The following is a 51,048-nucleotide window of genomic DNA, read 5'->3' on the forward strand; positions in this document are numbered from 1 at the left end:
CGCGACTTCACTGCCGGCGCCTTCCGAATCGTCGAAGCCAAACAGCTTGGCGATGTTCTCGCGGAGTTTTGGCGGGATGGTCACCATGGCCCGGTGGTGGCGCAGCCCGTCCTCCCGACGGCGGTAGTCATGGAGGGTGACCGATCGGGGCATGACCATGTGAACCCGCTTTCCTCCGACGCTGCCCGCCTTCTGGCTGTCGTCATAGTCAAAATAGGATTTGCGCTCCGGGTAGTCGCCCGGCCCCAGCAACAAATGCTCCGGGATGTGGGCAACAGGCAGGCTGTCTGCTTTGCTGGCCCGGCGGGGCTTGGCATGGGTCACGTCCTTGACGTCGTCCAACGTGCGCTTGGCCGCCTTCTTCGCCGCGGCCTTCTTGGTGGCAGCCTTCTTGGCAGGAGCTTTGCGAGTGGCCATGAGTGGATCTGGGAGGGAAACCAAGGGAAGCTCCATCATGCCGCAGCCCTCCGGCCTGCACCAGCAGCCAGGATGTCGCGCACCCGGACCGCCAAGGCGTGGATCTCCTCCTGGGCCACCCGGGCCCAGCGGCCGTTGGCGTCGAACACGGTCTTTCCCTCCTCGTAGCAGTCCGCAAACAACGCACGATCCCGCACCAGCATGGCGCCCGACATCTTGGGGTGCTCCAGGCGACGTCGATGGGCTGCCCGCCTCTCGTTGGCCCGGTTGGCGATGGGCAGGTAACGCTTTCCCTTCTTTTCAAGAACATCCACGGTTCGCAGGAAGATGAGGAAGCTGGCCCCGTCGAGCAACGTCGGCACCAGGTAGAGGTCTGCCTCGGGAATCACCTCGTTGTCCGGCAGACGCGGCGGGGTGTCGGTGATCTCCACGTCGAAGCCAGGGGAGCGCGATCGCCCGACACTGAACGGTGTTTCGTCCGACAGTGAGGCAAACGCGCAGGCCCCGCCTTGGGGGTCCCGGTCATTGACCAGCACACGCAGGCTGGGGTCACGGGCATAGCACCCGGCTAGATTCAGGGCCAGCGTCGTGCGGCCGACGCCACCCTTGAGTGAGAAGTTGCACAGTCGCATAGGACATCCTTTCGTGAGTAGATAGGGGTTCCTCTCGAATCTACCCCGACGCTGCCATAGCGCAAGTGCATGTTTTTGCAATCCTTTCGGGCCGTTCAGCCCTTGGATTATTTTCTATCCTTCCGACAAGGCGGCTGGACGACGGCAGTCCCACCGCAGCGTGTGGGCGGTGTTTGACGCCGAGCAATGCAGATCGAACGGCTGAGAGGCCATCCATGCTTTGACAGACGGTGGCGCAGCGCCATGCAGTGCTTCGATGATCGTCCAGCGTTGTTTTGCCGGACCGAACTCCGCGAACACGTCCGCTCCGGCTTCAGCCAGCATTCCAGCCATCTTGTCGTAGCACTGTCGCTTGGCCGGGTCATCCTGGTTCACGTGCCACGCCATGCAAGCGACGTGGAAAGCGGTGATTCCGTTGGGCCCCACCGGGTGGTCCAAGGACGGGAAAGCCGTCAGGCCCCTCCACGCCTTCAGACGTGCCTCGCGGATGGCCGCAATGGTTCTCTTCAAAGCCTGTGGGTTGCGGTGCTCGATGGCATCCAGAAGCCGTTGAGCACGCCGGTCTGTGGTCATTTCCATTTCAGCTCCTTGCGCAGCTGGCGCTCGAAGTGGCGTTGCTCGCGCGCCAGGCGGGCTTGCCGGCGAAGCTTGCCTTCGGGCAGGAACGCGGGAACCGTGGGAGGGATGTGCGCGAAAGGAAGGCCAGCAATAAGGCGGGACAAGTTGGCGGGGCTTTCAATCATGGTGGCGGTCTCTTGGGTTGTTTGGAGCTACGTTCGTGAGTAGGTCGACCCACTCACTTGACCTCATGCAACCAGATCGCCGAGCAATGTCAAGATGAAAAATCGACCTTTTTTTGACTAAAAACAGGGGCTTGCGGAATCCCAGGTGCATCGCATGCTGAGTGCATGACGCACACAACCCGCCCCCGTTGTTCGCCCACTCTCACCCACGTTTCCAAGGGCGTGCGCAGCGCGCTGGGCTTCACCCTCACCGAGGCCTTGCTTGCGCTCGGGGCCGTGACCGCCGCCACGGGCGCGATGTTCCTGTTCTTTGGCCAGGTCGATGCAAAGTCCAAGGTGGCCAGCGAGACGCGCAACCTGCGCGAGCTGTCCCGTCGTCTTGAAAGCAGCTTTGGGGTGGTGGGGACGTTCCGCGGGGTGAGCACCACGGCCGTGGTGGTCGATGGATTGGCCCCTGAATCCCAGCTCGGCGCCGGGGAAAACGTTTTGACCAACGCGTGGGGCGGCGCGGTGGACGTCCAGCCTTACAACGTGGATCGCTTCGGCGATTCGTTCTCCGTGAGCTACGCCGGCCTTCCTCGCCAAGCGTGCGTGGACCTAGTCGCGGCCAACGCGGGCGGGGTGTGGGACGCTCAGGTATCGGACGTGTCGGTGATTCGAAACACCGGCGGCCAGCTCGACGTGGGATTGCTGGGCCGCACCTGCGCTGACAAATCGCGCGTGGTCTTCGTCTACCACAGCGGATTGCTGGGGGGCGAATGGACCGGGGCGCCGCTGGTGTTGCCGCCCGCCACGCCCTCGATCACCCCACCCGTTTCTCCGCCGGTGGGAACCCCGGTGGGGCCTGTGGGACCGGTGCCACCTTCCACGCCGGTGTCGCCCCCAACCGCGCCGCCGCCCAGCGTTCCTCCCACGACGCCCCCACCGGTCACGCCGCCCGCTCCCCCGGTGAGCGTGACGCCTCCGTCCCCGCCCACGTCACCGCCCACCACACCACCACCGCCGACAAGCACGGTGCCGCCGTGTCAGGAGTGGAGCGAGAACCGGCCGATCGCCTGCCCCTCGGGCCAGGTGGGACAGGTGTTCCAGAACCGCCGTCACCACTGCGGAACCGACCCGAACGTTTACGAAGCGTGGGCGGGATCCACGACGGCCGGCAGTTGGACCACGACCAGCAGCACCTGCACGCCGTGCCCGGCTCCCGAGACGCGCAACGTGGGATGCCCTGCCGGTCAGTTTGGCGCGATCGGCCAGCAGCGGACCTTCTCATGCACGGGCACCGGCTCGTGGAACGCTTGGACGCAGACCAATACCACCTGCACGGCTTGCCCAGCGCCTTTCCCACAAGCCGAAACCCAGTGGGTCACCACGGCGGCCGCTTGCCCGGCGGGCCAAGCTGGATCGCACACGTGGCAGGCCGAACAGCGGCGGACGAGGACCGGGTCATACATCTGTCCGGATAGCACCTGGTCCCTGCCGACGCCAACGTTTACCGATTGGACTGCCTGGACGGATACTGGCGTCCGGAGGGACGAGACAAACACCTGCGCCCCGGTGGGCCAAGCGTGTTTGATCGAAAGCAACAGCGGCACGCTGGACGCCAGCGACGCCTACTACAGCATCTCTTACTCCTTGGCCGGGTCTTGGGGCGGCTGTTCGGCCAGCCGCCGCGACAATGGAGTGCGGGGGTCTGGCGACTGCAGCGCAGGCGCCAACGGTGTTTTGGCCCAGTCCCAATGGGCCGCCCAAGCGCAGCTAGGGGATACGTATATCGAAAGCGGCTCGCAAAGCGGGTGGGAATCAGGAATGGGAGAATTCTGGGGCTGGGACGAATACCGGTGGGAGAAGCGCACCAGCTGCACGTCCACCGGTTCCTACGAGGTGCTCAGCGACTGGGGGTCTGGCAACTCCACCCCCTACGGCTGCCGAGGCGGGCTGCGCGAAGACGCCGCTCCAGCGGAAGCGAGGGCGTTCTGTTCAGGCCAGCACGTGGGGCGATGGACGGACATCTCCTACTGCTCCGATTCGGCCTCTCACACTTACTACGGCACCCTCACCATTCGCTGCATCTGATCGGAAGGCGGGGCACCGGGCTCAAGCGCCGAAGGCGAATCACCTACCCGCCCAGGGTGCTTTTCAGAAGGCAGGTGGCTTGGCCACCTGCGGCGGCTTCTGGGCTCTTCGATGTTGTGCTTCGAAGTCAAACCCCAGCCAAGGTTTTCCACATCGCCTTACCCTGGGCTTCGTGAACCGATGAGTATTGCTGTGGATCCCAACTGGTTCCGGTCAAGAGCAGCCCCAGCTCTGCCACGGTGGCTTGGCAACGATCACCAAAAGCCAAGACCTCATTGAACGTCAACCCAAGCGTGTTGATGTCAAAGGCGCCGGGCTCCTCGTCCAACTTTCGCATTTCCAGGTGGGCATGGTGCTTGTCCCGCAAGGTCTTGATCTTCGCTGCCACGGGATCAGCCGTAAGGCTTACCATTTCATTGGAGACCTTTTCCCAGCCGCTATCGAAGCGCGAGTAATTCTCGTCCCGATCACTCTGCCTGAACTGTTGTAGGAAAAAGGCAGACTGCTCCGGCGGCAGATCACTGATAGGCTCGTCGTCGAAGTGGTCGAACATTCGACCGTAGGCTTCTCGGTAGTGCCTCTTGATCGCGGGATCTGCCTGGAGCTTGCGCCAAAGGTTCGTCAGGCTTCCGGACCGCCAATGGTTGTCGAGGAAAAGCCGTGACTGATCGCGCACCAGATCTTGTCCAAGAAGCGGCGCCAGGTGGTTCCAGGCATTGGCACCCGGCGTCTTGTCCAGCTTGGCTTTCAGCCCCGCTTGGATCTCGGGGTCTTGAATGAGCGGGGACAAAATGTGCCGGCGCTCGTCGAGGATGTGGCACTCCTGCGTGAGCACCCGGATGAAACCGTCGATCTGGCGAACGCGTTGTTCCAGTTCATCAGGCTTCATTCCTGCTCCGCCTCCGCCGGCACCTGCTGAAACCTCACCTGCAACCGCTTGATGAGCGCTCGGGTTTCCGCGTTCGGAGCGCGCGTGCACACCAGCACCGCCTCCCCGTTCGGCACGTGACGGATCGCCTTCTGCTCGGCCCGGAGAACGGCGCGGTATTTCACCACTTGGTAGACGCCGCGCTGCAGTTCGTCTTCGCTGCACCGGCTGGTCTTCACCTCCACGGCCAGACGGTGCTTGCCGTTGTCGAAGTGGGCATCCAACCGATCGCCGGAGCTCAAGAGCTTCTCGTTCGTGCCAACGGTGAAGTCGCCGTAGTCCATGAACTCTTCCGGATGGTTGGCCACCCAGCGTTTGAGGGCTTGGTGTTCGGCGCTCTCTGGGCCGCCTCCCTGCTGGACCTTGGGAAGCGGGATGACGCGCTGCGCCTCGTTCTGAGGCTTCTCTCCAGCATCAGGCTCCACAACGGGGGCGCCCAAGGCGCGGGCAACCCTGTCCCAGTGTGGGTAAGTGAAGACATCCTGCTTGGCTTCTTCAAACTGCGCCTTGCGCTCTTCTTCGGTCGCCATGGGCTTGCCATCGAAATACGCCGGAACGATGGTGACCGCCCCATCCCCAGGAATACCCTTGTTCTTGTTGATCACGATGGCATGCAAGGGTGGAATGGGTTCCCCCCATTTTTTGCTCAACCATTCGATGGCCTGCGCCACCCCACCCGCGACCCGTCCGTAATTCAGGACGTGCTTGATGGAATGGCCGTTGCGGTCGTGGAGTTCACGCGCCAGATCGGTGTAGGTGTGTTCATCGCCTTCCTTGGCCCATCGCAGCAGGATAGGAAGTGCGTCAGGCACCAGTGGCCCCAGCTTCTCGCTCTGCGCCAACGGAATCAGTTTCCAGCTGAACTTTTCCATCCCCTGCCCCTCCCTTGTCGTCCCGCTATGGTAGCGGCGGGACCAGCACGGGAAAACGATGAGGGCCGGTATCCCGGCCCCCTCGTCAATCCTCGCTTGGCAGCATGATCGTCACCACCGGCTCAAGGGCGTCCCCGGGCCCGCACAGGGCCTTCAACGTGACAAGGCGATGGGTCGACCGCGTCAGGCCAGACCCGGCCTCCGGGTGGGCTTCGTTCGACAACCAGTCGCCAGCATCGGGCAGAGCCACGTGGAGTTGGAACTGGAGCTCCGAACCGTCGCTCTGCTGCTGTTTGATAGCAACGTGGAGCATGAAAAGCACGTCCCAGAGCCGGCCGTCCACCGACTGGCCGCGCAGTTCCAACCCTCTGGGCACTTCGACGTAGCTTGCCCACGCAGCGCGGGTGATGGCCACGGGCAACTTGAAACCGGCTTCTTTGCCCACGTCGGACACGTCCACCAAGACGCCGTCCTCAATCGCCTGGGCGCGGGTGTAGGAATAGATGAGATCAGAAGGTTTGAACATGCGCAGTTCCTCTTGTCAGTGATGGCCCGCCCAGGGCATCCGGTCGGGATGTCCTGGAATGGGAAACCCACCGCCCCACCGCTCGGCGCGGTCACGGGAGGAAATGGAAGGGCTGGCGCGGCCCGCAGCGCAGCGAGGACACGGGCCCTGGAATGTCCCTTGACCGGAGAAGCTGGGCGATGGGGCCGCGCGCAGCGCACAAAGCTTTGAGAGCGTGCCGCGTTCGGCACACCGATTCGGCGTTGAACTTGGGAATACCGTCAGGCCTGGGCGCAGCCCAGAGGGACCCGGTCCATCCAGGTGCTCTGCCCTGCCGATGCTTGGGCGGTGAGCGGGCCAAGGCCCTGGACAAACGTCAGCCGTGCAAGCTCGACGTCGCTCTGGGGCCAGAACACGAAGTGGTCCCCTTGAAGGGCCCCACAGGTGGTGCAGTGATGGGCCAGGTAGGTCTGCCCTGACGTTCGAGTAGTGGCGAAACGAAGCCAGGGCGCGTGGCCCGCCACGAAAGCGACAGCGTTCTCGTCCAAACGCTCGATGTAGCGCAGCACGCCACCCTCCCCCTGATCCACCAGGCCCTCGTCGTCGTGCTCCTCGAACGAGGGCACCCAGATCGCGGCGGTGGGCGTCGGCGCGTGGCAGAAATGGCACTCGGTGTGACCGAGCAGCAGGCCGTAGGCCGGGGCTTGAAGGGTGGATGGAGCGGCAGCGTGGGTCATGAAACCATTTTGCCCTGCCAGGGTGTCAGCCGGTGAGACCAGCACGCGTTGAATCATGGGTGTTTCGGAGCGTGCCCCGCTGTGAACCCAGCCACGCCATTTGCTTGTATTCGTCTTTGCTGAGCAACTTGGACACTCCCAGCCACTGCACCAGGTGGTAGTGCGCAATCGTTCGTGGGTAGCGCTGAATTCCCTTGTGCAACAGCTTTGGCAGGTAACACACAGAGCCATCGCGGCGCTCGTATGCGTAATAGCGGTGGCGGGCGGCACGCGTGGCCATGGCGTTTCCCTCAGTGCCCCCAGAGGGCGCGGTCGATGCAGCTTTCGAGGCGCTGGGCCAACCAGACGCTAAACGGAAGGGCTATGGGGGCAGCGATGGCGAGAAGAAGAAGAGTCATTTCGGCGGTTCCAGTTTAAGTCGGTGGGAAAAGCGTTGTGGCTTTAATCGCTTTCTGCGAGCTCGCAGTATGCGAGCAATTCGAAAACGTAAAACAGGTCGTTTTCTTCGAAGACGGGCTGGACCTCACAGACGTAAGGGCCCGGGCGGTAGTCGGTAGTGATCCAGAACGGAGCCTGCCTGAAGTCCACAAACTCGTTCTTGTAATCGTAGAGATCGGTTCCGTATGACCCGCTGTAGGGGCAGTAATGGTAAGTGTTGGAAAGGATCGATTTCCGGGAACGCAGATAGACGCCTTCCTCCAGCTTGACGACGCCTTCTTTGCGGGCAACCCGGAGTGCTTCGGCGTAGGTGTAGGTCTTGGTGCTCATTTACAAACCCCTTAGATTGTTGGTCGGCGCTGTTGCCTCCCTATGAATTCAAAGTAGATCACCGTGGAAATTTGTCCACGGCCTTAGTGGACAGAATCTTGACTAAAAGTAAAAACTGCAGAGCTAAGGCCGCAGTTTTTCCTAACATCACTTGTCGCGCCGAAGGCGTCACCTGCTCTTTTCCACCCCCTGCTTTTACAGAACCCGGCGCGCAGCGACCGGTGGCGGCGTTGGGGCGTTGGCTCTACAGCCTTGCCCGCTTTGCACTGACGCTTACATGGGCTGCCCACGCCAGCTCCAGGTGGACCGCGCGTTGTTCGGCTTCCACCCTGGCCACCACGTGCGGCATCGCAGTCTTCAGCGATGGCGTGTTCCAGAACGGGCTGCCCCGGTGAGGGCTGCCCCCCAATCGCAACAGCACCAACGCCGTCTGTTCAAGTCGGCTGCGCTCGTCGGGGTCGTCGCTCAGCTGGTAGTCCGCCGCCAGCTTTTCCAGCGGGCGCTCGCACCAGTGGTTCCTCTCTTGAGGGTGCGCCCCGGCTTGCAGGAGGGCTTCGACGATGCGGGGCCAGGCAAGTGCGGAATGGAGCGCAGGACCTTCGTTGAGGCGCCACGCGTTGGGGTTGGCGCCCTGCCGCAGGGCCTGTAGAGCGCGGAAAAGACTTCCATCGACGCACGCGTGAATCAGCTCAGCGCTCGGACTTCCTGGCGGTGGTGGGCGGCGGTCAGCCATGGCGGCTGCCCCGAACTTGGTTCCGAATGAGATGTCCTTGGACGTAGTCTCGGATGATCTGGCGCACCGCTTCTGCGGTGGAAATCCCAGCGTTCACCGCGCCCTGCTCCACCGCCTCCAAGACGCTGCGCTGCAGCGGAAGGTAGGCCAGCCGCACGTCCCGTTCCCCACCCAGCCGACGCCTGCTCAGTGGGTAAGGTTTGGCGGCATACATGGCGAGCACTTGGCGCACGGCTTCGTTTCGCGTGACCTGCACGCGCGCGGCGGCCGCCTGCAAGCGCTCCAGATCACGGGAGTAGCCCCGGGAGGACGGAAGGGTGGCCAAGTCTGGGGAACGGACGGGTTTAAGCACTTCTCTTTCCTTGGACGGCGGTCACAGACGCACGCGCTGACGGGGAGGTTCCAGGGCCGCCGCCGGAGCTGGCGCTTGGCTCTGGGCCTCTTGGCGCGGGTTCCACACTTCCCCACCGATGATCATGCGCGGGCCACCTGTAGCAGGAAGGACCTGCGAAAGCCTGGCTTGCTTCGCTGCGGCGTTGAGCGCACGCGCGGTGTCCTCCTGCATGCTTTTGGCTTCGTAGATCACCGGCCCCTTCAAGTGGCCCTGCGCTTCGTCCACAAGGGCGGCAAGGGTTCGACCGAACTTTGACTTTGGCCCTTGGTTGCGAGCATCGACGTCCCAACGCTCGATCACTTCGAACGCCTTCTCGTGACGGTGGCCAGACTTGTTGAGCTCGCCAAGCGCCGCTTCAGCGTCTTGCACGTTGAAGCGAATGGCGGAGAGCTTCACCGGGTGCGCGTAACCACCACCACTCGATGCCGATTGCGTGATGGCGACCGCTTGGTTTCCGTCGCTGACGAGGTGATGAATTTTCATGTCGATTTCCTTGGTGGTTTTCGGAAGGCGCGATTGCCCATCCACAAATTCAAGGTAGATCGCACTGGAGTTTTGTCCACGACTGTAGCGGACAAAATCTTGACTAAAAGCAAAAACTGCGACACTGAGGCCGCACTTTTTCCTAACATCACTTCTCGCGCCGAAGGCGTCACCTGCTCCTTTCCCACCCCCGCTTTTACAGAAGCCGGCGCGAAGCGACCGGCAGTGGCTCTGGGCTTTGTTTTTTTCAAAAAAAAAGCCCCCTGGCGGGGGCCTTAAAGGACATTGGTTGTTCTTACGCGAGTATTCTTTTGTCAGCACGTCTCACTCCGCGCACTCCACGTCGATCCATTCTTCATCGAACCATTCGTTCAGCGTCGCCAGGTCTTTGACCTTGCAATTGGTGCCGTAATCCGACCCTTCGATGTCGAGCCCCACTTCATAGAGGAGCTCCCCGTCCTCTTGACGCTGCACATTGACAGAGACGGTTTGCTCAGCCAGCAGCTCGTCGTCTTCGCGTCCCAGCGCTGCCCAATCGCGGTTCAGCAGGAAAGCCAGCAATGCGTCTTCAGCGGAAGACTGGAACGCGGGATAGCCCGCCGCGCCGGTCGAATAGGTATACCCAGACAACTGGTCAAACAAAGTGCTGGCAGCGGCATGCGCAGCTTCGTGAGCTTCCTTGACGGTGATGGTGTCGTTTGTGATGAGCATCGTGTGGTTCATGGCGAGATCCTTGTTTGTCGGTTGGCACTATTGCCTTCCCATGTATCCAAGGTAGATCGCCCTGAAAATTTGTCCACGGTTCTGGTGGACAAAATATTGACTAAAATCAAAAACTGCGGAGCTAAGGCCACAGCTTTTCCTAACATCACTTATCGCGCCGAAGGCGTCATCCGCTCTTTTCCTACCCCCGCTTTTACAGAAGCCGGCGCGAAGCGACCGGTGGCGGCACTGAGCTTTTCTTGGCACAAAAAAAGGCCCCCTCGCGGGGGCCCCAAAGGACATGGATTGATCTTACAGGCTGGTGGAGCGCCAAAGCTTGCCTGCGATGCCACCGACGATGAGGGCCACCGGCATGAGCGCCGTCAGAGCCATCGGGGGCACGGAGGTGAAGAAGTTTCGCTCGCTCTCCTCCAACCCCGGGTAGAGCAGGCCCACAGCAACGCTGGCCAGCTGCAGGGCAACGACGACGAGCAAGCCCACCAGGGCGCCCTTTCCAAAGCCACCTTTGGGCGGCGAAACCAGGAGCCCGCTGGCCCTTGCCGCGCGCACGCGGGCCGCTCGCCAGTTCAACACGTAGAGAATCGCCAGCAAGAGCAGCACGGCTGCCCCACCAGCGGCTGCCAGGCCGGCCTGCCAGCCGTAGCCCTCGTTCTGGCCGATCTCTTGGGCCCCGGCAAGAAACAGCAAGCCCGCTCCCCCAAGGATCACAGTGGCGGGGGCCAACAAGCCCCACTGCATGTGACCGCCGGGGGTGTGGTGAGCGTTGTAAGACATGGGACCTCCTTAAAGTGGTGTTCCTCAATGCATACCGCGATTCCGGTCCTTGGCAAGGTCAGCCCTTCTTCTGGGCTCCGGCCGGCACCCAGCCGGTGGGCTGCTTCTCAAAGACGAAGTCGTAAGCCGGCGGCACGGGGACGGGATCGGGCTTCAACTGCTGCCCGCCCTGGAACCCGACCACGTCCAACGTTCCACCGGTCACGCACGTGGCACGCTGGGGACCAGTTGAGGTGCAATCCGCGGTGAGGTCTTTCCAACCCCGGACCTCGATTCGTTGGCCCATTTCACTGGAGAGGTTGGCATTGGCATGCGCCTCGTAAGCGTGGGCGACTTGTTCGATGGTGGGAAGATCAGCTTTGCTGCTGCAGGCAGCCAGCCCTGCGGTGATCACGGTGAGGGAAACGAGGGTTGCTTTCATGCCGGAGCTCCTTGCGTATGGGTCAAATCAACGTCGATCGTTTCGTCGCGGTATCCGAGCCGAACCTTCTCTATCGTCACGTCCATCTTCGGCACCGTGCCGTCCACCCAGACCCGGTTGACGGAGAACACCACCAGGTCGTCTCGGTAGCTGCGACCTTGTCGCGCCAAGTTGGCGGCCTCTTGGGCATTCATTCGGATCAGCAGGTGGAAGCGGCCGGCGTTGGGTGGGCTGGACACTCCTCCGGCGGTGCGGTGGACCCACGGCACAAAGCCCTTGCCGGTGACGCTTTGCCCGGCCGCGGACACCTGAGGCATGGGGATGAATCCCTCCAGCACCCCACGGTCGGCTCGGTAGGCGACATCGCCCAGCGCTTGGAACGTGGGACGAATCGCAAACCGTCGGATGGCCTTGAAGCGCTGCAGGCGCGCGTCGAAGGCCGGGCCATAACGGCGCTCGATGGCAGCCGGATCATTGCCCGAGACACCGTTGGCGCCGTGGGCCTTCGTGTCCATCAGCCACCATTGCCTCAGGCACCACTGGCGCTTGTCGGCGTCGATCCGATAGGCCGAATGGGCCATTGCCAGCAGCTGCATGTCGCAGGTGTCCACGCCCCCGCCTCCGACAGCCGTCACTCCGGCCCGCAGGTGTTGAACCCCTTCCAAGCCTTCCTGATCCAGGTCCCAGTAGGTCCCAGGCGGCTCAAGGTAAGGGCTCCGCGACCTATCGCTGACCACCTTCGGCGTGCCTTGGATGGCTCGGCCGATGTGGCGAAGCAGGTCCGATCCGGCCCTCGATTGTGCCTGCGCTCCAGCCGCTGCAGTCAGGGCAAACGCCCCGATCAGCACGGCTCTTCTGACCCTCTTCATGGAACCCCCTGTTCCCACCAATAGATTTGGGATCTTGCGGCCAACTTACGTGGCACGTAGAGTCTACCCGGGGCGTAGCCTCTGGGTCATCCTGTCCGCATGCCTGCATTGCATCCGTTCAGCCCGTGACTGCCGCCCCGCCCGCTCCCCGAGCCGTGGTGGCCGCGCGTTTGCGCCAAGCCCGCGTCCTGCGGGGCTTTAGCCAACGCGAGGTCGGAGTGCGGATGGGGATGGACAAGGACGCTGCGTCGGCCCGCATCTCTCGGTATGAATCCGAGGGCATGTCGATCAGCCTGGAAGCCCTCTTCGAGCTGGCCCAGGCCTTGGAGGTGCCCCCGGCCTATCTCTTGGCGACCAGCCCAGCGATGGCCGATGCGATCTTGGCTTTGGGCGAGCAGAGCGTGGCCCAGCAGGAACGTTTTGCCGAACTGCTGGGCGCTTTGGGTGAGCTGCCACCGAAGAAGCGCAACGCACTCATCGAGCAGCTGTTGCCGCCCGTCAAGGATTAGGGCGTCGGCGAACAAGGACGAATTGACCCCATGTGGACATGGATCACCCACCTCTGCCGCCGCAATAGGACGGAGCCCACCCGGTCAGCCATTGCCATGGCCACGCTGATCGAACTGAACATGCTGGAGCTCAACGCAGCGGAGGCCCGCAGCCGCGTTGAACTGGACCCACCGGGGCATGAAGCAGCACTTCTTGAGAGATTCAAGGCATCGGCCCAGCTGATCCTCAACGAAAAGCCTCCATTCGACGCCGCAGACTCAACCTGGGAATACCTTGGCCAGAAGGCACACCGCCTAAACCGAGGATTCGCAGACCTCCGATTGCAACTCTCCCCGCCAGCGATCGTTGGCGGGGATACAGAGCAGCGCGACAATACGCGACCGGTCCTTTAAGGCGGCCAGGCCAGCTCTTCCATGCGGGCTTTCCTCCGTTGCATGTAGTGCAACATCCCGCTGGCGCACTGTTCAACAACGGGGCTTTCCTCAAAGGCCCCAACCCCAACCGCCGTCAGTGCTGCAATGACGCACAAGTTGGTGGTGGCCACCGCGTTGACGGTGGTCTGAAAAAGAATGGCTGCCGGCACGTGCGCCCCGATCTGCCCATTGGGATCTTGATACATCACCCGAATGGCCTTCCCGCCATGGACCAGTCCGCAAAGAGGGTCCCACGAATTGGTCACCGTCCGAGCCAGCTTCTGAGGCTCATCGTCCTGCCCGATGCGTGCAATGGCCTGCTCCACGTCCGCGGCCAGGTCTTTGAGGGCAATAGCCACCCACTTTCCTTTCTCGTTCTTCTTTCGGGGGCCGCGATCTTCCTGGAGAAAGTCCGCCAGCTGTTCGTCATCGGCAAGGAACTGGACAAACACCGCCCGCAGGAATTGCTCAATCTGGGAGCGGTGCATTGCCAAGGCCACCGCTGGAAGATCGATGGGATGGGTTTCCAACAGGAACAGCAACGCACGCCCGTAGTCCATCGAGGCCCTCAACAGCTGGAAGGTCACCCGGTGGCGCTCACTGCCGGCGGGAACAGTGATGCGGGCCATGCAGGACATGTTCGATTCCAGGCTGGCCTTGGCCTCTCTGGCCTCCTGCGCGATGTCCAACGCCGTGGGCAGGCGCTTTGCGGTCTGCGGCTCCCGCGCATCACGGTTCGCATCCTTCAACGATTCTTGCGTCATGTCCTTTGCCTTTCACTCCCGCATTTCAAAAGGTGCCTCAGAGCTGCGGCACGATCCTCCCAGCGGTCTACGTTCCAGGATGGATGGTAGACCCAAGTCATCCACGCCCATCCCTTGCCGTAATCGAGAGACCATACGTTGCGCTCCTCCAGATAGCGCCGCCTCCTGCCCTCGGAGTTGGCATGGCTCGCATGGAAGCTTGGCTGGTCCGACGGCTTCCCGTGATCGAATCTTCGCCAAGCAGTGCGCCCAAGAACGAGTATCACGTCTGGCTGGAGAATGGGTAGGACCACCTCTACCAGCACTCGCCCCCCATGGTTGAAGTCGGTTCCAGACGGACGGTGGCCAGCTCTCGTGCCGGCGAAGCACTGGGACAAGTTGCAAAATGCAACGTGCTGCCATGCATTGGCGGCATCCACAACATTTGGTCTGCTTTGACCAGTCAGCAGGCGATCCAGCTCATCAAAGAACTTGCCACCACCTTTCCTGTTGCAAGTCTCCATGTCGCCGAACGTCTTGCGGGTGAAAGGACGAGTGATAACGGGGTCGTCGGTCCACCCAGCCTCCCGGTAGTGGGATTCGCCCAGTAGCAAGACGCGGCGCCCTTCAACTCCCTTCCAGTAGCCGCGGCCGACGTAGGGCACGAAGGCCACCTCAGCCGGCCACGCTTCCATGTTCAACTCAGCCGGATCATCCATGCCATTGACCTTCGTATGATGGTGTCAGGCTACTCCACACCGTGCTGCCACGCAGCTATTGCACGCCATCCCATGCCATCCCATTTTTCCGCCACATTTAGCCGACAAAAAGCTCTTGCATACCGCTCGCACGTGCTTTAACTGTATGGGCCTTCAAGGATCATGCGGAGGCCCCATGACAACTCACCACGGCTGGCAGGCGTGCCGCGCATGCCATGCACCAGGACTTGATGTGCGTGTAGAGGGAGGCTGGCACCTCCGTGCCAATCCCGGCTACTGGGGAACCAGCGTCCCTAAAACCTTGGTCCTGGGGTTTTCCAAGGGGGCCACCCAAATTGCCGCCGCCCAACACGGGAGCTTCGATGGGGTCGCCTTCGCGGGTGCTATGCGCCCTCGCCTCGCAGCTGTATTGCACGAGCTTGGGATCGATCTGGGTGGGCAAACGATCAACGACGCCCTGACCGCCGAAAGCCGCCACATGGGCGCCGCCTCCTTGGTGCGCTGTGGGCTGTCGGTGATGGAGAAAGGCAAGCTGGTCAGCAGTGGCACCATCATGCCCAAGGCCATGCGTTCGTCGTTGCCTTTGGAAGCCATGAAAACATGCGTGGCACGCCACTTGGATCCGCTTCCTGACAGCGTGGAGCGCGTGGTCTTGTTGGGGACCACCGATGCCTACGTGAAGGGGGTCAAGGCGCTCATGCGCCAACAGTTCAACGACTTCCAAGACCTCAACGAGGTGGCCTTTCGCGCCCAGGGCCGAACGTGGGTATTTGCCTCACACCCCAGCCCGGCCAACGGGACCTTTCAAGCCTGGATCGACGGTGACACCGCCACCGAACCGGGCCGCAAGAAACAGCTGGCGCTCCAAGCATTGGGCCACAAGGCCCCAGCACGGCCCTCGCCAACTCCGTCTTGCCTCGCACCGGCACCGATCCAGCGTGCCACGCCGCCTGACCCGATTTCACCAGCTAGGGCGTCCAACGGCGACCGTTTTGCCCGAGCCTTCCACCTGGTTCGCCCCGATGGAAGGGTGATCGTCCCGGTGCGGATGAGGGACCGAGACACGGGAAACGTGGCGTTCCGGGTAGCCAAGATGGGCAACACCAAGGATGGTCAGCGCGAGATTCACGACGAAGCTGAGTTGTTGCGCTTGTGCGAGAGCGGGCAATACCAAGTGCGCGCCCAACCGTTGGACAAGTCCACGCCGGCCAACTTTGTTCGGCCGCTGCTCAACTACCGGATCGTGAGGACCCCTGCCCATTGATCGCCGCACGGCGTGCCAAGCCCTCGCAAAGCAACAAGCGAACCATTTCGCTGGCATGCAGCCCCTCTCGGGCTGCCGCCTGTTCCAGCCGCTCTTTCAGCTGCCGTGGCACGCGAACGGCCATCTGCATGTAAGGTGGCCGGCTCACGTGGACAGCCTCGCGAGGGTAAGCACCCACGCCAACGCCAAACCGGCAAGGATCTGGGCACGCCAGCGGTAACGCACACGAAGCGCCCCGCTGGCGTGGCGGGCATTGACCCAATGGATACCGGCCAGGCCCAGGGCAGCGGCCAGGAACGCTGTAGCCAACATGGCGGCCAATACCGCGCCCACGGTGGTCATGCCAGCGCTCCAGCCATGGTGGCCAGGACGAACCACTGTCCAGCGATGAGGACGTAGCCGATGAGCAATCCCTCCAAGCCAGCCCAGCGTTGGCCGGGGGTGCGCAGCAGCGCCGCGCTGTCGTTGAGCAAGGACCACCCGGAGAGAATGGACAGCCACTCAAAGTCAATGGTCGTAGCGGTCATAGATCGAGCCCTCCCCTCCAGCGGAATTAATGGTGGAGGGCAACATGACCTCCTCGTTTTTCACGCGTCCGAACACGCTGGCAAACACGTCCATGAGCGTGGTGCTTTGGGCCGCGTCCCGTTCGGCTTGGCGCGCATACTCGTCCAGCCCCGACGGGAACACCTGGCGTGCGCCGTTGACGGCGCCGCGCAACCCGCTGGCGTTGGGCATGCTCGCCCCAAAGGTGCGGTTCCACGTGTCGGAAAACCGGTCCAAGCCGTCCATGCCCATGAACAGCAACCGCGCCAGCACCAGGGCAACCACGGCGTTGACGACCAGCCGCTTCGTCAGTCTGAATCCAATGAACATGTCCCCCCCCCTTTCGTTTCGTTGGTCGGTGTCAGACGAACGCATCGCGAACGTCATACGTTTGGGATACACCTGCACGAAAAACCCGCAAGGGGATCGCTTTGACTAAAGAGAAGGACCGGGAGAAAAGCCCGGTTTTGAGGGAATGAAACGAAGGGGCTCAATGCCTCTTCAGGTGAACCACCCGCGATCGACGCGGTCCAGATCGTGGTCTTCGCCGAACGTGAGGGCAGCCTCTCGGGGCTGCAGGTCGGCGTAGCGGGCCAGCTCGGTATCGGTCAACCCGGCGTCTTGGATGGTGAGGGCGAAGTGCGCTTGCAGAGCGGCGTTGAAGGCGGTGCACCACTGGGCGTTGATGGTCGTCACGGGCGTTCTCCCTTAGGAAATGAAAGGGACCCCGAAGGGCCCCGTGGGGTTCAGGCGTCTTTGGGCTCCGGGAGGCGGAGCACGACCACCCCGTTGACTGGCAGGGCGTTGAGAACGAGGCGGTAACCTTTGCCATCCTGGTGCGGCCAGGCAGCGCCGATCTTCGACCAGTTGCTGCGCTTCTCGCCTTGGACTTCGTATTCCTCTACCAGAAAGGCGTCGAGGCGGTCGGTGGCGGGCTGGGGATTCTTCTTGGCCATGGTGTTGCTCCGTTGGGTTCGAGCGGATTGCTCGCGAACCGATCCGGGGAGACGAAAGGCCGTGCAGCACCTCGGCAGCGACGGAGCGGCAGCGCAGGAGGACAGAGAGGCCGAAACACCGTGGAGGAGTGCAACGCACTTGCGCTCGGGCACGTGGACCCAAGGTTTCGCACCCGGCAACCGCGCCCAATGGAGCAGTGGCCCACGCCCCTCCCGCCATCGCCTCGCTCTGGTCGGGCATGGTCCGGGGTGCTCGGCGGTCGAAATAGGCATGGCCGCACCGGGAAGGGAATCCGCGGCCTTAGCCGCTGGTGCGCGGGTCATCGCCCCACGATGCGATCCCTCGGGGCCTCGGGTATTCTTTGCCAATCAGGGGAAGAACACTTTATGAGCCAACGGATCATTGGCCTGGCCCTCGTAGCCATGCTCGTGGGATGCAACGCGCCCACACCACCCTCGCCGCCCGTGGTGGCACCGACTCCCGCTCCGGCTTTACCCGAGCCAACTCCCGAAGCGGGAACGAAGCCGGTGCCGGTGGAAGAGCCTGCTCCCGCCGCCGATGAACCGAGCGGGCACGTCGATGATCCGGCGGTGGTTGCCCGGCTGCGCAAGCTCATCGACGAACGATCCGCCTTGGGCTCCAAGGTCTTCGACGCCGGCGTGGCGATCGATGGCCACACCCACGCGGGAACGGCCTTCAACGAGATTCACATCCCCGAGCACAAGTGTTACGTGCTTGGCCAGTTGCTGGGGAAAGCCGATTTGGTCAGACCCTTGGCCATCGATTACGAACCCGACTACGACACGCAGACCACGGAGAACGCCTCCGACCTGCGAATCATGAGCAATTCGCTCCACAACTTCGCCAGCGTCGCCAAGCACATCCTGGGCATGCCCTACGACGAACGGGTGGTCACCTGGAACCTGGATTGCGCCGGGCAGCTGGGATTGCCCCGTGCCTTCATCAAGCAAGAGGGCCAATCGTCTTTCTACGTGGTAACCAACGACGGCAAGGCGCTGAAAGTCCTGGGCGACATTGAAGAAGGATTCGCTCAGAAAGTCCAAGATGCGATCGAGGCTAATCCCACCGTCGAAGTGGTGGCTTTGGGCAGTGGTGGGGGCTATGTCCACGAAGCCATGAAGGCGGGCGCATACATTCGAAGCAGGGGTCTAGATACCACCCTGTTCAACAATTGCTATTCCGCCTGCCCATTGGTCTTCATGGCTGGGGTTGAACGGCAGAACTGGTCGCCCTATCCCAAGCTCGGATTCCATCAAATCTACACACCCGATGGTCATGCTATCCCCTTCGACAGCCAGCCCTACCGGCAAATAGTTGGCTACCTGACCAGCATGGGCATTGAGCCTCGTTACGTGCTGCAGAAGATGTGGTCTGCGCCGCCATCGGGCATGACCAACGTGGACGGACAGGACGAGGATCTCTGCCGGGCCAACATCACCACCTGGATTCAGCGGGGTTGTTCTAACCGAGACTACGGCCACTTGTGAGTGGCGCCCTCTTGCTCAGGCCCGTGGCACGGCGTATAAAATCCCTGCCGGTCGCTAAAGCGTCGGTGTTGTGCCCGCATAGCCAATAGGCTCCGGGTGCCCGAGGTCCACCCAATGGGGGCGCGGGAATCCTTTTCGATTCCGGAGCCCACCGTTGAGTACGAAGACCCTCAAAATCCTGCGCACCCGTTCTTTCCACGCCCAGCAAGGCCGCTGCTACTACTGCAGCGGTCCGATGTGGCTGTGCTCGCCCGACGAGTTGGGCCTGAGCCGCCGTTCGGCAGCGCCCTTCCAATGCACGGCCGAACACCTGCTGGCCCGTCAGGACGGCGGGAAGGACGTGGCGGACAACGTCGTGGCCGCGTGCCACCTTTGCAACCTGCGCCGCCACAAACGCCCCACCCCGGCCCCCTCACCCGATGCATATCGCGCCCGCGTCCAGCAGCGCATGGCCAAGGGGACTTGGCACCCGGGGCTGGCCAAGGTGGCCACCCACACAGGCATTCACGCTTTATCATGACGTGATCGGCTTCTCACTTTAGCGTTGGATGATCGCGGGGCATGGACAGCAAAAGGATGGCGAAGGAATGGGCCCCGTCGTGGGTGGGCCAGCGCCTCACGGGATCATCGGAGTGGCTCTTGCGCTTGGACGGCCTGGAGCTCGCCTTGGCGCTGGACGGGCGCACCCACCGGGTCAACGTCGAAGACGAGGCGGCTTACCGCGTCAACGCCGGCACCTTTTGGACCCCCAAGGCGCCGATTTGATTCAAGCGTTGAACTTCGCATTGAAGGAGAAGCGCCTGCGCGAGGAGGTGGCGTTCCTCAAGGACCAGCAGGGCAAGATCGACGCATGGCTGGACCACAAGGCAGAACAAGAGCGATCCTGCTTCGAACAGCGCCGCTGGTTCACCCACGAGCAGCAGGACGATGTCCTGGCGGCCCGCCCCACGGTTGACCCGGACGCCCTCCGATCGCGCCTAAAGAATCCCGGCGTGCCGATCCGGCTGGGATCGGCTGCCCAGGCGATCGAGCGCTCGCTGGCCGCGTGGGAAGCCGACCACCGCCCGGGTTGGGCCGCGCTCAACGCTGCCCACGTGGAACGCGAGCTGGTGGCCAGCAAAGACTTACTGGACCGGGTGGAGAGCAAGCCGCTCACCCCGGAACAAGCCAGGGCCGTGGTGTGCTTCGACAACCGCGTGCAGGTGGTGGCCTCAGCCGGCTCGGGCAAGACCTCCACGATGGTGGCCAAGGCGGCCTACGCCGTCCAACGCGGCTTCGTGGATCCCAAACGGATCGTCCTGCTGGCGTTCAACAAACAGGCCGCCGAAGAGCTCAAGGAGCGCGCGACCTTGGCATTTGAGCGCTTGGGCCTGGCGGAGTTGACCGTGGAGGCGTCCACCTTCCACGCGCTGGGCCTGCGCCTCATCGGCAAGGCCACCGGAGAAAAGCCCGACATTCCCGATTGGGCCACCGACGGTCGCCCGCGTTCCGCCGCCAGTGGGACCTGTTCCGCTTCGTCTTTGGCAAAGACCTCCCAGCCTTTGGTGAGCGGGAGCCAGCGGAGGTGTGGGACGCCCAGGGCAAGGCAAGCTTCCGCACCAGATGGGGCATGTGACAGTGATCATCTGTGATTAAAAGCGACGCAAATGTCACCGCTGACGGACCCTTGGCTCGCGTCCGTCAGCTGTCCAGTTCAGGCGCGGGTGTATGGTTGTTCGATCAGGGCTTGCATGCCGGTGGGGTTAGGGCTGAAGTTCATGGGCAGCTTGCCGATATGCCTCTTACCAGGTAATTGAGGCGCAAAGCCCAGCGAAGCGAGGGCGCGTGGCAGATCGGGGGTTGCTTTGAGCGTTCGAAAAAATCGGCTTCACTGCGTCCTGACCGTCGCAGGAGCCACGGCGGTGTGCCTTCTGGCGATGCTCGCCGTGGCCCAAGCCATCCTCTACGTGCGTGACAAGGCAGGGGCGGAGGCCGTGGCGGAAGCCGCGGTGGCGCGCTCGGAGGCTATATCCTTTGCAAGGCGCGTCGCGGCCGAACAAGCCTCTCGCATTGGACAGCCGCCTTGCTCGGCTAACGACATTGACTCACTGAAAGAGATCGCGTTCCGCTCCAGCTACATGAGCGACATCGGTCGCATCCGAGACGGACGCCTTGTCTGCAGCGCTCTCTGGGGGCGCTCGCGCCCCTACACCCTCCCCGCCCCACGCTTCTCCAGCGGCGCTGTCCGGCTTTGGCACGCATCGGATCTCGTTGGCTCCCCCTACACCGGGTCCAATCTGATCGCCCAAGGCGACACATTCACCGTGTCCTCCCCGTCTGCCTTCGAGAGCTTGGACCCTGCGCGCAGCAGCTCCATCAGCATCGAAACGAAGGACCGATCGTTTACATTCCGCACCTTGTCCCCGACCAGCCGCGTCGGCACCCCGTCTCTCGTCCAAGCTCAACATTGCAGCCGGGTGGCCGACGTTTGCGCGTTCGTTACCAGCCCTAGGCACGTGGTGTCCGAACTACCCTCGGCGTTGCTCACCACCATCCTGGCAGCGGGTGCCTCGGTAGGGCTGTTGCTCGCGTTCTTGCTGATCAAACACCAAATCACGGCTCGGCAAACCATCCAGCAACGGTTGGTGCTTGCACTGAAGCGCAGCGAGATCGAACTGGCCTACCAGCCACTGCGTCGAATTGGCACGCGGGAGCTCGTGGGATTTGAAGCGCTCAGCCGTTGGCGCCCGCCGGGAGACGATGAAATCCCGCCGGCCGTCTTCGTGCCCATCGCCCACCGCCTCGGCCTGAGTCCTGATCTTTTTCGATACGTGCTGGCCCGTGCCATGACTGACCTCGCCCCCGCTCTGCGGGAGCACAGAAACCTCTACGTGAGCATCAATGCCGAGCCCGTGGACATGGCCCAAGAGTGCATCGTTCGCTACATCAGCAGCGTTTCCACCGATTCTGGCGTGTCCCCCGAACAGATTCGCATCGAGATCACCGAGCGGGAAGAACTCGTGTCTGCCGCCGCCAAGAGCAACATGCAGGCCCTCTCGGTTCTGGGATACCGGTTCTTGATCGACGACTTCGGGACGGGCAGCGCGAACTTCTCTCACCTCGGCCAGTCACCGTTTCGAGGAATCAAGATCGATCGCATGTTCGTGGCCGCTATCAACGAGGACTCACCCTTGCGGCCCGTGTTGCCAGGGATGTATCGCATCGCGCGTGAGCTTGGGCTGGATGTCATCGCAGAAGGCGTCGAAACAGAAGAGCAAGAGCTACTTCTCTACCGGATCGCGCCAGAGGCCATCGGCCAGGGATGGCATTACGGCCGCCCTCTCTCAACCAAAGACGCTCTGGCCGCCATCCAGGTTGGGTAGGCCTCTAGCGCGGTTTAACCCAAGCGCGTTCACTGGCGCTTGACCTCCGTCCTAGCAAGATCTCCGTGCGTCCGATGGGCGCGACAATCGTGAAACTCTCCGCCATGGCGCTGACCCCAGTTGGCGCCGCCGAACCAACGGGGTGACTCCCCTCGCCCCAGGTGACGCCCCGGCAGTTCAGGGCATCGTCGTGATCGGCACCCCTAGCAAGTGGCCTCTTTAGGGCAACGTGCGACACACACCCTCGGCAGTGGTCGCAACCGACTGGCCGCCGGTCTGGCCTTTTGCTGGTGAACGCACTGGCTCAGCGCTTTCCAACAGCGCCGCTCGGTCACTTCCCTGTGCCTAGGCTGTCACCGTGCAGCGCGCCTCTTGATCATGCTCCTGCTACGGCAATAGAGGGATCGGGCAGCGGTATCTGGCGTGCGGACTGCGCGGACGACCCCGTAGATGAATTCTTCAGAATTCAATTTTCTCATCAGGTTCCGGTGGGGTTGTCGCGGTGCATCATATGCATTCCGCTCTGTTCAGCTTTTTGTTCATCTTCATGCCCAACATTGGACGTTCCTTCATCGATCAGGTTGAGGGTGTGCGGCGGGCCGACGGCTCGCTCTTGCAGGTCACGCGGATCAGTTGCGCTTGTCTGGAATGCGGCCGCCAACTGCGATTGGTTCCAGGGCATGGCCTGCTGGACTTGGACGGCGCCGCCGTGCTCACTTGCCCGCTCTGCGACAACCGCCAGGCAGTGGCACGAGCAAGGCTGGAAGAGCTCTGCCCCCCGACTTCACCACCCGCGCCAGGCGAGCCCTGATCCAATAGCGGACGTCTATGCGCTGGCCTGAAGGGACCAATTGACGGTGCAGCCAAGCTGAACGCTCACCGGTTTCCTACGCTTGAGCTTGGGGCCACACTGCTGCCAGGCCGAGACTCGGTGGCCAGCCAACGGAGGAGGGGTATGCACGAGGCTGAGACGGAGGCGTTGGTCAAGTTGGAGCTCCGCCTGTGCGAGTGCGAGAGGCGCCTGTCCAACGCTGAGGGCAAAACCAATGCCCTGGAGTACGCGGTCAGGGCGTTGGTCGCCAGTTCTGCAAATCCCACCGCGGTGCGCGTGGCGTGGGCCCACCTGATGCCCATGATCGTCGACAACCATGTGCCTCCGCAGCCAGGCTCCAATGCAGACTTTCTGCTTGGTTTGCGTCATGGCCTGAGGTTTGTGGCCGAGCAAATCGACGCTTTGCCCTGATCCCTAGAGACTTCCCAGGTCCAGAACGGTTGCTTGGCCCTTTGAGAGAATTGCCCCCAGCAGACGGCCGCCCGCCAATGGCCGCTCACTGTCGCCGTTGAGGTAAGCGGCTTGCAAACGTCCTGCTGCCATCAACTCCGCCCGTCCCATGCCCGCCGGCTGATTCCGCAAGGGCTCGCCGGGCGACGCCAAGCCTCCGACGAGCGGTTGCACCACGGCGGGGTGGCCGTCTTCGGACTTGGCATAAGCGGTGGCGACCATGCGCTGGGCGTGCGCCGACCAGCCACCCAAAACCAACTCGGTGTGCATAGCGCTGACGGGTATGCCAGCGGCTGCAGCCGCCCTCACGTAGTTTGGCCAGAGGCGATCAATCACGCCGCCGAGCTCGCCGGACAGCCGCTCTATCGTGAAGTCCGCTCGAAAACTGGCTTGGAGACAGAGCTCGTAGATTCTTAGGAAGAACTGGGCCGACCCACGCGTGGCCAAGACGGCGTTGTGCTGAGGGATCAGGAGCAACTTGGCGCCCTCTGAGTGCGCCCCGGTTTGAGCGTCTTGCGCCAGGGTATCGACGGTCACAGCCAAGTGATCGGCACTCAGCAACACGTTCAAAATGCTCATCTGCCGTCCTTGGGATCCATACAGCCCATTGAACCTTCCAGCACCAAGTCAGCCACAGGGATTGGTGAGGATTTCAGAGGCGATCTGCTCCCCCGCCTCCAACACTTTGAGGCACGACGGCGCTTTGATGCCCAAATCCGAGCGCTCACCCACGCCGTGCACCTCGACACCGAGGAGGACCCAGCGGCTTTCGCTGAGCCGCCAGATCTCGCAGGTGTAAACGTGCTCTCCCACTGACAAGGTGACCCGTTTCAAATCGTTATCTGGCTTGGAAGTCCCCATGATCCTCGAACCCTGACTGCTCCAGAAGCAGTTTGAACGCGAACGCCGCTGGCCTCAACCAATCCCGTATGTTCCACGCTTGCCCTTCCTGCGACGCGGAAAGTCAGGCTCAGACGACTGCAACCTAGCAATTCATCCCTCACTGGCGGCCGGCAATGTGACTCCGAGCGTCGCTTCGTTCCTGTGTAGCAGACCGCTTGCCTAAATGCTCAGTTCGCCCCTCCTTTGCTAAGTGGCCTAGACAGGGGCCCAACGTAGACCGAGGCAGCCGGCCCACCTGTGAATCGCACAAGGAGATCCATCGCCGTAGCATTCATTGCTTCCGCATCGCCCCGCTGCGCGAAGCCGGCCCAGCCCGCCATCGCGATGCTCTGCAGCTGGCCCTCATTGGCCTCAAACAATCGCATTGGCCACCGCGGCAGCCGGCGTTGCGAGACACGTCCGCGTGCCAACTCAATCAAGTTCAGGTGGCTGCGCGCTTCGGATGCCCTGGCGTATGCAACGCGAAGGCCGTCCGGTGCGCCTTCCATGTAGGACAGGAAGCGGGCCCCGTCGTAGAGGGTCACACCAGTCACCCCGGCTTGCCTGTTGAACCGCTCAGCATCGGCCATCAACTCAACCAGTCGGCCAGCGGAGAGGTAGGGGCTGGCCTCGCTCACAAAGACCACCGCACGATTTGGCATGACATGCTCCAATGACTGCTTTAGACCAAAAAAACTGCCGGGTCGTGGAGAGCGACACGCGCTACTCGGCACCCTTTGATTTTGCCTTCCAAGCGCCGGTTTCCAAGTCCTTCCGCAGCACCCAATCCTTAGCGGGAATCTTTGCACCACGGGCGGTCAGGTAGCTCGGCATGGAAAGAATGATCTCACCGTCTTGAACCAGACAATTGGTCGAAAGGACCACGCCATCGCTGAGCTCGACCAAGCACGTGGTTCCCTCGCCCGATTCGGCCTGCTCTCCGTTCAGGGTCGCTGCGGCCCCAGGGTAGATGTGGCTGTGAGTGAATTCCAACCGCATGGCAGGCCCCTATCGACTGTGCCAAATTGCCAACGCCCGTGCTTCCGCTTGTCCGATCTCAACCGCGGGACCTACAGGCAAGTCCGCTACCCCGTCATCGCGGGATGTCATTCCTCCGACTGTTGACCAATTCGGCAAGCCGTTCCATTCCCGTTTCAGGCACGAACCTCCCACCGAAGCGCTGGGAGAAGTTAACCCAGTCCGACCTCATCAACCCTTTCATCTCGGCCTCCGACACTGGCAGGAAGAGCAACGCATGCGCAGGGAACCGCAACTGCTGGATGGAGCCCCGCGCCAGCTCAACGATTTCGGTATGCAGGGTGAAGGACTGGGTGTAAACGGAGCTCGCAGCCACCGCACTCGCTGTGCCTTCCAAATACGTTAAAAACCTGCTGCGGTCGAAGCATACAACTGCACGCGAGCCGCACTTGGCATTGAACTCTCGGCCTGCACGCATGACTTCGGGCAAGCGCTCCTCACCGATCTCTTCCACAGCCGCGCTTACGAACACCACCGCACACTTAGACATTACGGGCTACCTTTCACTCGGCACCAGTGCAAGCCGGCCAACGTGGATCAGCTGTGTACAAAACGCAGGCCAGCTTGAATTTCAGTTTTCAGTTGCGCTATTCCTGAACCTTTAAGAGTGCACCATGGCTAGCCCCGTCCCCGACTCAAGTTGGCTGCAAGAGCGATGACCTCGCTAGGGATCACGGCCCCGAGGTGCGCGAGAACCGCGGCTTTCGTCCCTCTTGTGGCTCCGTGGGCGGCGCGAACTGCGAGCTACGAACGATGGACAGGATCAGTATCCGACAGCGGCAGCGGTGAGAGCAACGCCTGCGCGCCGCCCGTCATTTCGGCCGTCCGGGTAGATGGGCTCACCGCACCACAAACGGCCGATCTGTAAGCGAAACAAACCGAGCGGGTTGTGTAGGGCTTAAATCCTTTGGCGGCCCGCCAGGCTCAGCCGAAGCGATCATTGCTCCGCCGATTCAGGCCCCCGGTGCACGCGAGACAGACGCCAGCCACCGTGCGACTTGAAATAGCCGGTGTCGCCCGTAAACGAATAGCGGACTCCGGCCCAAATCGATGTCGCTACGGAGCTGTGCCAATCGCGAGCCTTCCGGTAGGCGTAGTGAAACGAACGCATCATCTCGCTCTCCTGCGGCGCAACCATTCCCGGCAGGACGGCGCCTTGAAGAGCGCGATCACAAGCTGGAGCAGCGCCAGACCAGTTGCGCAGGCCAAGATAACCATAGCAAGACGCAAAAGTAGTTCCATGATGGGATCCTACAGGCCCGCGGGTGGCAGCAAGTCAAGGCGCCCGGGCCATTGGCGCTCTGCAATCTCCTGTTCACTTGGGGTGAAGATCGCCATAACCGCGTGACAGTGGCGTGAAAGTCGTGTGGCGATCGCAAGTAGCTGGCGCATAGCGAGCTGCCGTCCGGACGCAGGTTGGCCCCCGTGTGCGCAGCCATGACCGCAGCCCCCAACAGGTGCACCTGGGTGCGCCCGTTGTCCTGCCACCCTTTGGGCAGCGATTCAATGGCCACCAAGGCTTCTTGCCCTGACAGGCATTGGATGCAGGTCAGGTAGGGCCATTAGGCACACTTCCTCGCGCAAGCGCCTGCCTGCGGGCTTCTCGTCCAATCGCCCCTCGGCACTGTCCAGCAGCACGTGGGCGGCCGCGATGGCGTTGCCTTGCGGCGAGAGCCGGCTCTTCTTCTTGGGGAACAGGCCGCGCATGATCAGGCCTTCTTGCTGGCCTTCTTGGCGACGGCTTTCTTCGCAAGTTTCTTGACGGCCTTCTGGACGGCCTTCTTCACCGTCTTGCCCGCCTTCTCGGCAACCTTGGCGTGTGCCTTCCTCACCGTGCCACCAGCCGAGGGCAACTTCGTACCGGGGTTGGCCTGAGCCCACGCCTTGCCCTGTGCGGACTTGCCCCATTGCGTGAAGACCTTGGGAGCCAAGCCGCGACCTGCCCAGGTCTCACCGGTTGAAAGGCGATACTTCGGCGCCACCTTCCCGGGCTTGCGCCCTTCGAGGGGACCCGCGGCAGCCTTGGCGGCACGCGCCGGCTTGGCGTCGATCGTTTCCCCGATGAGCTTGGCCACCTGCCGCCGCTGGGCCGGACTGAGGACCTTCGCATACTTCTGGAGGACCGCCAGGGCTTTGGGCACCTCACCGTCGCGCTTCTCGACCACCTTTTTCTAGGCTTCGAGCTGTTTGCTTTCGGCGTTGAGAGACTTCAGGGTGGTCAGGGCCAAGGGAGCGCCCCATTAGGGAATTCAAAGGTTATAGCCCATCGACCCTGGCATGGCCACTCGAACGGGTACCGGGCCAGCCCTTCTCTGCAAATGAAAACGCTGTGAGAGTTTCACCTCTCACAGCGTTGAAGCTTCCGTTGGCTGCTACATGAGTTGCCCCTCTTGCAGCAAAGATGCTTCGGGATCAAGAAAACGATCCGAGTGATCAAGCTCCTTCACGATTTAGTCACAAACACATGAAGGTTTAATCCACCAGGCCGGCTTTGCCGGCCTCCCTTGTGCAGCACCACCCCATTCATGGACAAGCGCTACAATTTCAGGAAACCACGTTTTCGGGGCCTGTAGAGGGTTTCGTGGTCTGTAAAGGGGCACCCCACCTCTCCACTCAAAAACTGCGACGAATTCCCTCAAGTTTTTGCGGACTGAAACACCCCTGCCCTATGCCTTCCCGCCACCGTCAACGGTCGGTGGGGTAGGCACCGCGTCACCCAACACCTGAACCAGGCCCATGTCGCGCAGCATGGTGACGATTTCGAGTTGCTTCTCCGCAGCCCACTGCGGCCGGGTAGCCACTTCTTCCTCTGGCACCCGCTTCCCGGCAAGTTCCACGGTTTCTAGAGAAGCATGGAGCGCCATGGACGCGCTGAATCCCAGCAGGTCCACCACCTCGTCAGGGGACGTGTCGATGACGCCGGAACGACGGATCAGGGACTGGTAGCCATGGTGGACGTAGCCGTGCATCGTCTTTTGAGACTGCTCCCAGGTATCCAACAAATCCGCGTAACGCTTTTCACCGGAACGCTGGACCACCCTGCGGATCATCTTCTCTGGAGTTGCAGTGTCATGGCCCCCTCTGGAACCGCGCCAGCTCTTGGTCATCGGCCCACTGCAGCCACAGCCCGCGCACGAACGCCTCAAAGGCAGGCCGCATCAATGCCGTCGCAGAGCCCAACAACCCATGTTTGACCAGGAGCATGGCTGACGATTGGTGCTCGTGCACCACCGCGAAAGCCACGACCGCCATGTGGTCTGGCTCCGGCCCATGCAGGACCAATCCATAGAGTTGCTCCTCGTTCCAACGCCGCACGTGGTCGGCCCACTCCAGTGCCCGCTGCACGCGCGGCTCTTTCAACCAAACGGGCCATGCGTCCGGTGCTGCTCCGCCCTCAGGCATCGGTCTCCTCCCCGCTGGCCGGACCCGGACACAACGTTACCGAGGCGTCGAGCAGATCATTGGTTTGGTCAAAGGTGGTCATGGCCCATCTTGACACCCACTGCCCTGGGGCGCGATAACTCCCGTGCCGCGAGGGGAAATGCCCCCGGCGTATTGCCTGCTTAGCTCAAGGCAACAGGTTCCCGATTCGATCGCACTAGCGACGACGGGATGGTTTTTCCTGTCTTTTGAGATCTAAGCATGCCCAAACTCCAACGGTTGAGAACCGAGGCTTTCCTCGCCCAGAAGGGCCGGTGCTGCTATTGCAGCGTGCCGATGTGGAACGCCTCTCCCGATGAACTAAAGCCGTTCGGCCTGCGCGCCAAAACGGCCACGCCGCTCCGTTGCACCGCCGAGCACCTGGTCGCCCAGCAAGAGGGCGGCAAGGACGTGGTAGGCAACATCGCTGCCGCCTGCTGGCTCTGCAACACACGCCGGCACAAACGCAAATCGCCGCCCTCCCCCGAGGCTTACCGCGCGTTCGTGCAGAAACGCTTGGCGAAGGGCAAGTGGCACCCGCCGAGCGTGGCCAAGTTGCACATCAGAACGCGTGGAACGCAACCACCGGACGGATGAGTTCCGCCACGCTGACGTGCTGCCGCTGCGCCTCGCGGCGGACGCGGTCGGCCAGGTCTCAGGAAGCCCGGATAGGCGGCAAGCGGTCGTCCCTGGGGCCGGCAACGGGAGAGCGCAGCAGCTGGGGGCGCGCCAGGTAGGCGGTGAGCCATTGGCGCTCGGCTTCGCTCTCGCTCACCCCGGCTTCTCTAGCGCGTGCGGCCAATGCCTGGCGCAAGGATGAAGAAAGGGACACTTTCGGCAGCACGTCCGTCGAGGGAGGTTTGGACCTCAGCGTCACACCCTCTGGCTCGGTCGGCCAACGGGGGCTTGTGGGAAAACACGCCCCAGCGAACGCTCCAACCTGGCGCTGCCCATCATGGCCTCCATCTCGCCGCCATAGGCCACCTGGAGAACCCCAACGCGCAGGGCCTCAGTCAGGCGCTCCCAGGTTCCATCGGGGGCGCAGGCAGTGGCGAACAGCCAGTGATGCGTCCAGTCGCCCTTCAAGCGATCGGACTTGACAAGCAGCGTCTGGTGGTTCGGTTGGTGGGATGGCACCCCGCACCAAACGACTATTGAAAGCATGCAATAGAAGCGCTGCGGCCTGCTGCGAACCATTGCGAACTCGATCATAAAGCCTGCCCGATTGTAGACCTGGAAGCAGGTTTCTCAGCCATGCTGGTCGCCGGAAACGGTCATCAAACTCGTCTGCGGTGGGATGTCGGTTCAATTCCCAAACCCGGAATCGAACCCGCGTCCGCACGGTGGTTCAACCGGCGGGCTCGGCCGCTGCGTCATTGTCGGCGGCGGGGTCGGTGAGCCGCGGAATCGTCAGGGCACAGCGTTGCGCAATCAAGGTGTTGATTTGCTCAACCACGACATTGCCAGCAAAACTTTGTCCGGGGTCAAACTGCAGCTTGCGCGTCGTGGCGGGCAGTAGTTTTGTCAAGTCCAAATGCGCAGTTTGGCCTGCGTCAGTTTCGCGGCGGTCTCCAGCCGAACATACACCAAGCGCCTTTAGTCATCCACCGCGTCGCAACTCCCTGACACCCCTGCCCAGCTTGCGGCGCAACAGGGCCCGCAGGGTGACCCCATCCGAGTACCCGACCTGGGTGGCGACTTGGTCGACGCTCGCGTTTCCGGTGCGCAAGAGATGGACCGCATGCTCCACGCGCAGGTCCTGGAAATACGACAGCGGTGTCTTACCCAAAACGCTCTGTAGCCGCCGTGCCAAGGTGCGCTCGCTTGTGCCCGCGGCGCTGGCCGCCTCGGCCAGCGAGAACCCCTTCGCGAGCCGACGTCTGGCCCAGCACTCGAAGCGCTCCACCATCGGGTCGGCATGCGCAAGGTGGTCGGGAATCACGAACTCGGCTTGCGAACTACGTGCCTCGATCAGCAGATAGCGTGCCACCAGGGCCGCCAGCGCCGGACTGCGCCCCCGGATGATGCGCAAGGCCAAGTCGACGTGGGCCAAAGCGGCACCCGCGGTGGTGAAGCGTGTTGAGTTCACGATCATGTGTGACTCGTCCAGCGTGACGTTCGGATAGCGCTGCCGAAACATCGGCCCCAGCCACCATGACGTCGTCGCTCGATGCCCATCAAGCAGGCCACTCTCTGCAAGCAAGAAACTACCGGAGCAGGCGGCACCAAGGTGCGCGCCAGCGGTGGACCACTGCTGTAGCGCGGCGACCGCATCGGGTACGTCGGGACGTGTGAGCCGAGCCGAGAGCGTGTCAGGCATCTTGTCACCAAACGCGGGCACGAGCACGACGTCTGGTTTCGGCACATCACGAGCAGTGACCACGGGGACCGTCAAGCCTTGCGCAGTTCGGATGCGACGCCGCACGCCCACCAGCATGAGCTCTGTGGGCGCGGGAGCGTGTGGCAGCGAGCCCGACACCGCATTGGCCAAGCCCACTGTGTCAGTAAGCGCCGCAAGCCCCAGATCAAACACGCCATCACAAACAAGGATGTGGATTTTCATGGCAGCAATGATATCAATGTTGTCATTATTGCCTATAGAGACGACTGTCATGAAGACTTAAGCTGCAGTCTCGTCGATCCCTTCACCTAACCCATTTACCCAAAGGATGACAGTATGACCAAGCTCGCCCTGTTTGTTCGCCTTGAAGCCAAACCCGGCCAGGAGGCTGCGCTTGCCGACTTCCTGGCCAGCGCGCTGCCGCTCGCAAACGCCGAGTCCGGCACCACTGCCTGGTTCGCATTGAAGTTTGGCCCTTCGACGTTCGGTGTGTTCGATGCCTTTGCCGATGAGACAGGTCGCCAAGCACATCTGAACGGCCAGATCGCCGCGGCCTTGATGGCCAACGCCGCGACCTTGCTCAGTTCTCCACCCAATATCGAGAAGGTCGAACTGCTCGCAGCCAAACTGCCTGCATGACAACCCAACCTTGACCCAATCAAGCCACGCTGCAGGAAATGGGTCACACGGCTCTACGCAGCCCCCCCCCTCGATTGCACTTGCCCAGGGAGCTACCTTCCACAGCGATTGGGGGGGGTAATATTGCAGCCAGAACTTCCAAGCTGCGTCAGCAAGCAGGTGCAACATCAGGGCTAGGTGAGATGTTCCGATTCGTCGGGTAGTTATCGAGAGGTACCGACTGTTTGCAACGTATCGGTACCGAGAGCCGTGTGGGCGAGCCAGATTTCCGGCCCATTGGAAGTCCGCAGTCAGCAAGCGCGGATCGATTGCTACCCCATCGAAAAGCCTGCTGGATTGTAGACCTGAACATAGGTTTTCCAACCTTGGTTGTCACCGCAAACGGGTATCAAACCCATCTACTTTCCAGCGCGGGTTCAATTCCCAAACACGGAATCGAACCCGCGTCCGTATGACGGTTCAGATCGAGGGTTCGACGGCTGCGTCATTGTCGGCGGCGGGGTCGGTGAGCTGCCGAATCGTCAGGGCGCAGCGTTGTTCAATCAAGGTATTGATTTGCTCAACCACGGCATTGCCAGCAAAACTGTGCCCCGGGTCAGACTGGAGCTTGCGCGCCGTCGCGGGCAGTAACTTTGCCAATTCCACAATGCGCCGTTTGGCCTGCGCCTTGGTAAAACACACGCCTTCTGCAAACTGCTCCCAGTGCCGCGCCTGAACTTCGCTGAACTTGTACTTGCTGCCGATTTTCATCGCCATCTTCTGCGCCAGGGTTGGATACACCGCCGTCGACAGCGTGTCGTAAAACGGTGCCAGAACGGGGCCTTGCCTGAGTACAGCAGAGAGAAATTCTTGGCGTGCGCATCATGATTGCCGATCGACGAAGCCCTGCCGTGACAGGCGCGGCGGAAGGGAGCATGGGAGCAGTCCACGTGGCGTTGAAGCAATGACATCCGGCAACTCTCAAAAGACAGGTCCCAAGTATCTTTCAGCCCCATGGTAGAGGGCCACTTCCGCAGCACCTGCTGCATAGCAACACTTTGTTTCCAAAGGCTCTCCCCATCACCGGCAAGCCACCTCGGCCACCGTTTGCGCAGCCCCAAGGTCCGCAGGCAGTTGGGCCTTGCAGACCCCTTCCACCTCCACCGTCTGGCTGGGGCGCGGCTGCTCCAGGTAGAGCACGCCGTCGTAGCCCACCTGGGTGGTCTCGGTCGCCGTCTTGGCCACCGTGCCCGCTTCGATGGCCGGGCCCTTGAGGCGGAAGGTTCGTGCGGTCTCGGTCAGGACTGGGAAGGTGAGGTGCATGCCAGCCTGGCGGCCCGCGGTGGCGGTTTGCTCGATCTCGGCCAACTGGGTGCCCAGCGGCAAGGCCCGATCGTCCACCCGAACTTCCGTGGGCACCATTGGGGTCACCTCGCCCACCACCAGGCGGCCTTGGGCGTTGGTCTTCCCCGCCAAGCGGCCGCCCACCCTCACCGGCACCCCGGCTTGGCCGGGCACGTCCACCACGGCGAAGGATTCGGCCGGCCCCAGGAACGTCACGCCCTGGCGGTCCAGGTGGACGGCACCGGCCATCGAACCGGAAGCCCACGTGCCGTTGGGCCCGTGCTCGGCGTTGATCTGGGCCCACCCTGCACGGGTGGTCCAGTTGGCGTTGGCCCGGGCCGTCTGGCCAGCCGCTCCCTCGTCCACCGAAGCGGACAAGCCGACCGGGGTTCCCAACACCGTGGGACGGGCGCGTCCTTGGACTGCCCAGGCGGTGGCATCGGGGGCTTGCCGGGCCCTAACGCTCACGCCCTTGCCCCGGCCGAAATCGTAGCTGTAGCCCACCTCCACCCGGGTTTCCTTGCGCTCCAGATCGCGCAACGCGGAGACGGCCACGGTGTGCCCGTAGCCACGCCAAGTCAGCCCGGCGTCGGCGTAAGCGGTGCGAAAGCGTGGCGTGCGCACGTCCGAATAGCTGGCCCGAAGGGACCACTGGGGCGTGGGCCGCCAGAAGACCGAACCTCGGGTGCGCTGCTCCACCTCCACCGCACTGGGGGCGCGCAGGCGCCAGTAGCCCTGTTGGCGCTCGTGCTCCAGGCGCACGCCAAACCTCGGGCCGCGGTAATCGTAGGCCAAGGCCTGGCGTTGGCCGCCTTGCGTGGAAGTGCCCAATTCCAGATCCAACGTGCCGTAGGTGCCAAGCACCGTGGTGGCCCCCAACGCCACGTTGGCCTTCCCGTCCGTTGAGGTTTGGGCGGTGCTGCGCAGCGTCCACCGGTCGTTGAGGCCCCAAGCCACCGACCCGGTCGCGCCCAACGTCCCGTAATCGCTCTCCCCTTGGCGCACACGGCCGGCGGCAACTTCCCAGGTGGTGAGCCCTTTGCGGAGCAACGTGGGGGCGACGTAGAAGCGTTGATCGCTCACCACCGTTTCGCGGCCGTAGGGGTCTCGCACCACCACTCGCGTTTGCTGCGCACCGGTGCCCAAGGCGCTGCCATCGGCGGTGAACGGCCCTTTCCCCACCTGGCCCTGCAGCACGCGGGCGCGGTTGGCTAGGACTTCGACCGTGGCCGGATCGAGCGCCACGCCGCCGAGCATCGGGACCGGATACGTGGGCGTCAACGGGTCCAACGCCCGCGGGTCCTTGGCCACGCGCACCCCACCCAGGTTGACCGGCGAGGACGACGGACCAGCGAACACATCGCCGGCCTGGTAAGTCACCAAGCGGTTGGGATCGTCTTTCTGCCAGCGCGTCACGCCGCGAACGTAGCCGGTGCCCGACGCGTCGGTGTTGACCTGCCCGCTGGCGCTGATCACGCCCCAACGCCCCGCCTTGCGGACCTCGTGACCCAACGAGAGCGCCTGCTGTTGCTCGGACACCATGCCTGCCACGCTGTAGTTCACCAGCACCCCGGGAGCAGGCGGCGCGATGGGGCCGCGCTCGGCGCGGACACGGGCCACGCGTTGGACGTTGAGCCGGTCGGCCGGCAGGTCCAAGGCGGCCGTGGCGGTGGCCTCGTCCACAACAAAGCCAACGCCCAGCGCGTTGGCGCTCATCGGCTCCGTTTGACCGGCGGGAAGTTGGAGCCCGACCTCGCGCCACGTGGCCGGCTCGGCGAACCATTGGCCGTCTTGCTGCCAGAACGTGAGCGGATCCGCCTTGGCCTTGCCGCCGATGACCGGCACCAGGAATGCGGGCGCCACACCGTCGGGCACAGCTGCGCTGACCGACGATGCAGCCAGCAACAACAACGCCAAGGCTTGACCACGCATCGATCACCGCCCCACAGCGACGGTGACGGACTGGCCGTTGACGGTGATCGAAAGGGTTTCAGCGCGCTGCCCGGCTTGGGTCTCGTAGGTCATTGAGGCCCCCGGCAGGGTCCAACCCAACGCACCCTCGCGCCACGGCTTGCCACCAGCCGGGCCGATGGACGACACGCGGGCGGCAGTCTGGCCGTGGTTGGTCAGCCGGTAGCCCTTGGGCACCGCCTGGACGGTCACCTGGGGGACAGGCGCGTTGGCGGCCTCAAAGGCCACGGGCAAGTCCTGGTTGACCAGCAACTGGACGCCTTGGGCGTTGGGATCCCTGAGCTGCATGAGCAGGACGCGGTAGTAGCGCCGCTCGCCCAGTGCGCTTACCCGCATCAACCGGGCGGTGCGCTTGGATTGGGGTGGCACGTCCACGAAGGTGGGCGCCCCCACGATATCCGTGGTGGGTGAAAACATGTTCTGCCCTGTGGCCTGATCCCACCCCGCGGCTTTAACCTGGTAACGCACCGACGCGTCGCCGCTGTTGTGCAGCGTCACGGCGACGTGCTTGGCCGAGGTATCGGCCATCAGGGTGGTGGGGCCGACGGAGATGGAACCGGCGGACGCCGAAAAGGACAGCAACAACGCAGCGGCGGCGGCCAAAAAACGTTGGGAATGGGTCATGGGGTCTCCTTTAGGGGCGTCTCCATTCAAACTAGATAGGAATACCCTTCCGTCAACCCATACCTACTCATCTTTTCGGCAACAAAAAGCCCCCGGGGCAAGCCGGGGGCGTCGGGACAACCGATGGGGATCAGTTGTAAGTGGCGGTGACGGTGACCGTGTCGGTGTAGTTGCCGCCCACGGCCTGCTTGAGGGCCAGGAAGCGCACCGCGTAGTTGTAGCTCTGGACGGTGCCGTCGCCAACGCCGGTGAACGCGTCGGTGTCATCCCCCCATACTTGGCTTCCCTGCGGGTCCTTGAAGAAACCGTAGGGGATGTAAGCCCCGGCGCCGTTGGTCACAGCCCGATAGGTCTCATACCCGGACAGCAGGCCGAAGTTCTGCCCCTGGCCCGGCGAAATGGAGTAAGTCGTGCCCGCGTTGCACACGATGCTCAGCCCGGAGGTGCGGGCGGCAGCTTCAGAGATGCCCGACCAGTCCATGCCTTCGATGGAGGTCACGGACAGCTGGCAGGTGTTGGTCAAGGTGCCCTGAATCGTCAGGTCCGCGGTGGTGTCGGCGGCGAACGCGGGCACTGCAAGCGAAGCCAGGGCGATGGGCAGAAGGGCGCGAAGGAAGGTCTTGCGTGTCATGGGTATCGTCTCCTTGAGAGGGATTGAGTGGGGATGAGTAGCCCCAGAAAGGGCCATCCCCTTACCGATACCTCGAATCTGAAAACGCGCAAGGGGGGGGCATTGAGCCAGCGGTCAGAGCCTGGCTCGTTTGCCACCAGCCGCTGACTGTTTCCATAACCCATCCAGCTCACGCGCACGGTGCTGAGCCATTGCCTCCTGAATCATCCGCTGAAGGACGAACGCAAACCCGTCAGTCACAAAAACGCCCACGCCGATCCCGCAATCATCCGGCAAGCTGGAAATCTGTTTTATCGATGGCTGGTGAATGACCTCGTCGAGCTCAGGGGGCAACGGGTCCACGAACGTGTCAATGAACGCGCATACCTCGGTTTCGGCTGCTTTGCAGAGGTCGGCGTCAGTGAGCAGCGCCCGCAAGTCGGCAAGCGTGGGAAGCCACACCGTATTGAAGAGCGGGCCACCCACCGAGGGACTGACGAAATGGATGCCGTGAAGCACGGATGCCCTCTCACTCTTTCCGAGCTCTCCGTCTCCCCAATAACCGTTCATCGGAGGAGTCACGTCACCCATCATTAGCCAGTTCTGCGCGCCGCCCCTGCTCTTCTCGCCAGCACTCGAGCAAGTGTTTGTAACCAGGCTTGGCTTGGGTGACGTGGAAGGATCGGCCGTTAACGTGGACCTTCCCGCCGTTGTGGAGCTCGACGGCATGAACCGCGGTCCAAGTGGTCGCCCAGCCCAGGCTGTCCTCTTCTTCAAAGCTCACGGGCTCCAAGGAGATCGCTGCATAATTTTCAATCAAGCCGGGATTCAATCCCAACGCGATCATCTTGGTTTCGTTGGTTGTGACGGTTGCGCTCATGTGACACCTCTTGGCTTGGTCGGCGGCATTGCCTACCACTGAATTGAAAGTAGATCACCCTGAAAATTTGTCCACGGCCTTAGTGGACAAAATCTTGACTAAAAGCAAAAAATGCGGAGCTAAGGCCGCAGTTTTTCCTAACATCACTTATCGCGCCGAAGGCGTTGGTGCTTTCCATCCATGCGGATGCTTTTTCAGATGCCGGCGCGCAGCGACCGGCGGCGGCTTCCGGCACAGGCTTTTTCTCCCACGGGGGGGGTCACACCCACCCCCTTGAGGCCATCGACACGTGCGAGGCGCCCGCGATCACCAGGTGATCCAGCACTCGGATGTCGAGAAGCGCAAGGGCCTGCTTGAGGCGGTCGGTGATGGCGCGGTCGGCCGCGCTGGGCTCGGGGTTTCCGCTGGGATGGTTGTGAAAGAAGATGACCGCGGCGGCGTTGTGGTCCAGTGCCTTCTTGGCGACGATGCGGGGATGGACTTCGCACCCGTCGATGGTGCCTTGAAAGAGGTGCTCGGTGGCCAGGATGCGGTGGCGGGTGTCCAGGAACACCATGCCAAACACTTCGTGATCCAGGTGCGCACAGCGGGCAGTGAGGTAGCTGCTGGCGCTGCTGGGATCGGTGATGGCTCCTTGGCGGAGGAGGCGACGCTCCAGGATGTGCGAGGCGGCCAGGAGGATGCCCTCCTCGTCCATGGCCAGCTGGTATTGGGCCCGAATGTCGTTGGCTCGCTTCATCTGCTTTCTCCACCGGCGCGGGATGCGCCTCGTGGGAACCGATGGGCGAAGCGTTGGACGAATCCGCACCCGGGAGCGAGCACCGCCAGGCGCGCAGCGAAGGGCCGGAACACCGTGGAGGAGGACTGCCCTTGCGGCTGCGTCAGCGGAGCCAGGATTCCCAGTGAAGAGGCCACTGCCCGGGTGGGGATGGCAATCAAAGAGAGCAATCAGTGGTCAAAACACGTGCCTGGATGCAAACGATCCGATACATTGAGGGATCAAGGATCCGCAAACAGGGGACACAGGAATGTTCGGCAAGTTCAAAAAGCAGGCAAGCAAGCCTATGACCGGGGCGGAGCTGGCGGAAGAAGGCCTTCGACAGGTGGCCATCGCCGCCAAGAACGGGGACATCGATTTCCAGCGCGGGCGGGTTCACGAAGACATCTTTGCGCACGCTGATCAACCTGCTGGAATGATGAGGCTGACTTACGTCATGATCAGCCCCACCGTCGAGAACGAAGTTATCGCCCGCTGCGTCATGCTGCTCGATCGCGTCGAAGCAAACACGCCCGTGTTTCAGATGGACTGGGCGGTTCTGGAAAGCTACAGAGGCCAAGGCTTTGGCATCGCCGTGGCGTTGAAGTCATTGATGGAATTCACCAACGGCATGCAGGGCAAGCTTAAGAGTGGATACGTCATTGAGGCGGTGGTTGACGAAGGCAACGACGCGTCGCTGAAGATCGCCCGCAAGATTTTGGGTGGAGAGAAGGTCCTACCGAATCCTGCCATTGGAAAGAACACGCACAGTTTTCTTCGCGTGTTTCCTGCATAACAAGCGCACCGCCAAAGGCTTGGGCAAGACACCGCCCAAGCCCCATAGGGCGATCATCGGATCCGCTGCCGCGGGGCGTCTTTGGGCGCCTCCACGGCAACCTCGGCAACGTCGTCTGCAGCACGCCATGCCTTCCCTTCGAGCACCATGGTGGGACCTCTGGAACGTGCGATGGCGACCTCTTTGGCGGTCGGCGGGTTCCATGATCGATGCTCCTCCAAGTAGCGCGCCGTGGACGGCCTCAACGGCAGTCCACCGCTCGGCAAGGGCAACGCCCGATCATGGCGTTTGTCTTGTTGACGGGCATAGGCGACTTGGTCGGGCTCCCCAAATGCCTCCCGGTGGGCATCGAGCAAGCGATCAATCACGTCCACATCCCCGCGGGCGTGGAGCGATTCGGTGTAAAGCGCTTGAAGCAGCAGGTCACGCTCTTCGTGAATCTCTTCGCCTGTGTCTTGGCCTTGGAACAGCCCATCGTGGCGTGGGCGGGCGTCGACGGCGTCTGGGCGGAACCGCCCGTGACTGTTCCTCATGCCCGCCTCCGGGTCAGCCCGCTGCCCTGAAGCAGCCCACACGTGATCGAATAGACGACAAGCGCCAGCGTGGATGACAGGTATAGGTTGGAAGGATCCAGCCAGACTTGGCTCACCACGTGCTGCAGCTGGTAAGCCAGCAGTGCCAGGCACGCGTAGAACACGGCCAAATGCCACACCAACGCAACCACGGCTGGGACGTCTTCCCGGCCGGCCTGGAAGGCGTTCCAGCCGCTGCGTGCGCTGCGGGCTTTGGAGGCGCACAGCCACGCGTTCCCGAAAGTGACCGCGGAGAAGACGAGCTCAGACAGCACGACCACCAGAAAAAGGGTCATGGCATTCTCCTCTGGGTTGGAAGCAGGCCATGGGCCTGCAGGTATGCATGGACCGCCTGCCGGGTCACGCCCAGGCGCTTGGCAATTGCAGGGCCGTTGTTCCCCTGCTCCAGGAGGCGCACCACCAGAGCGTGTTGGTCAGCCAGTGGGCGCCGGGGCTTTTGACGCAACCCCAGGTGGGCCAGATCGGCGCTCACCACGGGCGATGGAACGCCCAGGGCTTGGGCGATGGCGGCGCGGCCGTGTCCCTCTCGGAACATCCGGGCGACTTCGGAGCGGCGGTGGGCAACGGATGGTCGCTTCATGAGCCCAACCACCAGCCCGCCCACAACGCCACCATCCCCAGAGGGGCGCCGACGCTAACGCCCCAGCAGAAGGTCTGCCAATCGCCTTCGGCCTGTTCCTGCTGACGCTTCCTCAGTGCAGCGATCACCAGCAGCGTTCGAAGCTGTGACAGTTCTATCTGCCGGGAGGCCACTTGGGTCCGCAGCCCTGCGAGCCGAGGTTCATTCGCATCGTTCTGGTCGTCAACATGGAGCAGTGGTTCGCTCATCACCGCTCCCATCGCCCCTTGAAGGATCGCCATTCCTGGGCAGCATTGCGCTGCCTGACAACCAGCGGACGAAGGATCCCAGTGCTCATGCCTCCACCTGGCAGCCCAACGCCATTCGGCTGAGAGGTCGAACCACGATGCTTCACTCTTTCCCATGCACGCCTCCACCAAGGCGTTCGCTTGCGAGGCGCTGATTGGATTCCCCAACCCTGGCTTGCACGCAGAAGGTCGATCTGCGAGAGCGCCTCGGCTGAAAGGGCGGAACGTCCGCTTTCGTCCATCATCACGGCGCCAGGTGAGCGCTTAAATGCTTCCACGGACAGCGCAGGGCGTGTGCGCTTGCCAGTAAAGGGGAGCCATTTCATCAGCGCTCCTCATTGGTCAAACCAAGGACGACATGGGCGCGTTCGTTGTCCGACGATGCATTGATGCCAATGGCGCAAGGGCTTCCGCAAGAACGATAGTAATCAGCCGGCACCACCCGGGTCTTGCTCCCCTTCCCCACCAGGAATACCCGATCACCTTCGCGCACGTCCACGTCGGCGTCTTGGACCACCGCGAGGATGCGCTGGCGGCGATCGGACAGGTCGCGCACGTAGATCTCCACTGCGGTGCGGCCGCTGAGGCCCTTTTGAACTGCGGTTCCGGCAACCGCACCGATGACGCCACCGGCCACCCTGGCGGCATTGCGATAGTCCCGGCTCTTGACCTGGTTAGCAGCCCCATAACCAACGGCCGCCCCGATGGCCGAGCCGGCGTTCAGACGCTGGTCGGACTTCAGTTGAACCGTGCGAACCATCAGGACCTCACCCAGTCGGGCGTCCTGGACCGACAGGGCCTCGGACGAACCGTAACGGCGAGCGGAGGTGGAATCGGCAGCAAAGGCGGCCGGAGCAGACAACGCGAGCGCAAGGGCCAGAACAATGGTTTTCAAGGTGCACCTCCATTTCATGAGTAGGTTCCCCTATTCATAGATCGATTCTGGAAATGCGCAAGGGGTCGCCCTTGTTCCTGAGCGTCGTCCATTGAAAACTGGCTTGATCTTCAACTTTTTTCGCCGGCAGTAGTCGGAGAGCCCTTGCCTGCTCACTCCTAGGTGCCTTGCAATCTCGCCGAGTGAATGCCCTTCATCGATCAAGCCTTGCAAGCGCTCCGGGCCGCAGATGCTGGGCAAGAGCCCACGCAGGTTCTCTGGGATGGGAAGAGAAGGCCCCGGACGCACCCAGCCCAACTTCTTTGCCGCATAAATCAGCCGTCCCGACGTCACTCCAAGAATGCATGCCATTTCCTTCATGCTTTTTCCCTGCGCAATCCATGCCTCGAATTCCGCCAAACTGATTTCGACCGCCCCCCTGAATTTTTTCTTTAACGATCCGGTCGCTTTTTTGTCGGACTCGATTGAGTCACGACTGACATCAAACGTTTCTGCAATCGCACGCGCACTGAGCCCTTGAGCCACCAAGGATGGAATGATCGCCCTTCTGTGGGCCAGCTCATTCGCCGATGAGCGATAACGGACTTTCAGCCCGAGCGCTCTGCGCTCCTTTCTCGGAAATCCCATTGCCCTAAGGTCAGCGTAAATGGTCATCACCGACCTATTAAAGAACGTCGCTATTTCCCGAGCTGATCTGCCTTCTTCGGCCATCCGAACGACTTCGCTTCTCCGCTGCTGGATGTTCATTCAACCTCCTTTCGTATGCGATACGACCTACTGATAAAGGAGAATCGCAATCGCGCAAGGGGGTATCAGGCCACCATCACTTGGTTCCTCCGCCTAGCCTTCTCACGCACTTTCGTGCGGGCCTTCGTGCCGTTAGGTTTTTCAAGCTCCTGCTGGTTGGCCGCCACCGGCTGCCGCTGCTGCTCAACCTTCTGGAGCGGCTCGCGAACCAACTCGGGCACCTTCAGGAACTCCACCACCCGCTCGGCCGCCGCCGCGGCTCGGAAGAGCTCCCGGTGATCGTCCCGGAGGATTTGGATCCACGACTTCACGTAAGCCGCGTGCTGGGTTGGATCGTGGCCAATGCCAAGGCGTTCGCCCATCAGCATGGATGACACCTCCGCGACCAGTTCTTCCTTGGCGTAATCGATGCTCCCAAAAGCCCCCTTCTGATCGCGGTTGAGGCGGGTGGGAAAGCCGGTCCAGTGGCCCAGTTCGTGCAACGCGGTGGCGTAGTAGCCGCTGGCCGAGTGGAAGCTGTTGCGCTGGGGCAAGTGGATGCTGTCGGTCATCGGACGGTAGAACGCTTGGTTGCCCCCGTCGTGGTGGATCTCGGCTCCGCTGTCCTTGAGCACCGCTTCGCAGGCCTGGTGAATGTCGGGCTCTGGGCGCGCGGCTGGCAGGACCAGTGCCGGCAACCCATCGATCTGCATCGCGTTGAACACCCGGGGGAAGAAGACCTTGGGGTGGGCCTTGGCGATGAGATCGGGTTCCCCGCTCTTCTTTGCCTCTTCGACCGGGGACCAATCCCAGTATTCGATAACGCTGGCTTTCTCGCCCTTGCGCACCTGAGCGCCCGCGGCCGCGGCTTGCTTGTAAGTCATCCACCGGTTGTCCTGGGTGTCCCAGTCGCTCTGAAGGGCCCACAGGTGGAGCAGGTTTCCGCCCCGGTAGCTCTTGCCCGTCGTGGGGTTCATGGGCAACCCGAGGTCCACGCGGGCGTCCCAGGGTTTGAGGAAGGGACCGGTGCCCTCCTCCATCTGACGAATCAAGCGCTCGACGACGTCGCGGGAATGGCGCTGAAGGAAGCTTTCGTTAGGGGTGGCATCGGACACGGACAGGCTCTCCTGGAAGGCAAGGAAAGGCGCCTGTCGGCAACGCCAAGGGGGTTAGGCTGGAAACTTCAATCGTGAATGGTGACGGCGCGTCCCTGCTCCAATAGGTTCTCCAGCAGTGCCAGGACCCGATCGATGGTCAAACCGGTGCCGGGGTCCCCGTCGCCCTCCTGGAGCTGCACGCGGATGCCCTCGGGGGTTCGTTGCACGGTGAAACGGGGGGACGCCGCCAGGGAGTCCTGGCGGTCCATGCTGTCGTCTACAAAGGCATCGGAAGGGGTCATGGTTTCAGCATGCGACAGGATACGGATTTGGCAAGTCCGGGCTGGACCGTTAGCGTCACCGACCAATCCATTGGCTAGAGCTGATACGGAAGATGGGAACACGGATTTGGCCCCGCCTTTACGACCGCCGTTGGCGCGCATCCCCATCTCCCACCTTTCCGCCACCTTGGGTTTCGCTGCTTTCTCGGCCCGCCAACGGCTCACCGAACAGCGCACGAATCTCCAGTTCATTGATACGTTCCTGCAGCTGGAGTTGGATTGCCTTGGCTCTGGTGCGCCCTGCCTCCTCCCTCAACGCATCGGCATGGAGAGCTCCCATCTCAGCCGCCTGCTGCTGAGCGCTCAAGCGGTCGAATCGACGCTCCATCTCTTCCTGCCGAGCCCGTTGCTGTTCGAGGGTGGGCGTCACATCGGTTTCCCAAGGCTCCAAAGACTGAGAGCGCTCCTGCGCCACGCGCAGTGCTGTCACGGTCGCCGATGATCTCAACGGCAGATCGCCACAGGCCTCGCCGACGGTGGCTGCTCCGTTGATTCGCAGGCGCACGCATTCTTCCTGTTTGCCATTGATGCGACGGTTCGAGCGGGCGCCGTCGTCCAGGCCCATCTCTTTCAAGCCTCGCCAGAACTGGCGACCGGTGAGGAGATCGATGTCCGCCAGCCCTTGTCGGTAGCCCCAGTTTTTGTAGTTCTCGTAGACCTGCCGCATGGAAAGCGTGCACTCATCCGTCTCAATGCGCACCACGCGCTCGGCTTGAGCCCAAGCCATGACCTGGTCGCTGCCATGGCGGGCGGCCAGCTTCGCTGCGCGCACGGCTTCGGGCATGTCGGCGTCGGTGTCGGACAACGCCCTACCACGGGCCACGATGCGTCGGGCGCCTTCGAGCATCCAGTCCAGCACAAGCTGGCCTTCCTCTGCCAGGATGTTCTTGACCAGATCAGGGTCGTGCTGGTTGACCGGTACCGCCTTCTTCCAGTGCACGACGGTGAGGCGGCGCCACACCCCGTTGCTCTTGTCGCGGATGAAGGGGGCCGAATTGGACGTGATGATCCACTTGGCCGTGGAATGGTAGCTCGCCAGCTGCTTCTGGTTCTTCCGGTCGATGCCAATGCCATTGCCAGAGACCATCGTCTTGAACCGACCTTCGGCCCACTTCTCGCACTCCACTTCGTCCACCAGGATCAGGCTGGCGCCAATCATGGGTTCCAGGCTGAAGCGGTCGCCCAAAGTTTCAAGGTTGCAGCGGGCCACCTGACGGTGCATCGCTTCCACGATTTCCGCCAGGGTGGATTTGCCAGAACCTGCGACGCCGTGCCACCAGGCGGCCTGGCTGTAGACACCCGGCAACAGGGTCATGCCGCACTGCTCCTGGAGCAGGTCGATGACGCGCGGGTCGTCGTGGGCTTGGCGGAGGAACTTGGCGAATCGCGAGTCAGCCGGCAAAGGCTGGGGCTTGTATGCATGGCCCTGCCTGCCACCACAGGCCACCCTGACCGCGTGGGTCATGCCCAAGGCGGGATCAGGAGCGAGCACATGGAAACCGCCGGGAAGGATTTCCACGTAGCCGTCTGCCACCGGCACGATGGCCCGCTTGGCTTGGGCTGGCATGGGGTTTTTCTGGCGCAACCGAAGGGAAGCCATGTCCCAGCAGTCCTTGGCGAGCTTGGGGCTGCCCGCGAAATCGGCGTTGCGGTCGATCCAATCGGATGCCACACCCACACCTTCCGCGTCGCTGATCGCTTGCCAGTAGGTACCGTTCCAATGGTGTACGATCTCGCCGGTGCCGCTGGTGGCTTGGCACGCCCACAAGCGATCGACGCATTCGGTGGTGCGGCGGGCAAACAGGATGGGGAGCGACGGTGGCTTGCGCTGGCCCTCTCGATCAACCGAGTGGCGGTAGAGCTGCTTGTGCTCCTCTGCCTCCAGGTTGACCTTGCGGGCGGAGGCTTCCGCACCCAGGAAACGCGACGCTTCGAATGGCACGATGTTGCTTGGCTCTTCCGTCGTCGGGTTGACAGCCTTCCCTTTTGGGGACACATTGGTTGTAGACATTGTTGTTGGCTCCTCTCAAACCCTCGCCCTGGCCGGTGGGGGTTTGTCGTTGTGGGGGGACAGGCTTGCTCAGGCAGCGCGCGGGAGAGCGGTTTCCAAGGCGCGGCGAATGAACTCGCTCTCTGTCATCTCGTTTTCGGCCGCAGCGAGACGAAGGCGTTCGGCCAAGGGGCGTTTGATCCGAACGTGCTTTTTCACGCTGGCGCGGATGCTGTAAGTCGGCGGCGACGAGGGATGGGTGGCGGCGTTCACGGTGGCAACTCCGAAGGTGAAAGGTTTGGTGTGTCCCACATGGGGGACACTTCCACTCAACCACTCCAGGAGCTTTCCGCAACCCACGGTTTTTGACTAAACACGAAAACTGCGGAATCTCTCGCACTTTTTCCGGAAGCCCTGTTCTGCTGGCTTTCCCTTCCCTGCTGGTCTTCCATTAGCCAGCAGAAAGAGAAGACCAGCAGGAAGACCAGCAGCTAAAAACCCTTGATTCCAAAAGCTTTGCATTCATAGAAAACCGTTCCGCTGGTCTGCTGGGTCAAAAAAGAATCGGTTTTGAAATTTGAGATACCAACACTTTCCATGCGATTTGGACGCATTTGCACAGGGGAGTTGAATCGAAAGCCAGCAAGCCAGCAGCGCACTTTTAGTCGAAGAAATCCCTTGGGATTCAACGACCTTGCACTACTGGTCTTCCTGCTGGCCTTCGATCGCTGCTGGCTAGTGGAAGACCAGCAGCCGGAAGTTCCTACTCATTTTCGGCCAAACACTCCAGTTGCTCGCGCTTGCGATCGGTCAAGAACGGATGCTGAAACTCCCTCCCGCTTTCCACCTCCGTCACCACCACGTGTTCTTCAATCGTAAGGGCGCCATGGTGCCAATCGATGGCATCCAACTCCGCCAAGGACAGTCGCGCGAATGCCTCCATTGCCTCGGACTGGGTCTGGGCAAAGACCTCAATCACCTTGCTCACCAAGTAGTCACCCCGGACGACGAATTCGTAAGTTCCCATCGGCTCCTCCTAATAGTTGAGGTGGTGGCGCATGGTTGGACAAGGCCAGTTGAGATCTTCGCGTTCGGAACCATCGGGGCTGATGACCTCCACAAAGCCGTAGATCTCCTCCAACTCGGTACGCCAGCCACCGGCATGAATGTCAGCCACTCCCATCGAGTTCAGAATCTCCAAGGCTGCCGCCTCTGAGTCCGCGTCGATTCGGATTTCCAATTCGGCCGTCGCGCGGCCCAAGACAACAACGTTCCAGCGATCAGCCATTGGAGCTCTCCTGGTTCGCCGTGGCCACCTGCCCTACCCGCTGGATGGCAAAGAACTTCCCGTGCAACGCACCGCTCGCCTGCGCTTGCTGAAGGTGATCGGCGGCGCGCTTGCCGTAAGTCACCACCAACGATCCCGACGGCGCTGCCGTGCCGGTGGTTCCGTCGGGACGCACAAACCTCAGCCTCCCACGGGTGAACAGGATCGCCGTCGCGTTGGGGTGGGAAAGCACGCAGTCGTGCATCCATCCCGTCTCCATGTTGACCGGCACCAGGGCGATACCGCCGCCGGGGTGGTTGGCCAGCTTGCTCAACCTCTTCTCAATCCCTTTTCCGTAAGGCGGATTCATCCACACGAATGCCTGCTTGGGCCACGGCGTAGCCAAGCCGTCCTGGCTCGGCGGGATCATCCGGCTGGCCGTGGGTGCGGGCAGCCGCGACGGGTCTTCGGGCGTGCAAGGATCGAGGTCAAAGCCGCGCCTTCCCCCCAGCGCCCTGACGATGGCAGGCGGGGTATATCAATCGACGCTCGTGTGGGCCTTGTCGCTTGCCTTGTAGCAAACGGAGGTGAGCCGGGTGGGTTTAGCCGCTACGAGGCGCTTGGAGCGGGTTGCTGCGTTGAACGGCAGAACGTTGGACTTGGGCTGCATGAGGATTCTCCAGGCAAGGCTCCGTCAGCACGGCTGCGTTGCCGCGTTGAAGAATGGGTTTTGGGAGTTGGGCTTGAACCAGCCCGAGAGGCGCTGCTGGCGGCGGGTTACCACCAAGAGTTGTAGAACACGTCCCAACCGTGGTTGATCAATGCGCGGGCCTGCGCAATGAAGTCCAGATCTTCTTCAGCTCGATCGGGATCCGATTCACCGAAGAAGAAGCCTTGGGTATAAGGCAAATCATCGTTCAGCACAGCCTGTTCCAACGCATCAAGATCGTCCAATCCAAGGAATACGGGAACTTGGTTGAAATCGAAGGGATCAACCTGCCCCGTCCTAGCACTGTGCAACTTGAACATCCAACCATGAAGGTTCGGATGCTTTCGCCAGTAGAAAAATAGTTCTTGAGTGCGATCTCGCACATCAGTGCGGGTCTTGACCGCATACATATCGAGGCCCATCGGCTTGCTCCATCGCCCCGACCACCGAGGCGTTGGAGTAATCATCCGAACTGAGAGCCTCCATCGATACGGATATTGGAGGCCTCCAATATCCGTTAGCAGCCGTTACATTCGCCCATTGCGCTTGTCGGGCATCTTTGGAGGCGCCGGCTGCAGGCGTTCGTGCAGCGCTTGTTCGATCACCCCAGCTCGCGAGGCGTCGAGCTGCTGAGCCAGGTCCCGCAGACGGCTGGCCTGGGCTTGGGCTGCGTTGTTGAATGCGTCCACCCACTGGCGCTTGACGTCAGGGTTTTGCCAAGGCTGGGCGAAGGCCTCGGTCAGCGTGCAGACCCGAATCCCAAGCCCGATTTGCACGCCCAATGCTTGGAGCTGGCGAATTAACGCATCGCTGATGGGTTGGTCAGTCAGTGGCTCCAGGAAGAACTGCTTAGCCTTGGACCCTTTGGCCACCAGAAACGGCAGTTCTGCAGTTAGGAGGGTGTCGATCGCAACGCCCCGTTCGCTCAACGGCTTCCACAGGCCCTTAGCCTTGAGCTCGGCTGCCCAGGCCATCAACGGAACAAGGGTGGTCGAGCGCTTGCGAGTTCCCTTCACCGTGAACAGCGTCCCTTTTGGGGAGTGTTCCTTCAAGAGGTGTTGCAATTGGGCCGTGCTGATCGCCAACACCCCAGCGGCCTCATTGAAGCTCAACGCCACGTCCACCTTGGGCCGCTGTTTCGCTAGGCGCAAATGATCTGCGATCTTCTTCTCCATCTGGCCCACGTTTTCGGTGCCAGAGAGCTTGCCGAGAAAGCGATCGATGGCGCGGCGGTAAGCATCAGCAGCAGTAAGGGCCATTAGTTCGGCTCGCTCCCCTTACGGCCGACCTTTGAAGAGCGCGCGGCAGCATTGCTGCTTCGCCGCCCGACCTTGCGCGCCGGCAGGGTGCGCAGCGCCTCCAGGTCGATTCCGTAATCTAGGACACCCAAAGCTGGCGTTCCTCCGGCACCGTTGAGCTTCTCACTCACCGTAAAGGGCCTGCTGTAAGTCGCGTGGTGTTCGTCGTCCAATTCGTGGCCGACGATTTGGGCTCGCATCTCAGAGGCCACACCGCTGCCCTGCATCTCCTGAATCACGGTCTTTCGGAGACTATGGAAACCACGCTTCGCTTTCGGCCACCCACCACTGTGCTTTTGGAGGTAGTAGCTGAACGCCTTCGATATCCAGTTCCCCGCACCATTCTTGGCCTTACTGTCAGCCTGCGGAAACAATCGCCAGTCCCCGCTCTCTCTTCGTTCGGCGACGTAGTCCAAGAAACCGAGCTTGATCAGGTCGGGATGCAACGGGACGACCCGATTGGAAACATCGGTCTTCAACCGCTGATCCTCCCCCTCATCGGTAAACCGTATGCACGGGATTCCCTCCTCCTCCTTGACGTCGAGGGTGAACAGCTGCCCCACCTCACCCGCCCGGGCGCCCGTATACAGGCCCAAAAAAGCCGCCCAGCGCGCTCCCGTTGAAAGCTGCCTGAAGCTATCGGGTGCGAAGAGTTGATGGACCTGGTCCAAGGTAAAGGCCTGGAAGCCAAATTTTCTACGCTTGCGCTTCTCGGCCATCGAAACGCTGACATGACCTGCGGCGACGTTGTCTCCCTTGAGCACATAGCCTGAAGCCATTGCCCAAGTGAAGAATCCTCTCTTACCTGCGAGGTAGCTCTGGCGATTGTTGAGCGTAGAGCGCGTTAACCCGCGCTTGGCCAAATGGTCGTAGAAGCGGGCCATCTCAGGCCGCGTGATGGTATGCAGCTCGCGCTCGGCGCCCAAGAACTCGATCAGCTCTGTCACGGGAAGCAATTTGATGCCGACCGTTTTGACCTCGATGTCCTCGGCGGCGACTTTGTCCTGCCAGATTCGCTTCGCATCGATCAGGCTGATCGTCTCAGCTGGCAGGGGCTGCGCCGCCGCTGATTCCAACGGGTTTGGCCCAGCCGCCGCCGGAACTGCACCCGCATCACGGAAGTGGAACTTGCCGATTTCTTCCAGCGCCTCCATTGCTCGAGCGTGGTCGGCCGCATCCGTGGTCCGAAGACGGAAGCCTGGCAAATCAATTTCATAACGTCTGGAGCCGTTCTCCGCGACGCTGCGGAGAACATCCTCAACCGTGAGTCCCTTCTTGGTCATGCACCCATCCCTGATGGCATCGAATGCTTGAGCATAACGCTGCGCGATGGCCAAGGCAGCCACTCTTGCGCTATGCAGTTGGATGCCCAAGGGATGCTTGACGAAAGGTTTGCCGACGATGCCGCGCATGTCCGTCGGAACGCGCATGCGAAACTGGTAACGACCTGTGGAAGAGCGAGTGAGATAGCTTGGTAATCGCATCGGAGTTGTGCCCCGATTTGTGCCCCAAGCCGCCCTTCAAGACCCTAAAAAATGTCGTTTAAAAACAAACGCTTACTAAGGATTGGCGGAGAGAGTGGGATTCGAACCCACGGAAGGTTTAACCCTTCGCCGGTTTTCAAGACCGGTGCCTTAAACCGCTCGGCCATCTCTCCAATCGGGTCCCGGTCGCCCGGGCAGCGCCGTATTCTCGCACGTGAAGGGCATTTGCCCAAGACCACCTTGCCCCTGCCCTCCGCATCCGGCACGGTGGGGGCCTTCACCGCACTCGGAGCCGCCATGGCCCATCTCGATCTGGCCAACCTGCGCACCTGCTTGCTGGACGACACCCAGCTGGCCGCTGTGGCCCTGCACCGCACCTTCGCCGGGCACCTGCCGGTCAGCAGCGGGCATCTGGTGGTCTGCGATCCGTTGGTGCAGGCCGAGGCGCCGGCGCTGGCCGACTACACCGCCCCACAGGGCCGGCATCCGGTCGAGATCATCGTGCACAGCGGCCGCCCGGCGTTGGCCGTGGTCTGGTTCAAGCCACGCGAAGCTCTCACCGCGACCGCCCTGCACTGGCAGATGGCGCGCTGGACCACGCAGGATCTAACCGGCCTGGATGAGGACAGCTTCATCGGCTACCCGGTCGACGCTGGCATCGGTTGCTTCATGGACACCGACACCCAGCAGGCGCTGCTGGCCCTGATCGAACGGGCCGATGGCGACGAAGACGGTGAATGGTCGGATGCACTGATCGACCACGATGGCCTGGATGAAGGCGCCGAATATCGCCCCTGGGGCGAGGACTCGCCGCACGGCCTGGTGGTGTTCACCAGCGGCTGGGGCGACGGTGTCTATCCCAGCTACTGGGCGCTGGATACGTCCGGCATTCCGGTCGCCCTGGTCACCGATTTCCTGTGCATCCAGGGCGGCGACGGGCGCGACGAGCGCGAGATTGCCGACCAGGCCTATCGCGACAACCTGCCAGCTGCGGAAGCCGAGGCGCTGGCGCGGCTGGTGGCTGCAGTAGAACGAGACGACGCGGAGGCATTGCAAACCCTGTTGGAGGATGCGCCGCAGCGCGCCAACCTGATCGAACCGGGCTGTGGCGGCACCGCCCTGTA

General features: G+C 62.2%; 73 protein-coding genes and 1 tRNA gene (2 of these 74 running past the window's edge). 14 read left to right on the forward strand and 60 right to left on the reverse strand.

Going from position 1 to position 51,048, the window contains the following annotated elements:
- The 4 genes from AC5P7F_RS00270 to AC5P7F_RS00285 all read right to left on the reverse strand — a co-directional run.
- Nucleotides 1–417, reverse strand: the 5' portion of a protein-coding gene (locus AC5P7F_RS00270) for a hypothetical protein (protein WP_414616358.1). 168 nt of this gene lie to the left of the window's left edge; 417 of the gene's 585 nt are visible here — the first part of the coding sequence; the start codon lies at nucleotides 415–417; the stop codon falls past the left edge of the window.
- A gap of 35 nt (nucleotides 418–452) precedes the next feature.
- Nucleotides 453–1,049, reverse strand: a complete 597-nt coding sequence (locus tag AC5P7F_RS00275; RefSeq protein WP_049463003.1) for an AAA family ATPase — start codon at nucleotides 1,047–1,049, stop codon at nucleotides 453–455.
- 114 nt (nucleotides 1,050–1,163) lie between these two features.
- Entirely contained in the window at nucleotides 1,164–1,628 is a 465-nt protein-coding gene (locus AC5P7F_RS00280) for a hypothetical protein (RefSeq protein ID WP_049430686.1), read from the reverse strand.
- Nucleotides 1,619–1,792, reverse strand: a complete 174-nt coding sequence (locus AC5P7F_RS00285) for a hypothetical protein (protein WP_156476632.1) — start codon at nucleotides 1,790–1,792, stop codon at nucleotides 1,619–1,621. The genes AC5P7F_RS00280 and AC5P7F_RS00285 overlap by 10 nt, the downstream gene beginning before the upstream one ends.
- 222 nt (nucleotides 1,793–2,014) lie before the next feature.
- On the opposite strand from AC5P7F_RS00285, the gene AC5P7F_RS00290 reads away from it, so the two are divergent.
- Nucleotides 2,015–3,865, forward strand: coding sequence for a type 4 pilus major pilin (locus AC5P7F_RS00290; protein WP_481462413.1), 1,851 nt, complete (start codon nucleotides 2,015–2,017; stop codon nucleotides 3,863–3,865).
- A gap of 127 nt (nucleotides 3,866–3,992) precedes the next feature.
- Here the strand turns inward: AC5P7F_RS00290 and AC5P7F_RS00295 are convergent, their stop codons facing one another.
- The 13 genes from AC5P7F_RS00295 to AC5P7F_RS00355 all read right to left on the reverse strand — a co-directional run bounded on the left by AC5P7F_RS00295 (nucleotide 3,993) and on the right by AC5P7F_RS00355 (nucleotide 11,799).
- Nucleotides 3,993–4,754 (reverse strand): AbiU2 domain-containing protein, encoded by a 762-nt coding sequence (locus AC5P7F_RS00295; RefSeq protein ID WP_481462412.1) that lies wholly within the window; start codon nucleotides 4,752–4,754, stop codon nucleotides 3,993–3,995.
- Complete coding sequence (locus AC5P7F_RS00300) at nucleotides 4,751–5,665, reverse strand: hypothetical protein (RefSeq protein WP_481462411.1); 915 nt, start codon at nucleotides 5,663–5,665, stop codon at nucleotides 4,751–4,753. The genes AC5P7F_RS00295 and AC5P7F_RS00300 overlap by 4 nt, the downstream gene beginning before the upstream one ends.
- Nucleotides 5,666–5,750: 85 nt before the next feature.
- Nucleotides 5,751–6,191 (reverse strand): DUF6573 family protein, encoded by a 441-nt coding sequence (locus tag AC5P7F_RS00305; RefSeq protein ID WP_481462410.1) that lies wholly within the window; start codon nucleotides 6,189–6,191, stop codon nucleotides 5,751–5,753.
- A gap of 260 nt (nucleotides 6,192–6,451) precedes the next feature.
- Complete coding sequence (locus AC5P7F_RS00310) at nucleotides 6,452–6,964, reverse strand: hypothetical protein (RefSeq protein ID WP_481462409.1); 513 nt, start codon at nucleotides 6,962–6,964, stop codon at nucleotides 6,452–6,454.
- Nucleotides 6,933–7,187, reverse strand: coding sequence for a hypothetical protein (locus tag AC5P7F_RS00315; RefSeq protein ID WP_481462408.1), 255 nt, complete (start codon nucleotides 7,185–7,187; stop codon nucleotides 6,933–6,935). Before AC5P7F_RS00315 ends, AC5P7F_RS00310 begins: the two co-directional genes overlap by 32 nt.
- Before the next feature lie 161 nt (nucleotides 7,188–7,348).
- Complete coding sequence (locus AC5P7F_RS00320; protein WP_251103835.1) at nucleotides 7,349–7,675, reverse strand: hypothetical protein; 327 nt, start codon at nucleotides 7,673–7,675, stop codon at nucleotides 7,349–7,351.
- Nucleotides 7,676–7,919: 244 nt separating this feature from the next.
- Nucleotides 7,920–8,408: an ankyrin repeat domain-containing protein gene (locus AC5P7F_RS00325; protein WP_481462407.1), complete on the reverse strand. Its 489-nt coding sequence runs from the start codon at nucleotides 8,406–8,408 to the stop codon at nucleotides 7,920–7,922.
- Nucleotides 8,401–8,760 (reverse strand): hypothetical protein, encoded by a 360-nt coding sequence (locus AC5P7F_RS00330; RefSeq protein ID WP_481462406.1) that lies wholly within the window; start codon nucleotides 8,758–8,760, stop codon nucleotides 8,401–8,403. The genes AC5P7F_RS00325 and AC5P7F_RS00330 overlap by 8 nt, the downstream gene beginning before the upstream one ends.
- Nucleotides 8,761–8,781: 21 nt before the next feature.
- Nucleotides 8,782–9,606, reverse strand: coding sequence for a hypothetical protein (locus AC5P7F_RS00335; protein WP_481462405.1), 825 nt, complete (start codon nucleotides 9,604–9,606; stop codon nucleotides 8,782–8,784).
- 3 nt (nucleotides 9,607–9,609) lie between these two features.
- Nucleotides 9,610–10,008, reverse strand: coding sequence for a hypothetical protein (locus tag AC5P7F_RS00340; protein ID WP_481462404.1), 399 nt, complete (start codon nucleotides 10,006–10,008; stop codon nucleotides 9,610–9,612).
- 291 nt (nucleotides 10,009–10,299) lie between these two features.
- Entirely contained in the window at nucleotides 10,300–10,782 is a 483-nt protein-coding gene (locus AC5P7F_RS00345; RefSeq protein WP_481462403.1) for an ABC transporter permease, read from the reverse strand.
- A gap of 58 nt (nucleotides 10,783–10,840) precedes the next feature.
- The gene (locus tag AC5P7F_RS00350) at nucleotides 10,841–11,203 is read right to left on the reverse strand and encodes a hypothetical protein (RefSeq protein WP_180843123.1); all 363 of its coding nucleotides are present in this window, start codon (nucleotides 11,201–11,203) and stop codon (nucleotides 10,841–10,843) included.
- Complete coding sequence (locus tag AC5P7F_RS00355) at nucleotides 11,200–11,799, reverse strand: hypothetical protein (RefSeq protein WP_258391477.1); 600 nt, start codon at nucleotides 11,797–11,799, stop codon at nucleotides 11,200–11,202. The genes AC5P7F_RS00350 and AC5P7F_RS00355 overlap by 4 nt, the downstream gene beginning before the upstream one ends.
- A gap of 431 nt (nucleotides 11,800–12,230) precedes the next feature.
- Between AC5P7F_RS00355 and AC5P7F_RS00360 the strand changes: the two genes are divergently transcribed.
- Both AC5P7F_RS00360 and AC5P7F_RS00365 read left to right on the forward strand, forming a co-directional pair.
- Nucleotides 12,231–12,581 (forward strand): helix-turn-helix domain-containing protein, encoded by a 351-nt coding sequence (locus tag AC5P7F_RS00360; protein ID WP_080355407.1) that lies wholly within the window; start codon nucleotides 12,231–12,233, stop codon nucleotides 12,579–12,581.
- A 96-nt stretch (nucleotides 12,582–12,677) separates the two neighbouring features.
- A complete protein-coding gene (locus tag AC5P7F_RS00365) occupies nucleotides 12,678–12,974 on the forward strand; it encodes a hypothetical protein (protein WP_481462402.1) in 297 nt (98 codons plus the stop codon).
- On the opposite strand, the gene AC5P7F_RS00370 is transcribed toward AC5P7F_RS00365, so the two are convergent.
- Nucleotides 12,971–13,759, reverse strand: a complete 789-nt coding sequence (locus AC5P7F_RS00370) for a DUF6988 family protein (protein ID WP_099596968.1) — start codon at nucleotides 13,757–13,759, stop codon at nucleotides 12,971–12,973. The genes AC5P7F_RS00365 and AC5P7F_RS00370 overlap by 4 nt on opposite strands.
- Entirely contained in the window at nucleotides 13,756–14,457 is a 702-nt protein-coding gene (locus AC5P7F_RS00375) for a uracil-DNA glycosylase family protein (RefSeq protein WP_107432805.1), read from the reverse strand. The genes AC5P7F_RS00370 and AC5P7F_RS00375 overlap by 4 nt, the downstream gene beginning before the upstream one ends.
- 175 nt (nucleotides 14,458–14,632) lie before the next feature.
- Here AC5P7F_RS00375 and AC5P7F_RS00380 point away from each other — a divergent pair, with 175 nt between their 5' ends.
- Nucleotides 14,633–15,721: a hypothetical protein gene (locus AC5P7F_RS00380; protein ID WP_481462401.1), complete on the forward strand. Its 1,089-nt coding sequence runs from the start codon at nucleotides 14,633–14,635 to the stop codon at nucleotides 15,719–15,721.
- Nucleotides 15,722–15,865: 144 nt separating this feature from the next.
- On the opposite strand, the gene AC5P7F_RS00385 is transcribed toward AC5P7F_RS00380, so the two are convergent.
- From AC5P7F_RS00385 to AC5P7F_RS00405, 5 genes are all read right to left on the reverse strand, one after another.
- The gene (locus AC5P7F_RS00385) at nucleotides 15,866–16,063 is read right to left on the reverse strand and encodes a hypothetical protein (protein ID WP_107432809.1); all 198 of its coding nucleotides are present in this window, start codon (nucleotides 16,061–16,063) and stop codon (nucleotides 15,866–15,868) included.
- Nucleotides 16,060–16,248, reverse strand: coding sequence for a hypothetical protein (locus AC5P7F_RS00390; protein WP_104920664.1), 189 nt, complete (start codon nucleotides 16,246–16,248; stop codon nucleotides 16,060–16,062). The genes AC5P7F_RS00385 and AC5P7F_RS00390 overlap by 4 nt, the downstream gene beginning before the upstream one ends.
- Nucleotides 16,229–16,597 (reverse strand): hypothetical protein, encoded by a 369-nt coding sequence (locus AC5P7F_RS00395; RefSeq protein WP_049430712.1) that lies wholly within the window; start codon nucleotides 16,595–16,597, stop codon nucleotides 16,229–16,231. Before AC5P7F_RS00395 ends, AC5P7F_RS00390 begins: the two co-directional genes overlap by 20 nt.
- 171 nt (nucleotides 16,598–16,768) lie before the next feature.
- The gene (locus AC5P7F_RS00400) at nucleotides 16,769–16,963 is read right to left on the reverse strand and encodes a hypothetical protein (RefSeq protein ID WP_088475662.1); all 195 of its coding nucleotides are present in this window, start codon (nucleotides 16,961–16,963) and stop codon (nucleotides 16,769–16,771) included.
- A gap of 50 nt (nucleotides 16,964–17,013) precedes the next feature.
- On the reverse strand, nucleotides 17,014–17,223 hold the full coding sequence (locus tag AC5P7F_RS00405) for a hypothetical protein (protein ID WP_164263281.1): 210 nt from the start codon (nucleotides 17,221–17,223) through the stop codon (nucleotides 17,014–17,016).
- A 387-nt stretch (nucleotides 17,224–17,610) separates the two neighbouring features.
- On the opposite strand from AC5P7F_RS00405, the gene AC5P7F_RS00410 reads away from it, so the two are divergent.
- From AC5P7F_RS00410 to AC5P7F_RS00430, 5 genes are all read left to right on the forward strand, one after another.
- Complete coding sequence (locus tag AC5P7F_RS00410; protein WP_481462400.1) at nucleotides 17,611–18,732, forward strand: COG3904 family protein; 1,122 nt, start codon at nucleotides 17,611–17,613, stop codon at nucleotides 18,730–18,732.
- 154 nt (nucleotides 18,733–18,886) lie between these two features.
- A complete protein-coding gene (locus AC5P7F_RS00415) occupies nucleotides 18,887–19,252 on the forward strand; it encodes an HNH endonuclease (RefSeq protein WP_312131513.1) in 366 nt (121 codons plus the stop codon).
- A 41-nt stretch (nucleotides 19,253–19,293) separates the two neighbouring features.
- Complete coding sequence (locus tag AC5P7F_RS00420) at nucleotides 19,294–19,497, forward strand: hypothetical protein (protein ID WP_312131512.1); 204 nt, start codon at nucleotides 19,294–19,296, stop codon at nucleotides 19,495–19,497.
- Nucleotides 19,498–19,505: 8 nt separating this feature from the next.
- Entirely contained in the window at nucleotides 19,506–20,363 is an 858-nt protein-coding gene (locus tag AC5P7F_RS00425) for a UvrD-helicase domain-containing protein (RefSeq protein ID WP_481462399.1), read from the forward strand.
- 270 nt (nucleotides 20,364–20,633) lie between these two features.
- On the forward strand, nucleotides 20,634–22,094 hold the full coding sequence (locus AC5P7F_RS00430) for an EAL domain-containing protein (protein ID WP_481462398.1): 1,461 nt from the start codon (nucleotides 20,634–20,636) through the stop codon (nucleotides 22,092–22,094).
- Nucleotides 22,095–22,572: 478 nt separating this feature from the next.
- Here the strand turns inward: AC5P7F_RS00430 and AC5P7F_RS00435 are convergent, their stop codons facing one another.
- Nucleotides 22,573–22,776 (reverse strand): hypothetical protein, encoded by a 204-nt coding sequence (locus AC5P7F_RS00435; protein ID WP_139319691.1) that lies wholly within the window; start codon nucleotides 22,774–22,776, stop codon nucleotides 22,573–22,575.
- A gap of 273 nt (nucleotides 22,777–23,049) precedes the next feature.
- Between AC5P7F_RS00435 and AC5P7F_RS00440 the strand changes: the two genes are divergently transcribed.
- Nucleotides 23,050–23,337 carry a hypothetical protein gene (locus AC5P7F_RS00440; protein WP_049462740.1) on the forward strand — a complete coding sequence of 96 codons (288 nt, stop codon included), beginning with the start codon at nucleotides 23,050–23,052 and terminating at the stop codon, nucleotides 23,335–23,337.
- A gap of 3 nt (nucleotides 23,338–23,340) precedes the next feature.
- On the opposite strand, the gene AC5P7F_RS00445 is transcribed toward AC5P7F_RS00440, so the two are convergent.
- The 9 genes from AC5P7F_RS00445 to AC5P7F_RS00485 all read right to left on the reverse strand — a co-directional run bounded on the left by AC5P7F_RS00445 (nucleotide 23,341) and on the right by AC5P7F_RS00485 (nucleotide 28,698).
- Nucleotides 23,341–23,955 (reverse strand): hypothetical protein, encoded by a 615-nt coding sequence (locus tag AC5P7F_RS00445; RefSeq protein ID WP_104920659.1) that lies wholly within the window; start codon nucleotides 23,953–23,955, stop codon nucleotides 23,341–23,343.
- A 48-nt stretch (nucleotides 23,956–24,003) separates the two neighbouring features.
- A complete protein-coding gene (locus AC5P7F_RS00450) occupies nucleotides 24,004–24,237 on the reverse strand; it encodes a hypothetical protein (protein ID WP_049462738.1) in 234 nt (77 codons plus the stop codon).
- Between the two features lie 209 nt (nucleotides 24,238–24,446).
- A complete protein-coding gene (locus AC5P7F_RS00455; RefSeq protein WP_049396662.1) occupies nucleotides 24,447–24,920 on the reverse strand; it encodes a BLUF domain-containing protein in 474 nt (157 codons plus the stop codon).
- Between the two features lie 61 nt (nucleotides 24,921–24,981).
- The gene (locus AC5P7F_RS00460) at nucleotides 24,982–25,164 is read right to left on the reverse strand and encodes a hypothetical protein (protein ID WP_138927470.1); all 183 of its coding nucleotides are present in this window, start codon (nucleotides 25,162–25,164) and stop codon (nucleotides 24,982–24,984) included.
- Between the two features lie 187 nt (nucleotides 25,165–25,351).
- Entirely contained in the window at nucleotides 25,352–25,786 is a 435-nt protein-coding gene (locus AC5P7F_RS00465) for a BLUF domain-containing protein (RefSeq protein ID WP_481462397.1), read from the reverse strand.
- A 1,013-nt stretch (nucleotides 25,787–26,799) separates the two neighbouring features.
- Nucleotides 26,800–27,003, reverse strand: a complete 204-nt coding sequence (locus tag AC5P7F_RS00470; protein ID WP_049430716.1) for a hypothetical protein — start codon at nucleotides 27,001–27,003, stop codon at nucleotides 26,800–26,802.
- Nucleotides 27,004–27,005: 2 nt separating this feature from the next.
- The gene (locus AC5P7F_RS00475; RefSeq protein WP_481462396.1) at nucleotides 27,006–27,461 is read right to left on the reverse strand and encodes an H-NS family nucleoid-associated regulatory protein; all 456 of its coding nucleotides are present in this window, start codon (nucleotides 27,459–27,461) and stop codon (nucleotides 27,006–27,008) included.
- A gap of 501 nt (nucleotides 27,462–27,962) precedes the next feature.
- Entirely contained in the window at nucleotides 27,963–28,403 is a 441-nt protein-coding gene (locus AC5P7F_RS00480) for a hypothetical protein (RefSeq protein WP_481462395.1), read from the reverse strand.
- A complete protein-coding gene (locus tag AC5P7F_RS00485) occupies nucleotides 28,366–28,698 on the reverse strand; it encodes a DUF6988 family protein (RefSeq protein ID WP_495204119.1) in 333 nt (110 codons plus the stop codon). Before AC5P7F_RS00485 ends, AC5P7F_RS00480 begins: the two co-directional genes overlap by 38 nt.
- A 240-nt stretch (nucleotides 28,699–28,938) precedes the next feature.
- Between AC5P7F_RS00485 and AC5P7F_RS00490 the strand changes: the two genes are divergently transcribed.
- Complete coding sequence (locus tag AC5P7F_RS00490) at nucleotides 28,939–29,313, forward strand: HNH endonuclease (RefSeq protein ID WP_481462394.1); 375 nt, start codon at nucleotides 28,939–28,941, stop codon at nucleotides 29,311–29,313.
- A 276-nt stretch (nucleotides 29,314–29,589) separates the two neighbouring features.
- Here AC5P7F_RS00490 and AC5P7F_RS00495 read toward each other — a convergent pair whose 3' ends face one another.
- The 3 genes from AC5P7F_RS00495 to AC5P7F_RS00505 form a co-directional block, all read right to left on the reverse strand.
- The gene (locus AC5P7F_RS00495; protein WP_481462393.1) at nucleotides 29,590–29,928 is read right to left on the reverse strand and encodes a hypothetical protein; all 339 of its coding nucleotides are present in this window, start codon (nucleotides 29,926–29,928) and stop codon (nucleotides 29,590–29,592) included.
- Nucleotides 29,929–30,064: 136 nt separating this feature from the next.
- Nucleotides 30,065–30,244, reverse strand: coding sequence for a hypothetical protein (locus AC5P7F_RS00500; protein ID WP_197630842.1), 180 nt, complete (start codon nucleotides 30,242–30,244; stop codon nucleotides 30,065–30,067).
- Nucleotides 30,245–30,316: 72 nt separating this feature from the next.
- Nucleotides 30,317–31,330, reverse strand: a complete 1,014-nt coding sequence (locus AC5P7F_RS00505; RefSeq protein ID WP_495204120.1) for a GlxA family transcriptional regulator — start codon at nucleotides 31,328–31,330, stop codon at nucleotides 30,317–30,319.
- Nucleotides 31,331–31,393: 63 nt separating this feature from the next.
- On the opposite strand from AC5P7F_RS00505, the gene AC5P7F_RS00510 reads away from it, so the two are divergent.
- Complete coding sequence (locus AC5P7F_RS00510) at nucleotides 31,394–31,696, forward strand: putative quinol monooxygenase (RefSeq protein ID WP_049408511.1); 303 nt, start codon at nucleotides 31,394–31,396, stop codon at nucleotides 31,694–31,696.
- 459 nt (nucleotides 31,697–32,155) lie between these two features.
- Here AC5P7F_RS00510 and AC5P7F_RS00515 read toward each other — a convergent pair whose 3' ends face one another.
- From AC5P7F_RS00515 to AC5P7F_RS00545, 7 genes are all read right to left on the reverse strand, one after another.
- A complete protein-coding gene (locus AC5P7F_RS00515; RefSeq protein WP_049408721.1) occupies nucleotides 32,156–32,452 on the reverse strand; it encodes a HipA domain-containing protein in 297 nt (98 codons plus the stop codon).
- A gap of 303 nt (nucleotides 32,453–32,755) precedes the next feature.
- Complete coding sequence (locus AC5P7F_RS00520) at nucleotides 32,756–34,936, reverse strand: fimbria/pilus outer membrane usher protein (RefSeq protein ID WP_481462392.1); 2,181 nt, start codon at nucleotides 34,934–34,936, stop codon at nucleotides 32,756–32,758.
- 18 nt (nucleotides 34,937–34,954) lie between these two features.
- Nucleotides 34,955–35,614, reverse strand: coding sequence for a fimbrial biogenesis chaperone (locus tag AC5P7F_RS00525; protein WP_481462391.1), 660 nt, complete (start codon nucleotides 35,612–35,614; stop codon nucleotides 34,955–34,957).
- Nucleotides 35,615–35,744: 130 nt separating this feature from the next.
- On the reverse strand, nucleotides 35,745–36,245 hold the full coding sequence (locus tag AC5P7F_RS00530; protein WP_006375771.1) for a Csu type fimbrial protein: 501 nt from the start codon (nucleotides 36,243–36,245) through the stop codon (nucleotides 35,745–35,747).
- Between the two features lie 114 nt (nucleotides 36,246–36,359).
- On the reverse strand, nucleotides 36,360–36,815 hold the full coding sequence (locus AC5P7F_RS00535; RefSeq protein ID WP_481462390.1) for a hypothetical protein: 456 nt from the start codon (nucleotides 36,813–36,815) through the stop codon (nucleotides 36,360–36,362).
- Nucleotides 36,808–37,104: a hypothetical protein gene (locus tag AC5P7F_RS00540; protein WP_481462389.1), complete on the reverse strand. Its 297-nt coding sequence runs from the start codon at nucleotides 37,102–37,104 to the stop codon at nucleotides 36,808–36,810. Before AC5P7F_RS00540 ends, AC5P7F_RS00535 begins: the two co-directional genes overlap by 8 nt.
- 259 nt (nucleotides 37,105–37,363) lie before the next feature.
- A complete protein-coding gene (locus tag AC5P7F_RS00545) occupies nucleotides 37,364–37,843 on the reverse strand; it encodes a JAB domain-containing protein (RefSeq protein ID WP_481462388.1) in 480 nt (159 codons plus the stop codon).
- A gap of 289 nt (nucleotides 37,844–38,132) precedes the next feature.
- Here AC5P7F_RS00545 and AC5P7F_RS00550 point away from each other — a divergent pair, with 289 nt between their 5' ends.
- Nucleotides 38,133–38,657 carry a GNAT family N-acetyltransferase gene (locus AC5P7F_RS00550; protein WP_088475505.1) on the forward strand — a complete coding sequence of 175 codons (525 nt, stop codon included), beginning with the start codon at nucleotides 38,133–38,135 and terminating at the stop codon, nucleotides 38,655–38,657.
- A 53-nt stretch (nucleotides 38,658–38,710) separates the two neighbouring features.
- On the opposite strand, the gene AC5P7F_RS00555 is transcribed toward AC5P7F_RS00550, so the two are convergent.
- The 16 genes from AC5P7F_RS00555 to AC5P7F_RS00630 form a co-directional block, all read right to left on the reverse strand.
- The gene (locus AC5P7F_RS00555) at nucleotides 38,711–39,190 is read right to left on the reverse strand and encodes a hypothetical protein (protein ID WP_481462387.1); all 480 of its coding nucleotides are present in this window, start codon (nucleotides 39,188–39,190) and stop codon (nucleotides 38,711–38,713) included.
- Nucleotides 39,187–39,525, reverse strand: coding sequence for a hypothetical protein (locus AC5P7F_RS00560; protein ID WP_481462386.1), 339 nt, complete (start codon nucleotides 39,523–39,525; stop codon nucleotides 39,187–39,189). The genes AC5P7F_RS00555 and AC5P7F_RS00560 overlap by 4 nt, the downstream gene beginning before the upstream one ends.
- A 301-nt stretch (nucleotides 39,526–39,826) precedes the next feature.
- Complete coding sequence (locus tag AC5P7F_RS00565) at nucleotides 39,827–40,078, reverse strand: hypothetical protein (protein WP_180843144.1); 252 nt, start codon at nucleotides 40,076–40,078, stop codon at nucleotides 39,827–39,829.
- A gap of 364 nt (nucleotides 40,079–40,442) precedes the next feature.
- Nucleotides 40,443–41,012 carry an outer membrane lipoprotein gene (locus AC5P7F_RS00570; protein ID WP_481462385.1) on the reverse strand — a complete coding sequence of 190 codons (570 nt, stop codon included), beginning with the start codon at nucleotides 41,010–41,012 and terminating at the stop codon, nucleotides 40,443–40,445.
- A 30-nt stretch (nucleotides 41,013–41,042) separates the two neighbouring features.
- A complete protein-coding gene (locus tag AC5P7F_RS00575; RefSeq protein WP_180855820.1) occupies nucleotides 41,043–41,759 on the reverse strand; it encodes a helix-turn-helix domain-containing protein in 717 nt (238 codons plus the stop codon).
- A gap of 65 nt (nucleotides 41,760–41,824) precedes the next feature.
- On the reverse strand, nucleotides 41,825–42,853 hold the full coding sequence (locus tag AC5P7F_RS00580) for an ArdC family protein (protein WP_481462384.1): 1,029 nt from the start codon (nucleotides 42,851–42,853) through the stop codon (nucleotides 41,825–41,827).
- 68 nt (nucleotides 42,854–42,921) lie between these two features.
- Complete coding sequence (locus AC5P7F_RS00585) at nucleotides 42,922–43,137, reverse strand: hypothetical protein (RefSeq protein ID WP_180843147.1); 216 nt, start codon at nucleotides 43,135–43,137, stop codon at nucleotides 42,922–42,924.
- A gap of 118 nt (nucleotides 43,138–43,255) precedes the next feature.
- Entirely contained in the window at nucleotides 43,256–45,187 is a 1,932-nt protein-coding gene (locus tag AC5P7F_RS00590; protein WP_481462383.1) for a DNA primase family protein, read from the reverse strand.
- 69 nt (nucleotides 45,188–45,256) lie between these two features.
- Nucleotides 45,257–45,439, reverse strand: coding sequence for a ribbon-helix-helix protein, CopG family (locus AC5P7F_RS00595; RefSeq protein ID WP_141098938.1), 183 nt, complete (start codon nucleotides 45,437–45,439; stop codon nucleotides 45,257–45,259).
- Between the two features lie 490 nt (nucleotides 45,440–45,929).
- Nucleotides 45,930–46,193: a hypothetical protein gene (locus AC5P7F_RS00600; protein ID WP_006375902.1), complete on the reverse strand. Its 264-nt coding sequence runs from the start codon at nucleotides 46,191–46,193 to the stop codon at nucleotides 45,930–45,932.
- 9 nt (nucleotides 46,194–46,202) lie between these two features.
- Nucleotides 46,203–46,454: a hypothetical protein gene (locus AC5P7F_RS00605; protein WP_006375905.1), complete on the reverse strand. Its 252-nt coding sequence runs from the start codon at nucleotides 46,452–46,454 to the stop codon at nucleotides 46,203–46,205.
- Nucleotides 46,447–46,956, reverse strand: coding sequence for a DNA N-6-adenine-methyltransferase (locus tag AC5P7F_RS00610; RefSeq protein ID WP_481462423.1), 510 nt, complete (start codon nucleotides 46,954–46,956; stop codon nucleotides 46,447–46,449). Before AC5P7F_RS00610 ends, AC5P7F_RS00605 begins: the two co-directional genes overlap by 8 nt.
- A gap of 254 nt (nucleotides 46,957–47,210) precedes the next feature.
- Nucleotides 47,211–47,564 (reverse strand): hypothetical protein, encoded by a 354-nt coding sequence (locus AC5P7F_RS00615; RefSeq protein WP_481462382.1) that lies wholly within the window; start codon nucleotides 47,562–47,564, stop codon nucleotides 47,211–47,213.
- A 105-nt stretch (nucleotides 47,565–47,669) separates the two neighbouring features.
- On the reverse strand, nucleotides 47,670–48,401 hold the full coding sequence (locus AC5P7F_RS00620) for a hypothetical protein (RefSeq protein ID WP_006375976.1): 732 nt from the start codon (nucleotides 48,399–48,401) through the stop codon (nucleotides 47,670–47,672).
- A complete protein-coding gene (locus AC5P7F_RS00625; protein WP_481462381.1) occupies nucleotides 48,401–49,924 on the reverse strand; it encodes a DUF6538 domain-containing protein in 1,524 nt (507 codons plus the stop codon). The genes AC5P7F_RS00620 and AC5P7F_RS00625 overlap by 1 nt, the downstream gene beginning before the upstream one ends.
- 83 nt (nucleotides 49,925–50,007) lie before the next feature.
- A tRNA-Ser gene (locus tag AC5P7F_RS00630) sits at nucleotides 50,008–50,097 on the reverse strand.
- A gap of 124 nt (nucleotides 50,098–50,221) precedes the next feature.
- On the opposite strand from AC5P7F_RS00630, the gene AC5P7F_RS00635 reads away from it, so the two are divergent.
- On the forward strand, nucleotides 50,222–51,048 hold the 5' portion of the coding sequence (locus AC5P7F_RS00635) for a DUF4241 domain-containing protein (RefSeq protein ID WP_164077071.1). It continues 247 nt past the right edge of the window; the window shows 827 of its 1,074 coding nt (coding positions 1–827); the start codon lies at nucleotides 50,222–50,224; the stop codon falls past the right edge of the window.

It is taken from the genome of Stenotrophomonas sp. YJH_SMC_105-26, assembly GCF_059368915.1.

What these genes read in the sequence shown, in the direction of transcription:
- AC5P7F_RS00440 (WP_049462740.1), top strand. Translation starts at nt 23,050, where the DNA reads ATGCACGAGGCTGAGACGGAGGCGTTGGTCAAGTTGGAGCTCCGCCTG.
- AC5P7F_RS00345 (WP_481462403.1), bottom strand. Translation starts at nt 10,782, where the DNA reads ATGTCTTACAACGCTCACCACACCCCCGGCGGTCACATGCAGTGGGGC.
- AC5P7F_RS00295 (WP_481462412.1), bottom strand. Translation starts at nt 4,754, where the DNA reads ATGAAGCCTGATGAACTGGAACAACGCGTTCGCCAGATCGACGGTTTC.
- AC5P7F_RS00410 (WP_481462400.1), top strand. Translation starts at nt 17,611, where the DNA reads ATGAGCCAACGGATCATTGGCCTGGCCCTCGTAGCCATGCTCGTGGGA.
- AC5P7F_RS00320 (WP_251103835.1), bottom strand. Translation starts at nt 7,675, where the DNA reads ATGAGCACCAAGACCTACACCTACGCCGAAGCACTCCGGGTTGCCCGC.
- AC5P7F_RS00405 (WP_164263281.1), bottom strand. Translation starts at nt 17,223, where the DNA reads ATGGCCAAGAAGAATCCCCAGCCCGCCACCGACCGCCTCGACGCCTTT.
- AC5P7F_RS00310 (WP_481462409.1), bottom strand. Translation starts at nt 6,964, where the DNA reads ATGATTCAACGCGTGCTGGTCTCACCGGCTGACACCCTGGCAGGGCAA.
- AC5P7F_RS00450 (WP_049462738.1), bottom strand. Translation starts at nt 24,237, where the DNA reads ATGGGGACTTCCAAGCCAGATAACGATTTGAAACGGGTCACCTTGTCA.
- AC5P7F_RS00465 (WP_481462397.1), bottom strand. Translation starts at nt 25,786, where the DNA reads ATGTCTAAGTGTGCGGTGGTGTTCGTAAGCGCGGCTGTGGAAGAGATC.
- AC5P7F_RS00535 (WP_481462390.1), bottom strand. Translation starts at nt 36,815, where the DNA reads ATGGGTGACGTGACTCCTCCGATGAACGGTTATTGGGGAGACGGAGAG.
- AC5P7F_RS00605 (WP_006375905.1), bottom strand. Translation starts at nt 46,454, where the DNA reads ATGGCTGATCGCTGGAACGTTGTTGTCTTGGGCCGCGCGACGGCCGAA.
- AC5P7F_RS00530 (WP_006375771.1), bottom strand. Translation starts at nt 36,245, where the DNA reads ATGACACGCAAGACCTTCCTTCGCGCCCTTCTGCCCATCGCCCTGGCT.
- AC5P7F_RS00590 (WP_481462383.1), bottom strand. Translation starts at nt 45,187, where the DNA reads ATGTCTACAACCAATGTGTCCCCAAAAGGGAAGGCTGTCAACCCGACG.
- AC5P7F_RS00540 (WP_481462389.1), bottom strand. Translation starts at nt 37,104, where the DNA reads ATGAGCGCAACCGTCACAACCAACGAAACCAAGATGATCGCGTTGGGA.
- AC5P7F_RS00485 (WP_495204119.1), bottom strand. Translation starts at nt 28,698, where the DNA reads ATGCCTGAGGGCGGAGCAGCACCGGACGCATGGCCCGTTTGGTTGAAA.
- AC5P7F_RS00490 (WP_481462394.1), top strand. Translation starts at nt 28,939, where the DNA reads ATGCCCAAACTCCAACGGTTGAGAACCGAGGCTTTCCTCGCCCAGAAG.
- AC5P7F_RS00325 (WP_481462407.1), bottom strand. Translation starts at nt 8,408, where the DNA reads ATGGCTGACCGCCGCCCACCACCGCCAGGAAGTCCGAGCGCTGAGCTG.
- AC5P7F_RS00470 (WP_049430716.1), bottom strand. Translation starts at nt 27,003, where the DNA reads ATGCGCGGCCTGTTCCCCAAGAAGAAGAGCCGGCTCTCGCCGCAAGGC.
- AC5P7F_RS00515 (WP_049408721.1), bottom strand. Translation starts at nt 32,452, where the DNA reads ATGGCGATGAAAATCGGCAGCAAGTACAAGTTCAGCGAAGTTCAGGCG.
- AC5P7F_RS00315 (WP_481462408.1), bottom strand. Translation starts at nt 7,187, where the DNA reads ATGGCCACGCGTGCCGCCCGCCACCGCTATTACGCATACGAGCGCCGC.
- AC5P7F_RS00340 (WP_481462404.1), bottom strand. Translation starts at nt 10,008, where the DNA reads ATGAACCACACGATGCTCATCACAAACGACACCATCACCGTCAAGGAA.
- AC5P7F_RS00565 (WP_180843144.1), bottom strand. Translation starts at nt 40,078, where the DNA reads ATGAGCGAACCACTGCTCCATGTTGACGACCAGAACGATGCGAATGAA.
- AC5P7F_RS00385 (WP_107432809.1), bottom strand. Translation starts at nt 16,063, where the DNA reads ATGACCACCGTGGGCGCGGTATTGGCCGCCATGTTGGCTACAGCGTTC.
- AC5P7F_RS00420 (WP_312131512.1), top strand. Translation starts at nt 19,294, where the DNA reads ATGGACAGCAAAAGGATGGCGAAGGAATGGGCCCCGTCGTGGGTGGGC.
- AC5P7F_RS00300 (WP_481462411.1), bottom strand. Translation starts at nt 5,665, where the DNA reads ATGGAAAAGTTCAGCTGGAAACTGATTCCGTTGGCGCAGAGCGAGAAG.
- AC5P7F_RS00380 (WP_481462401.1), top strand. Translation starts at nt 14,633, where the DNA reads ATGACAACTCACCACGGCTGGCAGGCGTGCCGCGCATGCCATGCACCA.
- AC5P7F_RS00495 (WP_481462393.1), bottom strand. Translation starts at nt 29,928, where the DNA reads ATGATCGAGTTCGCAATGGTTCGCAGCAGGCCGCAGCGCTTCTATTGC.
- AC5P7F_RS00435 (WP_139319691.1), bottom strand. Translation starts at nt 22,776, where the DNA reads ATGCCCTGGAACCAATCGCAGTTGGCGGCCGCATTCCAGACAAGCGCA.
- AC5P7F_RS00375 (WP_107432805.1), bottom strand. Translation starts at nt 14,457, where the DNA reads ATGGATGATCCGGCTGAGTTGAACATGGAAGCGTGGCCGGCTGAGGTG.
- AC5P7F_RS00445 (WP_104920659.1), bottom strand. Translation starts at nt 23,955, where the DNA reads ATGAGCATTTTGAACGTGTTGCTGAGTGCCGATCACTTGGCTGTGACC.
- AC5P7F_RS00275 (WP_049463003.1), bottom strand. Translation starts at nt 1,049, where the DNA reads ATGCGACTGTGCAACTTCTCACTCAAGGGTGGCGTCGGCCGCACGACG.
- AC5P7F_RS00575 (WP_180855820.1), bottom strand. Translation starts at nt 41,759, where the DNA reads ATGAACATCCAGCAGCGGAGAAGCGAAGTCGTTCGGATGGCCGAAGAA.
- AC5P7F_RS00480 (WP_481462395.1), bottom strand. Translation starts at nt 28,403, where the DNA reads ATGACCAAGAGCTGGCGCGGTTCCAGAGGGGGCCATGACACTGCAACT.
- AC5P7F_RS00280 (WP_049430686.1), bottom strand. Translation starts at nt 1,628, where the DNA reads ATGGAAATGACCACAGACCGGCGTGCTCAACGGCTTCTGGATGCCATC.
- AC5P7F_RS00625 (WP_481462381.1), bottom strand. Translation starts at nt 49,924, where the DNA reads ATGCGATTACCAAGCTATCTCACTCGCTCTTCCACAGGTCGTTACCAG.
- AC5P7F_RS00395 (WP_049430712.1), bottom strand. Translation starts at nt 16,597, where the DNA reads ATGTTCATTGGATTCAGACTGACGAAGCGGCTGGTCGTCAACGCCGTG.
- AC5P7F_RS00550 (WP_088475505.1), top strand. Translation starts at nt 38,133, where the DNA reads ATGTTCGGCAAGTTCAAAAAGCAGGCAAGCAAGCCTATGACCGGGGCG.
- AC5P7F_RS00285 (WP_156476632.1), bottom strand. Translation starts at nt 1,792, where the DNA reads ATGATTGAAAGCCCCGCCAACTTGTCCCGCCTTATTGCTGGCCTTCCT.
- AC5P7F_RS00585 (WP_180843147.1), bottom strand. Translation starts at nt 43,137, where the DNA reads ATGACCCCTTCCGATGCCTTTGTAGACGACAGCATGGACCGCCAGGAC.
- AC5P7F_RS00510 (WP_049408511.1), top strand. Translation starts at nt 31,394, where the DNA reads ATGACCAAGCTCGCCCTGTTTGTTCGCCTTGAAGCCAAACCCGGCCAG.
- AC5P7F_RS00600 (WP_006375902.1), bottom strand. Translation starts at nt 46,193, where the DNA reads ATGGGAACTTACGAATTCGTCGTCCGGGGTGACTACTTGGTGAGCAAG.
- AC5P7F_RS00390 (WP_104920664.1), bottom strand. Translation starts at nt 16,248, where the DNA reads ATGACCGCTACGACCATTGACTTTGAGTGGCTGTCCATTCTCTCCGGG.
- AC5P7F_RS00560 (WP_481462386.1), bottom strand. Translation starts at nt 39,525, where the DNA reads ATGACCCTTTTTCTGGTGGTCGTGCTGTCTGAGCTCGTCTTCTCCGCG.
- AC5P7F_RS00505 (WP_495204120.1), bottom strand. Translation starts at nt 31,330, where the DNA reads ATGACAGTCGTCTCTATAGGCAATAATGACAACATTGATATCATTGCT.
- AC5P7F_RS00305 (WP_481462410.1), bottom strand. Translation starts at nt 6,191, where the DNA reads ATGTTCAAACCTTCTGATCTCATCTATTCCTACACCCGCGCCCAGGCG.
- AC5P7F_RS00620 (WP_006375976.1), bottom strand. Translation starts at nt 48,401, where the DNA reads ATGGCCCTTACTGCTGCTGATGCTTACCGCCGCGCCATCGATCGCTTT.
- AC5P7F_RS00365 (WP_481462402.1), top strand. Translation starts at nt 12,678, where the DNA reads ATGGCCACGCTGATCGAACTGAACATGCTGGAGCTCAACGCAGCGGAG.
- AC5P7F_RS00455 (WP_049396662.1), bottom strand. Translation starts at nt 24,920, where the DNA reads ATGCCAAATCGTGCGGTGGTCTTTGTGAGCGAGGCCAGCCCCTACCTC.
- AC5P7F_RS00615 (WP_481462382.1), bottom strand. Translation starts at nt 47,564, where the DNA reads ATGGGCCTCGATATGTATGCGGTCAAGACCCGCACTGATGTGCGAGAT.
- AC5P7F_RS00355 (WP_258391477.1), bottom strand. Translation starts at nt 11,799, where the DNA reads ATGCAGCTGCTGGCAATGGCCCATTCGGCCTATCGGATCGACGCCGAC.
- AC5P7F_RS00350 (WP_180843123.1), bottom strand. Translation starts at nt 11,203, where the DNA reads ATGAAAGCAACCCTCGTTTCCCTCACCGTGATCACCGCAGGGCTGGCT.
- AC5P7F_RS00545 (WP_481462388.1), bottom strand. Translation starts at nt 37,843, where the DNA reads ATGAAGCGAGCCAACGACATTCGGGCCCAATACCAGCTGGCCATGGAC.
- AC5P7F_RS00370 (WP_099596968.1), bottom strand. Translation starts at nt 13,759, where the DNA reads ATGACGCAAGAATCGTTGAAGGATGCGAACCGTGATGCGCGGGAGCCG.
- AC5P7F_RS00555 (WP_481462387.1), bottom strand. Translation starts at nt 39,190, where the DNA reads ATGAGGAACAGTCACGGGCGGTTCCGCCCAGACGCCGTCGACGCCCGC.
- AC5P7F_RS00525 (WP_481462391.1), bottom strand. Translation starts at nt 35,614, where the DNA reads ATGACCCATTCCCAACGTTTTTTGGCCGCCGCCGCTGCGTTGTTGCTG.